This window comes from Gardnerella bretellae (genome assembly GCF_048545135.1).
GTDB classification, from domain to species: Bacteria; Actinomycetota; Actinomycetes; order Actinomycetales; family Bifidobacteriaceae; genus Bifidobacterium; species Bifidobacterium greenwoodii.
This window is the reverse complement of the sequence record NZ_JBKQXU010000003.1, coordinates 173,015-230,685: the sequence shown is the minus strand read 5'-3', so window position 1 is coordinate 230,685 and position 57,671 is coordinate 173,015. Positions and strand designations below refer to the sequence as shown.

51 protein-coding genes and 1 tRNA gene (2 of these 52 running past the window's edge) are annotated in these 57,671 nt (G+C 42.9%); 11 read left to right on the top strand and 41 right to left on the bottom strand.

Annotated elements, in window-relative coordinates; translation table 11 throughout:
- A protein-coding gene (locus tag ACJV7B_RS03695) for a DUF3800 domain-containing protein (RefSeq protein WP_308583057.1) crosses the window boundary here: on the bottom strand, positions 1-34 show its 5' end (the start). It extends 344 nt beyond the left edge of the window; the window shows 34 of its 378 coding nt (coding positions 1-34); the start codon lies at positions 32-34; its stop codon lies off the left edge, out of view.
- A 170-nt stretch (positions 35-204) separates the two neighbouring features.
- On the opposite strand from ACJV7B_RS03695, the gene ACJV7B_RS03690 reads away from it, so the two are divergent.
- Positions 205-3,486: an InlB B-repeat-containing protein gene (locus tag ACJV7B_RS03690; protein ID WP_419388989.1), complete on the top strand. Its 3,282-nt coding sequence runs from the start codon at positions 205-207 to the stop codon at positions 3,484-3,486.
- Between the two features lie 141 nt (positions 3,487-3,627).
- Here ACJV7B_RS03690 and ACJV7B_RS03685 read toward each other — a convergent pair whose 3' ends face one another.
- The 11 genes from ACJV7B_RS03685 to ACJV7B_RS03635 form a co-directional block, all read right to left on the bottom strand.
- Complete coding sequence (locus tag ACJV7B_RS03685; RefSeq protein WP_419388988.1) at positions 3,628-4,260, bottom strand: FMN-binding protein; 633 nt, start codon at positions 4,258-4,260, stop codon at positions 3,628-3,630.
- A 60-nt stretch (positions 4,261-4,320) separates the two neighbouring features.
- Positions 4,321-5,166, bottom strand: coding sequence for an ABC transporter ATP-binding protein (locus ACJV7B_RS03680; protein ID WP_308582760.1), 846 nt, complete (start codon positions 5,164-5,166; stop codon positions 4,321-4,323).
- 53 nt (positions 5,167-5,219) lie between these two features.
- Positions 5,220-6,503: an ABC transporter permease gene (locus ACJV7B_RS03675; protein ID WP_419388987.1), complete on the bottom strand. Its 1,284-nt coding sequence runs from the start codon at positions 6,501-6,503 to the stop codon at positions 5,220-5,222.
- The gene (locus ACJV7B_RS03670) at positions 6,493-7,827 is read right to left on the bottom strand and encodes an ABC transporter permease (RefSeq protein WP_419388986.1); all 1,335 of its coding nucleotides are present in this window, start codon (positions 7,825-7,827) and stop codon (positions 6,493-6,495) included. The genes ACJV7B_RS03675 and ACJV7B_RS03670 overlap by 11 nt, the downstream gene beginning before the upstream one ends.
- A 10-nt stretch (positions 7,828-7,837) precedes the next feature.
- Positions 7,838-9,109 carry a Fe-S-containing protein gene (locus ACJV7B_RS03665; protein WP_410313763.1) on the bottom strand — a complete coding sequence of 424 codons (1,272 nt, stop codon included), beginning with the start codon at positions 9,107-9,109 and terminating at the stop codon, positions 7,838-7,840.
- Positions 9,110-9,214: 105 nt separating this feature from the next.
- A complete protein-coding gene (locus tag ACJV7B_RS03660; RefSeq protein ID WP_102695043.1) occupies positions 9,215-9,859 on the bottom strand; it encodes an iron transporter in 645 nt (214 codons plus the stop codon).
- 91 nt (positions 9,860-9,950) lie between these two features.
- Positions 9,951-11,693 (bottom strand): FTR1 family iron permease, encoded by a 1,743-nt coding sequence (locus tag ACJV7B_RS03655; RefSeq protein ID WP_410313764.1) that lies wholly within the window; start codon positions 11,691-11,693, stop codon positions 9,951-9,953.
- Positions 11,694-11,876: 183 nt separating this feature from the next.
- Entirely contained in the window at positions 11,877-12,212 is a 336-nt protein-coding gene (locus ACJV7B_RS03650) for a type I restriction endonuclease subunit R, EcoR124 family (protein WP_410314682.1), read from the bottom strand.
- A gap of 147 nt (positions 12,213-12,359) precedes the next feature.
- Positions 12,360-13,124 carry an ABC transporter permease gene (locus tag ACJV7B_RS03645; RefSeq protein ID WP_032841590.1) on the bottom strand — a complete coding sequence of 255 codons (765 nt, stop codon included), beginning with the start codon at positions 13,122-13,124 and terminating at the stop codon, positions 12,360-12,362.
- A gap of 13 nt (positions 13,125-13,137) precedes the next feature.
- Positions 13,138-13,863, bottom strand: a complete 726-nt coding sequence (locus ACJV7B_RS03640) for an ABC transporter permease (RefSeq protein ID WP_004132069.1) — start codon at positions 13,861-13,863, stop codon at positions 13,138-13,140.
- On the bottom strand, positions 13,860-14,624 hold the full coding sequence (locus ACJV7B_RS03635; protein WP_004129738.1) for an ABC transporter ATP-binding protein: 765 nt from the start codon (positions 14,622-14,624) through the stop codon (positions 13,860-13,862). Before ACJV7B_RS03635 ends, ACJV7B_RS03640 begins: the two co-directional genes overlap by 4 nt.
- A 139-nt stretch (positions 14,625-14,763) precedes the next feature.
- Between ACJV7B_RS03635 and ACJV7B_RS03630 the strand changes: the two genes are divergently transcribed.
- Positions 14,764-15,465 carry a response regulator transcription factor gene (locus ACJV7B_RS03630; protein ID WP_004135887.1) on the top strand — a complete coding sequence of 234 codons (702 nt, stop codon included), beginning with the start codon at positions 14,764-14,766 and terminating at the stop codon, positions 15,463-15,465.
- A 6-nt stretch (positions 15,466-15,471) separates the two neighbouring features.
- Positions 15,472-16,881, top strand: coding sequence for a sensor histidine kinase (locus tag ACJV7B_RS03625; protein WP_032841561.1), 1,410 nt, complete (start codon positions 15,472-15,474; stop codon positions 16,879-16,881).
- A 307-nt stretch (positions 16,882-17,188) separates the two neighbouring features.
- Here the strand turns inward: ACJV7B_RS03625 and ACJV7B_RS03620 are convergent, their stop codons facing one another.
- The 12 genes from ACJV7B_RS03620 to ACJV7B_RS03565 form a co-directional block, all read right to left on the bottom strand.
- The gene (locus tag ACJV7B_RS03620) at positions 17,189-18,223 is read right to left on the bottom strand and encodes an FAD:protein FMN transferase (protein ID WP_419388985.1); all 1,035 of its coding nucleotides are present in this window, start codon (positions 18,221-18,223) and stop codon (positions 17,189-17,191) included.
- Positions 18,224-18,231: 8 nt separating this feature from the next.
- The gene (locus ACJV7B_RS03615; RefSeq protein WP_419388984.1) at positions 18,232-19,482 is read right to left on the bottom strand and encodes a Fic family protein; all 1,251 of its coding nucleotides are present in this window, start codon (positions 19,480-19,482) and stop codon (positions 18,232-18,234) included.
- Positions 19,483-20,101: 619 nt separating this feature from the next.
- Complete coding sequence (locus ACJV7B_RS03610; RefSeq protein ID WP_419388983.1) at positions 20,102-20,860, bottom strand: hypothetical protein; 759 nt, start codon at positions 20,858-20,860, stop codon at positions 20,102-20,104.
- Positions 20,861-21,491: 631 nt separating this feature from the next.
- A complete protein-coding gene (locus ACJV7B_RS03605; protein ID WP_375169151.1) occupies positions 21,492-21,806 on the bottom strand; it encodes a F0F1 ATP synthase subunit epsilon in 315 nt (104 codons plus the stop codon).
- Positions 21,807-21,808: 2 nt separating this feature from the next.
- Positions 21,809-23,296, bottom strand: coding sequence for a F0F1 ATP synthase subunit beta (atpD, locus tag ACJV7B_RS03600; protein WP_004134078.1), 1,488 nt, complete (start codon positions 23,294-23,296; stop codon positions 21,809-21,811).
- Between the two features lie 6 nt (positions 23,297-23,302).
- A complete protein-coding gene (locus tag ACJV7B_RS03595) occupies positions 23,303-24,307 on the bottom strand; it encodes a F0F1 ATP synthase subunit gamma (protein WP_419388982.1) in 1,005 nt (334 codons plus the stop codon).
- A 3-nt stretch (positions 24,308-24,310) separates the two neighbouring features.
- Entirely contained in the window at positions 24,311-25,972 is a 1,662-nt protein-coding gene (gene atpA, locus ACJV7B_RS03590; RefSeq protein WP_004126217.1) for a F0F1 ATP synthase subunit alpha, read from the bottom strand.
- Between the two features lie 16 nt (positions 25,973-25,988).
- Positions 25,989-26,570, bottom strand: a complete 582-nt coding sequence (locus ACJV7B_RS03585; protein WP_419388981.1) for a F0F1 ATP synthase subunit delta — start codon at positions 26,568-26,570, stop codon at positions 25,989-25,991.
- A gap of 86 nt (positions 26,571-26,656) precedes the next feature.
- Positions 26,657-27,199: a F0F1 ATP synthase subunit B gene (locus tag ACJV7B_RS03580; protein ID WP_116794576.1), complete on the bottom strand. Its 543-nt coding sequence runs from the start codon at positions 27,197-27,199 to the stop codon at positions 26,657-26,659.
- 64 nt (positions 27,200-27,263) lie between these two features.
- A complete protein-coding gene (gene atpE, locus ACJV7B_RS03575; protein ID WP_004126223.1) occupies positions 27,264-27,497 on the bottom strand; it encodes an ATP synthase F0 subunit C in 234 nt (77 codons plus the stop codon).
- A 76-nt stretch (positions 27,498-27,573) separates the two neighbouring features.
- A complete protein-coding gene (atpB, locus tag ACJV7B_RS03570) occupies positions 27,574-28,428 on the bottom strand; it encodes a F0F1 ATP synthase subunit A (protein WP_119527231.1) in 855 nt (284 codons plus the stop codon).
- A 201-nt stretch (positions 28,429-28,629) separates the two neighbouring features.
- Entirely contained in the window at positions 28,630-29,661 is a 1,032-nt protein-coding gene (locus ACJV7B_RS03565; RefSeq protein WP_285089188.1) for a homoserine O-succinyltransferase, read from the bottom strand.
- A gap of 154 nt (positions 29,662-29,815) precedes the next feature.
- Between ACJV7B_RS03565 and ACJV7B_RS03560 the strand changes: the two genes are divergently transcribed.
- Positions 29,816-29,889, top strand: a tRNA-Met gene (locus ACJV7B_RS03560).
- Here ACJV7B_RS03560 and ACJV7B_RS03555 read toward each other — a convergent pair.
- Positions 29,849-30,094, bottom strand: coding sequence for a helix-turn-helix domain-containing protein (locus ACJV7B_RS03555; RefSeq protein WP_226988350.1), 246 nt, complete (start codon positions 30,092-30,094; stop codon positions 29,849-29,851). The genes ACJV7B_RS03560 and ACJV7B_RS03555 overlap by 41 nt on opposite strands.
- 165 nt (positions 30,095-30,259) lie before the next feature.
- Here ACJV7B_RS03555 and ACJV7B_RS03550 point away from each other — a divergent pair, with 165 nt between their 5' ends.
- The 3 genes from ACJV7B_RS03550 to ACJV7B_RS03540 all read left to right on the top strand — a co-directional run bounded on the left by ACJV7B_RS03550 (position 30,260) and on the right by ACJV7B_RS03540 (position 35,937).
- Positions 30,260-31,093: a tyrosine-type recombinase/integrase gene (locus ACJV7B_RS03550; protein ID WP_033888551.1), complete on the top strand. Its 834-nt coding sequence runs from the start codon at positions 30,260-30,262 to the stop codon at positions 31,091-31,093.
- Between the two features lie 198 nt (positions 31,094-31,291).
- On the top strand, positions 31,292-32,350 hold the full coding sequence (locus ACJV7B_RS03545; RefSeq protein ID WP_004109958.1) for a GumC domain-containing protein: 1,059 nt from the start codon (positions 31,292-31,294) through the stop codon (positions 32,348-32,350).
- 1,223 nt (positions 32,351-33,573) lie between these two features.
- On the top strand, positions 33,574-35,937 hold the full coding sequence (locus ACJV7B_RS03540; RefSeq protein WP_419388980.1) for an LPXTG cell wall anchor domain-containing protein: 2,364 nt from the start codon (positions 33,574-33,576) through the stop codon (positions 35,935-35,937).
- 115 nt (positions 35,938-36,052) lie between these two features.
- Here ACJV7B_RS03540 and ACJV7B_RS03535 read toward each other — a convergent pair whose 3' ends face one another.
- Positions 36,053-36,418, bottom strand: coding sequence for a hypothetical protein (locus ACJV7B_RS03535; RefSeq protein WP_162861110.1), 366 nt, complete (start codon positions 36,416-36,418; stop codon positions 36,053-36,055).
- Between the two features lie 383 nt (positions 36,419-36,801).
- On the opposite strand from ACJV7B_RS03535, the gene ACJV7B_RS03530 reads away from it, so the two are divergent.
- Positions 36,802-36,969, top strand: a complete 168-nt coding sequence (locus ACJV7B_RS03530) for a hypothetical protein (RefSeq protein WP_419388979.1) — start codon at positions 36,802-36,804, stop codon at positions 36,967-36,969.
- A gap of 304 nt (positions 36,970-37,273) precedes the next feature.
- Positions 37,274-38,566 (top strand): MFS transporter, encoded by a 1,293-nt coding sequence (locus ACJV7B_RS03525; protein ID WP_419388978.1) that lies wholly within the window; start codon positions 37,274-37,276, stop codon positions 38,564-38,566.
- Positions 38,567-38,974: 408 nt separating this feature from the next.
- Here the strand turns inward: ACJV7B_RS03525 and ACJV7B_RS03520 are convergent, their stop codons facing one another.
- Positions 38,975-39,097 (bottom strand): hypothetical protein, encoded by a 123-nt coding sequence (locus tag ACJV7B_RS03520; protein ID WP_255358933.1) that lies wholly within the window; start codon positions 39,095-39,097, stop codon positions 38,975-38,977.
- Between the two features lie 78 nt (positions 39,098-39,175).
- On the opposite strand from ACJV7B_RS03520, the gene ACJV7B_RS03515 reads away from it, so the two are divergent.
- Entirely contained in the window at positions 39,176-39,724 is a 549-nt protein-coding gene (locus ACJV7B_RS03515; protein WP_419388977.1) for a hypothetical protein, read from the top strand.
- A gap of 735 nt (positions 39,725-40,459) precedes the next feature.
- Here the strand turns inward: ACJV7B_RS03515 and ACJV7B_RS03510 are convergent.
- The 4 genes from ACJV7B_RS03510 to ACJV7B_RS03495 all read right to left on the bottom strand — a co-directional run bounded on the left by ACJV7B_RS03510 (position 40,460) and on the right by ACJV7B_RS03495 (position 44,884).
- Entirely contained in the window at positions 40,460-40,798 is a 339-nt protein-coding gene (locus tag ACJV7B_RS03510; protein ID WP_004109968.1) for a hypothetical protein, read from the bottom strand.
- 283 nt (positions 40,799-41,081) lie between these two features.
- Positions 41,082-42,113 carry a tetratricopeptide repeat protein gene (locus ACJV7B_RS03505; RefSeq protein WP_308581594.1) on the bottom strand — a complete coding sequence of 344 codons (1,032 nt, stop codon included), beginning with the start codon at positions 42,111-42,113 and terminating at the stop codon, positions 41,082-41,084.
- Between the two features lie 42 nt (positions 42,114-42,155).
- A complete protein-coding gene (locus ACJV7B_RS03500; RefSeq protein ID WP_410313770.1) occupies positions 42,156-43,229 on the bottom strand; it encodes a DUF8094 domain-containing protein in 1,074 nt (357 codons plus the stop codon).
- The gene (locus tag ACJV7B_RS03495; RefSeq protein WP_419388976.1) at positions 43,229-44,884 is read right to left on the bottom strand and encodes a hypothetical protein; all 1,656 of its coding nucleotides are present in this window, start codon (positions 44,882-44,884) and stop codon (positions 43,229-43,231) included. The genes ACJV7B_RS03500 and ACJV7B_RS03495 overlap by 1 nt, the downstream gene beginning before the upstream one ends.
- A gap of 78 nt (positions 44,885-44,962) precedes the next feature.
- Here ACJV7B_RS03495 and ACJV7B_RS03490 point away from each other — a divergent pair, with 78 nt between their 5' ends.
- Positions 44,963-45,952: an FKBP-type peptidyl-prolyl cis-trans isomerase gene (locus ACJV7B_RS03490; protein ID WP_419388975.1), complete on the top strand. Its 990-nt coding sequence runs from the start codon at positions 44,963-44,965 to the stop codon at positions 45,950-45,952.
- A gap of 146 nt (positions 45,953-46,098) precedes the next feature.
- Here ACJV7B_RS03490 and nucS read toward each other — a convergent pair whose 3' ends face one another.
- From nucS to dnaX, 10 genes are all read right to left on the bottom strand, one after another.
- Positions 46,099-46,806 (bottom strand): endonuclease NucS, encoded by a 708-nt coding sequence (gene nucS / locus ACJV7B_RS03485; protein WP_375169158.1) that lies wholly within the window; start codon positions 46,804-46,806, stop codon positions 46,099-46,101.
- A gap of 36 nt (positions 46,807-46,842) precedes the next feature.
- Entirely contained in the window at positions 46,843-48,312 is a 1,470-nt protein-coding gene (locus ACJV7B_RS03480; protein ID WP_375169159.1) for an amino acid permease, read from the bottom strand.
- Between the two features lie 63 nt (positions 48,313-48,375).
- A complete protein-coding gene (locus ACJV7B_RS03475) occupies positions 48,376-51,057 on the bottom strand; it encodes an ABC transporter permease (RefSeq protein ID WP_375169160.1) in 2,682 nt (893 codons plus the stop codon).
- Between the two features lie 5 nt (positions 51,058-51,062).
- On the bottom strand, positions 51,063-51,764 hold the full coding sequence (locus tag ACJV7B_RS03470; protein WP_004136445.1) for an ABC transporter ATP-binding protein: 702 nt from the start codon (positions 51,762-51,764) through the stop codon (positions 51,063-51,065).
- 116 nt (positions 51,765-51,880) lie between these two features.
- Positions 51,881-52,498, bottom strand: a complete 618-nt coding sequence (locus tag ACJV7B_RS03465) for a DUF5701 family protein (protein ID WP_004136457.1) — start codon at positions 52,496-52,498, stop codon at positions 51,881-51,883.
- A 52-nt stretch (positions 52,499-52,550) separates the two neighbouring features.
- Positions 52,551-53,615: an aspartate-semialdehyde dehydrogenase gene (locus ACJV7B_RS03460; RefSeq protein WP_119521092.1), complete on the bottom strand. Its 1,065-nt coding sequence runs from the start codon at positions 53,613-53,615 to the stop codon at positions 52,551-52,553.
- Between the two features lie 43 nt (positions 53,616-53,658).
- The gene (locus tag ACJV7B_RS03455) at positions 53,659-54,228 is read right to left on the bottom strand and encodes an ACT domain-containing protein (RefSeq protein ID WP_004136461.1); all 570 of its coding nucleotides are present in this window, start codon (positions 54,226-54,228) and stop codon (positions 53,659-53,661) included.
- A 77-nt stretch (positions 54,229-54,305) separates the two neighbouring features.
- A complete protein-coding gene (locus tag ACJV7B_RS03450; RefSeq protein ID WP_375169161.1) occupies positions 54,306-55,070 on the bottom strand; it encodes an aspartate kinase in 765 nt (254 codons plus the stop codon).
- Positions 55,071-55,197: 127 nt separating this feature from the next.
- Positions 55,198-55,806, bottom strand: coding sequence for a recombination mediator RecR (recR, locus tag ACJV7B_RS03445; RefSeq protein WP_004126278.1), 609 nt, complete (start codon positions 55,804-55,806; stop codon positions 55,198-55,200).
- Positions 55,807-55,812: 6 nt separating this feature from the next.
- On the bottom strand, positions 55,813-57,671 hold the 3' portion of the coding sequence (gene dnaX / locus ACJV7B_RS03440; protein ID WP_375169162.1) for a DNA polymerase III subunit gamma/tau. 529 nt of this gene lie beyond the right edge of the window; only the last 1,859 of its 2,388 coding nucleotides appear in the window; the start codon falls outside the window, past its right edge; the stop codon is at positions 55,813-55,815.

The window sequence follows — 57,671 nt, the reverse complement described above, 5'->3', positions numbered from 1 at the left end:
TATGAGCTATTGCATTTAATATAAATACGAGTATACTTTCGTCTTCTACTGGTATAGTGTAGAAATTGTATTGATACGATGCATTAACTAATGTCAAACTTCCGCAGACAATATGGAGCTAACAATGAGAAGAAATAATAAATATAACGGCATGCGCATACTTACTACTTCAACTATCATTGCAGCAATGTCACTACTTTCTGCATGTCCAATAAGTGCATTAGCTATTACCCCCCCCCATCAGCAGAAGTAACCGTAACTAACCCAGCTCCAAAAACACAACTTGTTGTAGATGGCACAAACGGATTAGATTCCAACGATGGATCTGAAAGTAAGCCATTAAAAACTATTCAAAAAGCTCTTGAAAAAGCCACACAAAAACCTGCAAATATCAACATTAAAGGCAATTTTTCACTTAATGCACCTATAGAAATTCCACAAGGCATTACACTTTCTATCGATAAATCCGGCGCCACAATAGCAGGCTCGAATAATACCAACGATGGCATCACGCTGAAATCTGGTTCCACACTTCGCGGTGACGGCGAATTGAAAATGACTGCATTTAGGGTAGCTCTTACAGCAGAACAAGGCTCTCTTATTACGGACGGCACATACACTTTCAAAGATAACGCAGAAGAAGAAAGTCACGGAATCTACCTTGCGGGAACAGTAAAAGGTACAAGTAAAGATAAATTAAAAATTACTGCCGACGACAAATGTAATACAGATTTTTATGCTGATGGTATTACTTTCGAAAACGCTACTATTAACGTTAAATCACAAATTCGCACATGGTTTGATGCAAGAGATTTAACTTTGAAGAATTCTTCACTTACTGTAGCAGGCTTTGGAATGACATACTACGTAAACAAATTAAACATGGATAATTCGGAGTTTGTTATTAATAAAATTGGCTGGAGGAACTCAACTGGTTTAACAATTCAAGGCAACTCAACTGTTACCAATAATTCACGGATTGTTGCGAATGCAGGATCTACAGCAGGCATTTCCGTTGGAATAGAAAACGGAAAATTAACTGTTACCAACTCTACTCTTGAATTTAATAATGGTGGCACTGGCGGCTTAAATGTAAATACCGGAAAAGTAATTCTCACAGATTCTACAATCAAAGGTAATGGAAAAAATAGTGGAGCGCTTTTTGGAGCTCAAGAAAACGGCTCTATTGAACTTAGAGGAGACTGCTTAATAGATAGCCCAGCAAGTAAAAATGCAGACGGTGGAGCTGGAACAGGAAATAGCTATGTTGTTACTGGAGGCTCACACATGGTTACATATGCTCCTGATTATCACAGCAACAAGGGAAGCACTGTTCCTGTAAACGGTAAAGAAAACGGTAATGAAAGGCTAAGTCTCTTTACTCTTGCCGATAGTTCTGTAAATGAGATAAAACCAATTAACAAAAATGGAAATGCCTACATATACTCAGTTAAAAAAGCTTCTAAAGATAACGAAAAACACGTATGGGTTCCAGCAGCAAAAGTGACATTCGAGCTCAATGATACAAAAGCTGAGGATTCTAAAAAAGCTAAAGAAGCTATATTCTCTGACTCTTCAACTAAAGCAAAAGAATCCCTTGCCATACGAGGCTACGCATTAAACTTTGCAAAAACAGTGGCAGGAGGAAGTACTGAAGTACCAGCAAATCCAATTGCTCCTGGATATAAGTTCCTCGGGTGGTTCTTCAAGAACGCTGAGAATAAAGAGCAACAATTTACTGAAAGTATGCCTATAACAAGCGACACAACAGTGTATGCAAAATGGGAAAAAGATGCCTCATCTTATGCTGTTCGCTACCATAATTGCGCTCAAGACGATGCAACATACCTTGTTAGTGAAACTAACCCAAAACGCACCAGCAAAGTTCTTTCATTCGACGAAGTTATTAAGAATAATGCAAAATTTGCCCGCGAAGGAATGGTCTTCAAAGGTTGGACCACAGAGAAAAACGGCAAAGGTGAGACTGTAAAAGCAGGTAGCAATATTGCTATAGCGAAGAATAAAAACTTAATTGACTTATATGCGAATTGGGAAGAAAAAGAATTTACAGTAAAATTCTCTGCGAATGGCGGAACTTTCTCCGATAGCAGCATCTTTAAGAAAAATACAAAAGTATTTGAGATTAAAAAAGATAAGCGCGGCGGAGAAGTTGCTGTTGTGAAGAAAACAGCAAAATTTAGCGAAAACAAGACGCTAATCAATCTTATTAAAAGTTTGGATGATAATGTCAATATAGACACACCTGGCATTAGTGGCAAAGCAAGTTCCGATTCAGATGCAAATTATACGAATCTTGCCACGCGCAAATATTATCATTTAATAAATGAGAAAAAAGAAAACTCACTCTTTGGCTATGTTTATAGCACAGATTACTACTACTGGTTCAAAGACAAGGATGGAACAGAAAAAGCTACTATTGACAATGATCCAAAAGTGAACGATGATCTTACCTTCTACCTTAAGTGGAAGATTGATCCAAGCATTGAACACATACAGCAGGAGAATATTGATCTTCCTGCAGATTTATTAACTGGCGATAACACAGCAACTACAGCATACAAAGTTACACCAGGACAAACTATTGATTTCACTGGAACAATCGCAGCTTCAGTAGTAAAAGACCAAATGAAAGCGATAGAAAATACTTTTAAAACAGTGAAAAAGGAAAATTATAGCAATATTGCTCTCAGCGATATGACATCTTCTTTCATGGCTACATTTACTATCCCAGACGGTTTAACGCTGCCTGAAAATATCACAAAAAATACGCTTAAGCTCGATGGATTCTCAGATACTTTTGCTATCCAGAATGTGCAAGTTAAAGACAAGACTGTAACAGTTACTATTAATTTGAAATCTGGTATTAAAACGTATGCGGAATTGCAGACAGCAGTACAAACAAATCTTGGCGACGCAATGAAAATCACTATTCCGGGAATAAAGATAAACCAAGATTTCTCCGGAAAAGCTACAATTGTTGGAACCGTATCGGGCTCATTCCACGCAGCTGCAACATTTAATGGAACAACGAAATTATTTGACTTTACTTGGAACGGCTCACAAACAAGCGAAGGGAAAAACTCTGACGCAGCAGCAGGTGCTAATGGTATTTCTCTCACCGTAGAATATGATCCACAAACGCCTCCAACTCCTCCGACACCGCCAACACCACCAACACCAGTTCCTGAACCAACACCAGTTCCTGAACCAACACCTATTCCAGAACCAAACCCAGAACAAACACCATGGCCAAAATATAAGCCGACTCCAGAAAAAACACAAAACACTACACCACTTCCAAAAGAAAATCCAAATAATAAAATCATAGAAAAGCGCAAAAACGAAAATAACCAACTTCCAAAAACAGGAAGCGAAATATTACTGACTGCCTTTTCTGCGATTGCAATATTCGGACTTGCTGTAGTAATAGCAAAATTAAAGCGCATAAAAATAAATAAGCAATAATTTCATAAAAAACAAACAAAATAGGGGTTAGTATTGTAAAAACAACTGCAGTACTAACCCCTATTAATACACACAAATATTCAACAATATAATCACGGTTATATTAATCACGGTTATATTAAAAATTAAGGTTGCTGTAAATTATTTTGCGGATTGAATTGAAGCCTCTTGGCGAGCAACGTCAAGCGCTTTGTTGAAGGCGTCGCTAGTCCAACTTGCTCCAGCAACAACCGAAATATGCAAATCTTTCAACGGTTTTCCAACGATTTTGCCTGGAATAGCCTTTGAGAATGCATCCATATGGCCTCTTGAAATCGGCGTAAACGGATGAGGCGTTATTTGCACATCGCTAACATTTCCATTTGCAACGCTTAAATTTACTTCAATACTATCTTCTGCAACAGGACCATATGTAGCTTTGATTTTATAATCGCCATCTTTGTAATTGCCGGTATCGGTTTTAGGCTGATTTTGCTGGTTTTTTGAATCTTGCGAATCTCCAGAATCCTCAATTTGCGCAGAAGACTTAGATTGCTGAGCGCCAGCATCGTACTTTCCAGAAGGATTACCACCATCATCCGCGCTCTGACCGGAATTACCAGCAAACTCATCGTTCATCGGCACAGCGCTCGGCTCGCCGCAAGCAGAAAACATAGCGGACGATGCAGCTACAATCGCAAGCGCAGCAACGGTTTTCGTAACTTTTTTGGATTTCAAATCGTCGCGTGAATTATTGCAGCGTGAAACATCGTGAAACATATTATCTGAAACCATAAAATCATCGCCTTTAAATCTTGTATATTCTAAAATCTTACGCAACTAATCATCTAAAAACTAATCATCTAAATTCGCCAACTTAGGTGATTTAGTAGGCTCATGGTCTTGCAAAGCTTCCGCAACGCTTTCATCAACATGAGCACTCGTAAACGCAGGCTTTCCACCAATCGCCTCGTACGCTTTGCGCGCACTCTCATTATTCCAGCGCTCACCAACAAGCACACCGTGATTAAGCATAATTTCGCGATCCGCACACTGAGCAACCAAAGAATCGTGCGTTACAACAATGATCGTCGTGCCTTGATTGTGCAGCTGCTTAAACAAATCGAGTACAATCTGCTCATTTTTTTCATCCAAATTACCAGTCGGCTCATCCGCAAGCAGCAACTTAGGGCAGTTTATAAGCGCACGAGCAACGCAAACACGCTGCTGCTCACCTCCCGAAAGCTGGCTTGGCAAATGGTGAGCGCGGTCCTTCAAACCAACTCGATCCAAAGCATCCATTGCCTGAGCTTCGTCAACAACAGAATGATAGTATTGCGCAACCATCACGTTTTCAACTGCTGTTAAATGCGGCACAAGATAAAACTTTTGAAAAACTAAGCCAATTACGTTTTTACGAACGTCTGCAAGTTGACCTGCATTCAAATCCTCAAGTTTGCGACCTTGTAAAGACACGGAACCCTTGGACGGCGAATCCATGCAGCCAATAATGTTCATAAGCGTGGTTTTACCAGAACCACTCGAGCCAACGATTGAAAGCCACTCACCTTCTGGCACAGTAAGCGACAAATCATCAACCGCGCGAAGAGATCCATAAATCTTGGAAATATGGTCCAAAGTCAAAAGCATTTTTGGCGTAGCTTTTGTGTTCTCCGGCTTAGTTTCTTTATTCTCTGTCATATTAAATCCTTAACTCAAATCCTTAGCTAATCACTCTAAAATCACTCTAAAAGCTATTCTTCTCGAAGCACAATCGCAGGGTCAATTTTTGAAGCGCGCAAAACAGGCGGCAACGCCGCAACGCAAGACGCAATCAGGCTAAATGCAACAGAAAATGCAACAAGCCACCAATTCACGCCCAAATCTCTAGCAAACACCATTGCTGCAAGCAAACGAGCAAACACATACCCTACTGCAGTACCCGCAATGCCGCCAATCAAGCCGTATAATCCAGCTTCGGCAGTAAACTCCACGCCAATACTCCGCGCACTCGCACCCAAAGCCTTGCGCAAACCAATTTCGTTTCGACGCTGCTGCACAATCGAAGAAATCGTAGTGCTAACGCCAACCATCATCAGCACTAAAACAACAAGCGACACAATGCAGAACAGGCTGCGAAGCATTGTAATAATACCAGTGTCAGCAGCAGTAACTTTAGTAACTTGCTGAGCGCGCACACGCATAGAAGTCATGTCGTTAATACTTCTCACAACAGCATCAACACTAGGCGCAGAAGACGAGTAAGCAATCACATCCGCTCCACGCTTAACACCAGTAAGAGTATTCACATCCGCATTAAGAGCATAAAGCATGGAATCCTCAGCTCCACCAGTGTCCAAAATGCCGCAAACGCGGAAAGTTGTGCCGTGAGTATCCATAATATCCGTTGAAACGCGACCTTCAACAAGCTTTTGTTGAGAAGATTTTTGCGCAGACTGATCTGAAGACTTACTTGCAGACTTACTTTCAGACTTTTCTGCCGGCTTATGCGAACCGTCAGTATTATCCGAAGATCTATACGCAATTGCAATACGAGAACCTATTTTTAAGCCCATCGACGAAGCAACATCTCGCCCAACCATCACATTTCCGCTGCTCGGCCAAGAGCCGTCTACATTCCAATGCTTATTAAGAGACTTTACTGAACGAACGTCTATTCCTGCTAAAACATACGGGGCTGCGTTAATACGCACATTTTCGTAACGATATGTAGCAGAGCGCATAGCACCTTTTGCAAGAACCATATCGTTTGTGTGCAAAACCATTGCACGATCAATACCGTTTTTCCACTCGCCCTCTAAAGGAGTTACGATAATATTCGCTCCATACGCACGCATTTCGTCGCTCATCTGCTGAGGTACAACCAAGCAGATTGCAGCCAAACAAAACAGCGTAGCAGCACCAACAAGAGTTGCAATAACAGCCATTAAAGCACGCGATTTTCGGCGAAATACCGCGCTAAATAGCATAGTTATAAACATCGAATTGTTGGAAGTCATATAAGATTTACCTGCCATGAAGCACCTCCGCAGGACGCACACTCAGAATCGAACGAATCGACGAGCCTGCAGCCGCAAGCACAGTCAACGCAAGCAGCACAAACACCAGAACAAATACCATTGGTCGGAACAAAATCGCAGAGCCAAACACTGTAAAACCAATAATCTGCGCAACCGCAAATCCCAAAGCCATGCCAAGTAACGCTCCACCAAACGCAATAACCGCGGTTTCCATAAGCATAAGACGAGCAACAGCACCATCACGCGCACCTAAAGCCTTGAGTAAGGCAAGCTCGCCCGAACGCTCAGAAATCGAAGCAGCCATAAGATTCGCCACAGCAACAGCCGCAGCAATCAAGCTCAACGCAGTCATCAAAACCATAACAGCGCGCGTCTTATTTAACACGTTACCCTGAAGAGCTGCAACTTGACGAACCTGCTTTGCAACAGCTCCCGGAATTACCTCCTCAATTTGGTAAGTAATCGAACTCGGGTAAGCAGTGCAATACCAAGTTTCCCACTCTTCCTGGCTGAGTGCCGCCGGATTTTTAGCCGCCTTACGCGCTAAATCATTTTCCGGAGTAGTAAGCGCTTTTACCTCAATCAAATCAGCCATATTCGGCTTATTTGCAAGGCTTTGAGCATTACTAGAATCTGCGTAAATTGCGTTATTGTCGTCGTCACCAGAATCGTATACGCCAACCAAGCGCAGCGAAACCTCGCGTCCGTCGCGAAGCAAATGCAAACGCTGACCAAGTTTTAAGTGCAAGCGCTCAGCTAGCTGCGAACCTACCATTGCTTCGGATTGATTATCTTTTGCCCAACGTCCTGCATTAATTTTCCACCAAGAGCGCAGGCCTCGAACACCAACAACAGTTGTTTCCCCTGAAGCGAGCGCAAGCTTGCGATTAAACCAAGTTCCAACAATAGGCACAACAGTTTTAGTAGAAGACTTCGATTCAAGATTTGCGTGAACTTTTATTTTCGGCGCAAAATTCGTAATATTGAACGCCCAAAAAATCATTTTAATTTTTGCAGCGTCTGATTCCTTCAAAAAAGCAGTAGACTCTTGGCTTTCGGCAGCTGCTAGATTATGCAAAGAAGCAGCGTCTTCCTGCTCGCGAGAAGCGTATAAATCATTTACAACAGCGCTAGATTTTGGCTGAACAACAATATTCGAACCGTACGAGCTAAGCTCGGCGTTAATCTTGTCTCCAACGTCGTACACAACGCTAAGCATTGACACGCTAACGCACGCACTTAAGCACACTACAAGCGCAATCAGCACACGCTTTTTTATTTGCCTCACAAGAGATCGAGCAACCATGCGCATCATAAACATTAGTTGCTCCTTACTTAAAGTGCGAACTAAGCACGTCTAAATCAGCAGTATGAATTGTGATTTTGCCATGCCCAGCCTTGTACGGGAACGGAATCGGGTTGCAACCACCTTTAAAACCAATAGTTGCTAAGTTAATTGCTACGTCACATTTACGGCAAATAATCTTACCGTCTTTTTCGTAGTAGCCTGCATCACCACAGTTTTCGCAAGCATCCAAACCAACTCCGTACGCTCCACCATTCTTTTTAATGATTATAAAGCGCATAACAGTGCCGTCTTTTGCTTTGTACTGGAAGCGGTGAAGGTGGCCGTCTGAAATTTGCACAAAGTTGATAGTTGCCACGCCATCGTGCAATTCGTACGGTTCAGGCGGTGTTAAAGTTGGCTTAATATTCATAATAGATACGCCTGCAGTAAGCGTAAGTATTACGGTAACAGCAGCCAAAAGCGCCGCAAGAGCAGACTTTCGAGATTTGCGCTTAAAAGCTCGCTTTGTGCGAATTTCTGCAGCATTTTCTCCAACTACTGCCGTTTTAAAACCGATTACGAGAGACGCAACTGCAGGAATCAAAAATACGCTAATTTGCGCCATAATCATCAGCGGATTATTGTTAATCAGCCAAACAAGCACGTTGAAAGAAAAGTCGTCAATATAAAGCAGAATGCTTCCTTGCATAATCTGCAAAAGTGAAGTTACATGCTGAATAAGCAGAATAATCATGCTGAGCACAATTGCAATTTTGAAGGAAATTGCGTTAGATGTGGCTCGCAAAGAGTGCACCATAAGACTTATGCAAATTGCTGCGGCTGCACCAAGCACGAATCCAAGCGCGCGAAGAAGCATGTCGGATGTAAAAGGTGGTGTGCTTGAATCTACAAAAATCGTAAGCTGTAAAATAACGTCCGGAAGCGCATAAAATACTGTAAATGCTAGTGCGCACGCGCCAATTGCGTTACTTATGTGCATTGCAAGCGGATGCTCACGCCAGTTTTCAACAGTTTTGCTCGAGCGAATTACAGCCGCAATTGCAGCAATATCGAAAGGAACTGCAACGCAAAGAGCGGGCATGTTAATAAAGTTACGCTGATTAATTACTACGCTTGCTCGAAGAATTGCAAAAATAAGTGCAGCAACTGTGCCAAACGACAATCCGTACAGTCTCCAGCGCGCACTCAGCGGCTTATCTCGCCCCTCACCCACTGTAAGTGAGGCACTTAAGCCCATTGTAAGTAGCATAAGAGGGAGCAGCCCAGGAAGCACTGTTACGAACAGTCTGAGCATAACTCCCTCCTTTGCTATTAGCTACAATCTATTATTCAATAGTTTCTAATATTTACTAACAATCACTAATTGTTACTAACTATTACTAATTATTACTAACTATTACTACCACTGGCGAGGAGTGTACTTCCAGTCGTCGAATGTGGCCTTGATTGGCTCAGTCCAGAAGCGACCGGTTACGCCGGTAGCAGGATCGACGTGAAGCATCCAACCCTTCTTTTCTGGGGATTCGACTGAAAGCACGAGCTTGTAGTTTCCAGCCTTGTCGAGCTTAACGTTTGCACCGTAGTGAGGACCGTCGGAAGCATTCATCTGCATGAAAGTACCCTTAACAACAGATTCGCCGCTTGCCTTGTCAACAATCTCATAGTTCACAGTCAAATCTGGAATGAACTCGCCCTTACCGTAGCCGAGCTTAGTACCTTTTTGGTTAGCATGAATATCTGCCTCAAGGTGGAAGCTTGCCTCTGAAGCCTTCAAGCCCATGCCAGCTGGAACCATGTCCACTGGCTGGAAGTACACAGCACCGATAGTAAGAGGTCCAATGTTTTGATCCTGGTGAGGGCCAACTGGCACCTCTTCAAAGCCCTTATCGCCGCCTTTGTCGTCAGCCTTGTCGTCAGCCTTTTGCTCGGTTGCCTGTGACTTAGAAGCAGACTTTGCGGAATTTCCGTTAGAACCACAGCCGGCAAGCGCAAGCACACCTGCGAGAGCCAAAGCTGCAATTGCCATCATTTTTTTATTCTTCATATCTAACCTTTTCTTTTGATTGATTAGTTATTTTTATTATTTATTGTTTAGTTGTTATTTAGTTATTTATTTGTTATTTATTTAATTTTGCCTATTTACCTTCTATCGCGCGCTTTCCACGGCTCCGCGCAATAGACACGCAAAGTAGCGAAATTACCACGATTGCAGCAACAATCTGAGCCGTAATCGTTTCCACGTACGGATAGAACCCAAGCCAATCGTTAGTTGGCAAGCCTTGAATATACATACCTGCGAGCGCATCACCCTCAATAAGAGCATGCACACCGCCGCCAGCAAAAATCACCACAAGCACAGACATAAGAGCACTTGTGCCGGTAAAGAATGGACGAATTGGTATGCGAACGGAAGCAAAACGAATAAGCAAGAATATCACTACCAGAACTGCAGCCGCAGCAACAAAACCGCCCCAAATCAGGGAGTCAGCTCCACTTGAAACAGCAAAAATAGCCTGATAGAAGATTACAGTTTCTGCGCCTTCTCTAAACACCGCAAGGAAGCTAAGCAGAGCGAGAGAAATTAAACTGCCTTTAGACACTGCAGCCGTAGTCTGATCGCTAATATACTTATTCCACGCTTGCACGGAAGAACGCGAAATCATCCAGTTGCTTGTGTAAAGAAGCATAAGCATTGCAAACAGTGCAACCACGCCTTCTGTAATCTCTTGCTGAGGTCCGGAACCGTTGAAAAGTAAGCCGAACAGTGCAGCAACAATCAGCGAAGCCACAATACCTGCAGCAAGTCCTAAGTAAATATACTTAACCATGTTTTTGTGGCCGGATTTAATCAGGTACGCAATAATTGCTGCAACAACCAGAAGCGCTTCCAAACCTTCGCGAAGCAAAATTACAAAAGCTTGGCCGAAAGAACTGGTTATAAACTGCATAAACGGATTAGCATTTGAAGATGCACCACCGTCAAGTTTAGCCGAATCTTCAATAAGCATTGCTTTAAGATCCGTTACGAACTTTTTAGCTTGCTCAACCGTTTTGCCGTTGTTCATTGCTTGGCGACACTCTTTGAACTGATATTCGACTGTTGAAACGCGACTACCACTTATTGCGTTCATTACGTTCTTTTCAAAACCGAGCTTTTCGTAATACTGGTAGTATGCTTCGTTGATTAAATCAACTGCTGCTTCGACTTGAGACTTGTTTCCTTTTGCGGATTTGTAGGTTGCAACGGATTTGTCGAGAATAACGTTCATTTCTCGAGCAACTTGGCTCCAAGTACGGCCGTTGCGTCCAAGATTTTTCTTTTTTGCAGCGTCAAGCTTTTTGCGCTCTGCTTTGATTTGCGCACGAAGTTTTTGCGCGTAAATATTCGGCTTATCTATTTTTGAGTTTGAGTCGAGTTGATCTGCAGTTTGCGCAACATCTGCCGAAAGAGCTTTTGATACAGCTGCTATTTGATCTCCCTGATTTTGCTGGTACACAAGCGTTTGCAACTGCTGGAATTGATCGCTTTGCGATTGAACTTTATTCTGACCAAAAGTATCTCGAACAACAGTAATCATATTCGAAGCAACATAAACGGAATTGTAAGCTGCCTGGAATCGTGTGGCAGCTCCCGAATTATTGCCGCTTTTATATTCACTTTGGCCCTGCTGCAATTGGCTATCAATCGCCTTAGAAACATCCGACCAACTAGCGTACGAACGATCTGCGTCTGTTGCAAAAGCTGGCTCAGTTACAGCAAACGAGCTTATAACAAAACTCGCAAACGTGCACATAGACATGCACATAACCATGCATACAGCCAGCATGAGCGCGGTAGCACCGGAAACAACTCGGCGCACACTTTTACACGCGCGCATAACATCTCCTCGTGTCTTCTTACACTTCCTGCTTCTCAACGCGCTCTACCCCGATTGAGCGCACCCAACTAAAACTTGCCATCAAAGGCCCCACAGGTACATGATATCGACATATCATGTAGATTGATATAGTTCGGAGCAAAAAACACGCAAATATTGCAAAAATGATATTGATAACGAGAATTATCTTTCGTTTTGGTTGAAACTAATAAGTCCAACAAACTCATTAAACATGTTTCTCATACTTTCCACAATGCGACTTTTCTTCTCAGTGCGCGCCTTAGCCGCAGCGCCATTGCTATAATCCGCCAGCTTCTCCAACTCTTTTTCGTTAAGCTGCGCAATAAACCCTTCAATAAGCTTCTTTTTACTACGCAACTGCGGGCTAGAGTCAACCGCCACCCTAATAGAAGCAAGAACATTTTTATCTCTGATTTGTGTTGGAGTTTGCTGTGCGTATGGGGGTTTTGAGTGTTGAGTGTATTGCTTTCGGTTTTGTTTGCTACTAGTGGCATTCAAAACCGAAAGCTTTTTTGTTTGTTTTTGTTCTATTTGTTTCCATACTGCGTTTTGAGCGTTTTGAACGTTTTATGCGTTTTGTGTATAGCTATAATCTTATATGCGATTTTGCAAGTCACATCTGCATTTGTTATTTCGTTTCATTTGTTATCTCATCTCTTTTTTACCAAATTGTGTTATTGCAATCAAAAATACAAACACAGATATTGCAATTGCACATGGCAAAAATGGTATAAGATTAAATCCGTTTCCTAATCCTGTTGATGTAACTGCATGTAGAGAGCGGGAAACCATATATCCGCTGTAACAATAAGGATAAACTATCCAAAGTGGAGTATTTGCTATTAATACGCCAGGAATTACAAGAAGTATATTTAATCCAACGGATAACATTGACTTTTCAAAAAGCACAGTAATCGCCCACATGACTATTACGCTTGGAATCATAGTCAAAAACAGATCTAAACACCATTTTAGTAGATACATAATTGGTAGCGTTTCTGTAACTCCCGTGCTACTGGTTGCAAACAATCCTGCTATAACGAATACGGCAAAAAATACGACCATTTCCATAAGCAAATAAAATAGCAGTACGCAAAATTTTGCAGCAGAAATCGCGTATCTGCTAACAGGCAGTGCCAGCATTTTTAGTATTCCGTTATTGCTTGTTTCTCGTCCTGCAATCATCACGCAGATAACAATCATACTAAGCGGAAGCAGATAATATGAGTAGACTAATGCGCTTTGAAGAAACATAGCAGCCCATGCGTTTGTATATTCTGGAGTGAAGTAGCTATGAAGGCTTGCTACACCAGATCCAACCACAAGTAATGGCGCAATAAAAATCAAAGGAATAATTTTACTACGCTTTACTTTCTTAAATTCGATTCTAAAAAGTTCAAAAAATCTCATTTTCATAATCTCCTTATTCGTAGTGCAGGTTCTTAGCTGCCCACAATCCAGAACATAAAAACAGAAGTGTTTCAACTATGGATACGATTACGACCGTAGTATTAGGTTGCGCGCTCATGGCAACTGCTGGTTTTAGCATAACTATAAAAGGTGATGCCATAAAAAGCACAATGTCTGAAGAAGCCAATGCCATGCCGCTTAAAAATCCTGCTACACCAATTCCAAGCGTCACCCACATGTTTTCAAATCGTGATGATACAAAAATCATAAAGGACAATACAGGCATTGACGTAATAAATGAATATGCAGCAAAAGATATAAGAGTACTTACATTAAACGTACCTTGTGGCAAATCTGTTACACCGATTTTTGCAAGTGCTAAATTTTGTATGCAAATAGCGATTAGTAACAGAACAGTCAGCAGTATAAATTTGCATAGGTACATAGCAGGAACGCTCATAGGCAGCATATGCATCTTTTTTACTGCATTTCCCTTAAATTCCATGTTGTAGATAATGCATGCTGCGACTATTATGCCGAACATGTTTAACACCATAATCATGCCGTAAAGCTGTGTAAGAAGAATATCCATAGGAGCTAAAGGCAGGTTTAATAATGTATTTTTTCGTACAATAAAATTCACAAAAGCGTACGCTGCTCCCATAACGCCAATAGCAATCATAAGAGCTATAAAGCCAGTTCTCTTGCATTTTTTTAGTTCGATTACAAGCGTTTTCATAGTCTTGCACTCTGCTTCCTGATTTTATTGTCTTCATCAATCATGGATAGGAACATATCTTCCAAATTGTCGGAAGCAAAACCAGATTGTAATGCATGCTGTCGTAGTTCATCTAAACTACCTTCAAATAACAAGTGTCCGTGATTAAGTATTCCAATATCATCTGCAATAAGCTCAATTTCGGATAGCATATGAGAAGAAATAAGAATCGTGCAATCGTAAAGATCTGGCAGTGACTTAATCAGATTTCGGATTTCGTGTATGCCAGATGGATCGAGTCCATTTGTTGGCTCATCTAAAATCAAAATAGGTGGTCTACCAAGCAATGCTCCAGCAAGACCAAGCCTTTGCTTCATGCCAAGCGAATATTTTTTTGCAAGACGGTCTGCAAACTCAGAAAGACCTACTAATTCTAATGCGTCATCAACTGCACTCTTAGGTAGTTCTAAAATGCGACGTATAATGTCAAGATTTTCTCTACCTGTTAGATTTGCATAGAAAGATGGTGATTCAATAAATGAGCCTATTTCTTTCAAAATAGGTATGCGATCGGCAGGAAACTGCTTTCCGTCGATCGTAAATACACCTTTTGTTGGAGCCGTAAGACCTAGGAGCATTTTCATTGTTGTAGATTTTCCAGCTCCATTTGGCCCAAGAAAGCCGTAAATGCTACCTTTGCGAATATGAAGTGAAACATCATTAACAGCAATAAATGATTTATATTTTTTTGTTAAATGTTCTGTTGTAACAATATTGTTCATGGCAATATCTCCTTTCAGGATTTATGATATTGCGTCAACCTTTCTACAACATTCTCTTCACCTTACATCTACCTTACATTTTTATGCGATGTCAAAAAATGAATATTCACATGGCATAATATATGTTAGGGGGTTCTCCATGAATCGGAATGATTATTTATTGAACAAGCATCTGCTACTTGTCGATGATGAGCAGGAACTTCTAGATATGGTTGTGTCCATATTAAACGAATACGGTTTTTATAATATAACGACTGCAAAAAGTATAAAAGATGCAGTAGAAGCAACACAAAAATTACGTCCAGAATTAGCAATCCTTGATGTTATGCTCCCAGACGGTAATGGGTTTGAGTTAATGAAGCAGATAAAACAATATAGTGATTGTCCTATTTTATTCCTTACTGCTTGCGGTGAAGATGAAGATAAGTTTAAGGGATTTGACTTAGGAGCAGACGATTATATTGTAAAACCGTTTCTTCCAAAAGATCTAACGTTTCGCATTATGGCAATTTTAAGACGAAGCTACAAGAGCGAAAATCCCATTGTTAAACTGAAAAATAGTCAGATTGATTTTTCTTCTGCCCAAGTAATAAAAAATAACGAACATATTCCACTCACAGCCAAAGAATATGATTTACTTTCTGCACTTTATAGAAATGCTGGATGCATTGTAACAATTGACGCGTTATGTGAAGCTGCATGGGGAGCTAATCCTTTTGGATATGAAAATTCTTTAATGGCACATATACGTCGTATCAGAGAAAAAATAGAACTCAATCCATCGCAGCCTGTTTCTTTAATAACAGTTAAAGGTTTAGGATATAAGCTGATTGTGGAGTAAAGCAGAATGAAAAGCATACCAAAACTAATACAACGCTTCATAAGTATTTTTCTACTAAGCTCTGTGCTTATAGTATTAATGAATATTATTGCGTTTATTGTACTTATAGGAAATTACGCTCCCGATAAAGAGATGTCTCCTTATAGCATAGCAAAAGAGACGGGAGAAGCATTACAATTATCCACAAGTGGGGATTATGCATTATCCAAAAATATGTCTTCCAAATTGACAAATTCTGGCGCATGGGCAATTCTGATTGATAATAATACGTTGAAAGTCGTGTGGAAAACAGAAAATGTTCCTGCGGGTATTCCAAACGACTATACTTTGTCTGATATAGCTAATTTGAGCGTTGGCTACATTGATGGTTATCCAACTTACACTGGCAAAAATAAGGATGGAGTTGTAGTAGTTGGATTTCCGCACAACAGCTTTTGGAAACATACGCGACCAAGTTGGAACTACAGTTTAATCTCAAATTTTCCGCAGATTGTTTTAAGCGTATTATTTATCAACATTTTGCTGATTCTTGGAATTTATTTAATAGCTAATATAAAACTACTAAAATCAATTAATCCGATTACAAAAGGGATACGACGTTTATCTAGTGGGGAAAGCGTGCATATTCCAGAAACAGGAGCGCTTTCAGAAATTTCATCTAACATAAATTCTGCTTCCGATATTTTGCAAATGCAAAAAGAACAATTGAGAAAAAGGGAGACTGCAAGAGCAAATTGGATAGCTGGGGTTTCGCATGATATTCGTACGCCGTTATCTATGGTGATGGGATATGCGGGACAGTTAGAAAATTCTCTACATATTTCGCAAGAAGATCGTAAAAAAGCGACGATGATTATTAAGCAAAGTGCCAGAATGAAGAATTTGATTAATGACCTTAATCTGGCTTCAAAACTTGAATACAATATGCAACCAATTATGAAAAAAGAAGAAAATGTTGTTGCTGTTGTTAGGCAAGTTGTTGTGGATTTTATGAATATGGGTATGCAAGATGAGTTTTCGATTAAATGGGAAACGGACGCAGAATTGACTGTTTGCAATATTAATGTAGATAAAGATTTATTAAAACGAGCAATATCTAATCTTATTCAGAACAGCATATCTCATAATGAAAATGGGTGTACGATTTATGTATCCGTTGCTGCAAACAATAATAATTGTATTATTTGTGTTGAAGATAACGGTATAGGTGTTTCAGATGAAAAAATCGAAAAGCTTAATCATGAACCGCACTATATGATTTGCGATACAAGTACTGCAGAGCAACGGCATGGTTTGGGTTTGCTGATTGTTCAGCAGATTATTGGCGCTCACAATGGAACAGTTGATATAAGTAGAAGCAAATACGGTGGGTTTAAGGTTGAGTTAACAGTGCCAAGTAAAAAATGTGGGTTATAGGTCTTTTGGCCTATAACCCAAATATACAGTATTTATTAGTTGTCTTTTTTGTACACTGCCAGAAATAATTAAGCCGTTATCTCTAAGATGTCGCATTAAAGAATCAACTGTTTTATAAGAAATCACACATAATCTTCTTCTCTGCAATTTTTTACTCTACAGTAAAATTTATTCTACAATTTTACTATGCACATTTGAAAGTGTAAGCTGATTGCAACGCTACCGTATTGCTTGCGTATAGCTTCGATTCTTGCAAGCAAGCTAGCTCGCATAGTCATTATTGGGCATTAGTTGGCATTATTCAGCATTAGTCCGCAAAAAAGTGCGCTGGGAAGGCGGATGTTTTGCGAAGCGCATGATTTGGCGAGATTACAGCAAACTCAGCGCTGGTAGTTTGCACGATTTTTTGCAAATCGCTTTCTTGCGATACGAACAACGCGGTTGCGAGCGCATCAGCGTAAGCAGTTGGAAAATCGCAAGTTTTAGCAGGAACGTAAGTCCAACTTGCAGAAAGTTTTTGCGCAGGAGTTCCATCTAAAGCGTTAATCAAGTGAGTCGCAATTAAATTAGACTCAAAGCCATTTTTATCTTTAACTTTCCAACGCCTTCTTGCAGCAGACGATGCACACAGCGCTCCGCTTGCAATTGATACCACACCTACCGCTTGAGTTGTGTCAAACGGATTTTCCAGAGCCACTTTTATTTGACTATTCTCTTCGCTAAAACAAGCGCGCATATCTCCGCCAGCATTTACCAAAAAATCGCAATCCGCAGGCGAATCACAATCCGAAGGCGAATCGCCGCTAAGCTCATCTTTAATAATCTTCGCTACAAGATCTACAAAATAGCCCTTCCCAGCTGCCCCAAAATCAAGCTGCACTGGCTGATTCGTGTGAAGCGTCGTGCTGCCGCTATCTCGCGAAATATCTGCCCACTTAACTGGCAGAGCGCGGCGATATTTGCTCCAGCTGCCACTGCTGATATTCTCATCCTTACCTTCGCCAGCTTTCGACTCCGGAACGAATTGCACGGAATTATCGTAACCAAGCGCAAGCAAATCCGCGCCAACGCAAGCATCAAAAGCTCCGTGCGTGGCAGCGTAAAACTCGTCATAAATCGCAAAAAGCGGCTGCACCCACGCTGGAAACTCAAAATCGCCGCCATGCTCCGCACAAGCCATGCGCGAAACAAGCGAATCTGCACGAAAGCGCGAAAGAGTGCGCTCGTACTCGTCAACAAAAGCTCGAATCCGCTGCTCAGCGCGCTCAGGAATCGGCTTGCTGCTGGAAATAATAATCCCCGTGCCAAGCACGCGCTCAAACGCCATTACATTCCTAAACATCGCTTGCCTCACGCAAACATTTCATTCGCTTTTTTAGAAAGCTCATACCGAATAGGACGTTCGCCAATAGAATCAACCATTCCAAACTCAATCAAACCGTTAAGCGCGCTCACAATCTTTCTCTCACCAACCTGCTCACCAATTGAGTTTCCAACGTATTCGCTTAATTGCTTGCGAGTCATCGGAGTTGGATTATACGAAAAAAGCTTATTTTGCAACAAAATAGACAGAGCTTCACGCTGCACTTTAGAAATTTCTTCCTCTGGGAAAAGCTCACGCAGCTTACCCATACAGTAAATAATGTGCTTTAATTGCACACTAATATTCTCAAACACTTCGCCCTGTGCTTTTACAATATATTCCAACATTGTGCAACAAAACATAGTTAAATCATTGCAATTAAATAGTTCCTGAGCTTTAGAAAAAGCAGCATAGTATCCAGACTTTTCTGCATAAATTATAGAACTTAAGCTCAAAATTGTTGGCATCGAAAGCTGCTCATGCAATTGCAAAGCAAGCAAAAACCGCCCAGTTCTGCCGTTTCCATCATAAAATGGATGCACGCTCTCAAAAGCATAGTGGCACATGCACGCCTTAATAAGCGTTGGAACGTCACTACTATTCATCAAATGCAACATCTGCGTTAAATGCTTTTGAATTTCCGCTTCCGTTGCATCGCCATCATGTACTACATTATTTGCACCATCGCGAATACTTACTTTTCCACTCCTAAAAATCTCACCATCTGGAATATTATTTGTTTCTAATTCGCCCTGCATAATACTGTCGTAGATTTTTCGTATATCTTGCAAGGTTTGTGGAATCGAAGTGTCACATTCATTTGAATCTGCAAGTTCAAGAAAAAGCTTAGTAAATTCACTAAAACGCGTATGATTATTCTGCTCGTTTGCAGCATCAAGTGCTTTGGAAAGCTCTTTTCTAGTGCTGTGAACACCTTCAATAATGTTGGTATTTTGCACTTCTTTTGCAATAAGTTGCATTAAATACTCGCGCTGAGCAAACCGCGGCAACCTACTCCACGCTTTTTCAACCGCTTTTTCAGTATTCGCAATATAATTCATGCATGTTACAAGATCCGTTACACACATTGCAAAAATCTCATGAGCGTCAAATACGATTCCAGAACGATACGTCGCAGGATTATCAATGCGCGATCTATATTCTTCTTCAGCAATATCGCACGGTTTTGCATTACTTTTAGACATTGCAACTATTTTGCGTATTGTTTTGTAATCCATAATGCGACTCCATTTATATTATTGCGTTTACGTTATTGCGTTTACGTTATTGAGGATTTTGTAGTAATGTCTTGCAATATTTTGCTTGCGATATTTTTGCATATAGGCAAATAACGCATTTATCACAAAATGATTGCATAGCTAACGTAAAAATCTATTCTATACCGACATTTTGGCAAAATGAAGGCATAGCGCACAAAAAAACATTCATCTATACCGACATTTTGGCAAAACAGCGGTATAAACTACTCACGCGCGTGCTGTTTTAGTCGCTTAGCATAAATAGGAACGCATACGAAGAAAGGGCTTGGAGCCTGATGCCCCTAGTAGCACCAAACCCAAGCCCTTTAACAAAACCGACTCGTTTCCCTAACAAACAAGCCAGCCAAACACTCAACAGTCACGCCCCCGAAAGCCAGCGCACAACACTACCGTGAAGAAAGAGATTTGGCAAAACAGTAGAATCATGCAAAAGCCCGAAAGCAAACCCGCCGCAAAACACTAAACAGCATTTGCAGCACGTTGAGTGAAAGATTTAACAAGTGAGCGCACCATACTCACATACGGCACGCTCACAAACAAATCATTAAACGATCAGCACACTTAATGTGCTAACAGCTTAGTGACGGATCTTGCGGAGAGCAACACCCATGCCAGCAAGCACGGAAGCAGCAACAGCAGCCAAAGCTACAGCAGCACCGGTCTTAGCCAATGGAGCAGCCTTCTTAGCTTCAGCCTTCTTGTCAGCCTTCTTATCAGACTTCTTGACATCAGCCTTCTTGCCACCAAGATTGTTCAAGAACTTAGCAAAGCGTTCCTTACTTTCCTTGTAAGCCTTCTCAGCTTTAGCAAGCTCATCCTTGGCTTCCTTCTCATTCTTAGTAGCAGCAGAAATACTATCTAAGAATGGAACATTAGTGTAGTAAGACTTACGCAAATCAGCAGCAGCTTCATGTTCACCTTCAGCGTCAAGATAATCAGCCTGAGCCAACATATCAGCCCACTTAGCCTTCAAAGCATTCAAAGCAGCAGTAGCTTCATTAGCCTTGGACCTAGCTGCTGAAACCTCTGCAGCACCACGACCATTCAAGGTGCACAAAGCACCATCTACAATATCTCCCTTTTCGGAACCGTTAAGGAAGTTTTCGAAGGCCTTGGACTTATCAAGCTTCTCTAAAACTGCCTTATTTTCTTCAGCTTTTTTCTCTTCAACTTTTTTATTCAACTCAGCTGCATCAGCCTGTTCCTGCTTCTTAGCATTCTCAATAACTTCTTTAGGTAAATTCGTACCGTCAGCCATTGCTGGGGCAGCGAAAGCCAAGCCGGAAACGAGGGTGGCGCCAGCAGCGAGTGCGGCGATAGCCTTCTTATTCAACATAATATTTTCCTTTCTTCTTCTCCTTCGTGCTAGGTACACGAAGAAAAATTTGCTATGCAACTCCAAGCGGAGCTACACACGCCTGTCAAACTAGGACTGACCGGCGCTTGCTATTTAAGATACCCCCCCCCGTTCGAAAAAGTCAAGAGCAAAAACAAGCGTCCAAAACAAAAAACATCAACAAAATTACAAAAATATTCAAGTAAAAGCGCGTAAAACTATAAAAAATACGCTAAACAACACTGTTTAATCGTAAAAAATACTATTTCACGATTTTCAAAGATTTTTCTCAGAAAACTCTCAGAAAACTCGCGGCAGCTCCCCCTCGCCACCCGCAAACCCTTGAAAAACCGCCACTTTACACACGACACGCGCAGAGGTCACCTTCACGCACGACATAAACTACTCACAGCTGAGTCGTTTTGGTCGGAATCACGCGAAAAAGCGGCATAAACTACTCACCGCTGAGCAGTTTATGCCGCCTACCCAGAAATTAATCAAAAATCAGACATAATAACAAAAAGGTAGGAGCTTGAGAATACCCAAACTCCTACCTTGTAAGAGATTACCTTACTTACGTAAGTTTACAAACTTACAAAAGCAACAAACTTACATAAGCAACAAAAGCAACCTAAATCACCTTAGCGTTAGGCAGCACGTTGCCGTCTTTATCAACGTTACAACTGTGCTCAACAGCAATCGTAATATTGTCAGAGTCAACCGAGAAGAAGCCATCCGTCACCTTAAAAACGTGACGCACACCCTTCAAATCGTCAACCTTCACAAAACCGTGATCAATCAACGCAAGCACAGCCTCATGCCCAGGAAGCACACCCATTGTGCCATTCACAGAAGGAATGACCACAAACTTGGCGTCACCTTCCCAAACAGGATGCCTGGCTGCCACAACACTAACGTGCAGCGATTTTACTTGCTTCTCTGCCATGATCACGCACCAAACTCTTGCTGCATGTCGTGCCAACGACGCTCAAGATCGTCAATGCCACCAATACCCGAGAACGCCTGTTCCGGAATATCATCGTAAGTACCATTGCAAATGCGAGTAAACGCCTCAATGGTTTCGTCTGCTGGCACATAAGAACCTGGACGGCCTGTGAACTTTTCAGCCACGTAGAAGTTCTGACCAAGGAACTGCTCAATCTTACGAGCACGGCTCACAGTGGTCTTATCTTCCTCACCAAGCTCATCGATACCAATCAAAGCGATGATGTCCTGAAGCTCCTTGTTACGCTGCAAAATAGCCTTAACGCGGTTTGCGCAATCATAATGGGCCTGACCAACGTAACGCGGATCCAAAATTCTAGAAGTAGAAGTCAAAGGATCCACAGCTGGGTAAATACCCTTAGCTGCAATATCACGCGAAAGCTCAGTAGTTGCATCCAAGTGCGTAAAGGTTGTTGCAGGTGCAGGATCAGTGTAATCATCTGCAGGCACGTAAATAGCCTGAAGCGACGTAATGGAATGGCCGCGCGTAGAAGTAATACGCTCCTGCAACGCACCCATTTCATCTGCCAAGTTTGGCTGGTAACCAACTGCAGAAGGCATACGACCAAGCAATGTGGAAACCTCAGAACCAGCCTGAGTAAAGCGGAAGATGTTATCAATAAACAGCAACACATCCTGATTCTGCACATCGCGGAAGTACTCAGCCATAGTCAACGCGGTAAGAGGCACGCGAAGACGAGTCCCAGGAGGCTCATCCATCTGACCGAAGACAAGTGCCGTTTTCTCCAAAACGCCAGCTTCAGCCATTTCGCCAATCAAATCATTACCTTCACGGGTACGCTCACCAACGCCAGCAAACACAGAAACACCACCGTGGTTCTGCGCAACGCGCTGAATCATTTCCTGAATCAACACGGTTTTACCAACGCCTGCACCACCGAACAGACCAATTTTACCGCCCTGAACGTAAGGGGTGAGCAAATCGATAACCTTAATGCCGGTTTCGAACATCTGAGTCTTAGACTCAAGCTGATCGAAAGCAGGTGGGTTACGGTGAATTGGCCAGCGCTCAGTTACTTCAATATTCTCGCCCGGCTTAGCATTCAAAATGTTGCCGGTAACGTCGAAAACGTGACCCTTAGTAACATCGCCAACAGGTACAGAAATTGGGCCGCCAGTATCTCGCACTAAAGCACCACGAACCAAGCCGTCAGTAGGCTTTAAAGCAACTGCACGCACAGTCGAATCACCAAGGTGCTGCTCAACTTCCAGCGTAATCTCGTGAACGGTATCACCTTCCGTGTTTCCAACGGTGTTGATATCGACCTTGAGAGCATTGTAAATATCCGGCAGATAGCCGACTGGGAATTCAACGTCAATCACGGAACCCTGAACGCGGGTTACGCGACCAGCTGTTGGATCGACCTCCTGCTCAGCTTCTGGAGGCGCTGTGGTCTGATTTTCAGCCATATGCTCCTAATCCTCCTCATTATTCAGCGCATCAGCGCTGCCGATAATCTCGGTAAGTTCTTGAGTAATGGATGCCTGACGAGAAGCATTAAGCTTTCTTGTCAAATCATCCACCAAATTGCGGGCGTTATCTGTAGCCGTATGCATAGCGTTCTGCCTACTTGCTGTTTCAGAAGCAGCAGAAGTAAGTAAGCACTCGTGAATACGAGACTGAATATACTTCGGCAAAACAGCATCCAGCACTTCATCCGGACTTGGCTCGAAGCAATACTCAACAGCCTCTGGATTGCTGCGACTCACTGCTTCTTCGCGAGCTGAAACTGCACCAGTAGACGACAACGATGCTGAAGGTCCAGAAGCTGCTTCGTAATCAGGACGGTGCATAGCAAACTCCTCACCATCCTTCAAAGGAACCAGCTCAACTGGCAGCATACGCAACGTACGAACTTTTTGCCTCACCATATTAATAAATTCGGTGAAAACAATATACAGTTCCGAAACTCCGCCTTCTGCTTCCGGCGTCATATAAGCGTCCATTAAAGTATCGGAAATCTTTTCTGCAATAGTAACGTCCGGGTGGTCAGTAGAACCTTCCCACGTACCTGCCACATCGCGATTGCGATACTTGTAGTAAGTTGCACCGCGTCGACCGTACACGTACAGTTCCGCGTGCTTACCTTCTTCATCGAGCTTGGCTAAAAGCGCTTCAGTCTCACGAATAATCGAAGACGTAAACGCACCAGCCATTCCACGATCAGAAGTAAGTGCTAGAACTGCTACGCGATTGCCAGCATGCTCTTTACCGAAAATAGGATGCTTAATATTTGCTTCGTGATGAGCTACCAACGCCTGCACGGCATCGAAAATTGCGTCACTATAAGGCTTAGCATTAAGCGCAATATCACGCGCTTTTGCAATATGCGAAGACGCAATCATTTCCTGAGCCTTAAAGATTTTACCTAAAGACTGTGTGGAAATAATTCTCGATTTCAATGCAAGTTGGGAGGACATACGCTACTTCCCCTCAGGCTCGCGACTATCTGCTTTTGGCTTAGCTACAAGCTGTTCCTTTTCAACAGGAGCAGGATTTTCAGCCGGCGGCAACGAATCCTTTACAATCAAAGGCTTGCCAACAGAAGTCTTAAACGTCCTACGGAAATCTTCAATGGCCGCATCAAGCTTAGCTTCAGTTTCCTTAGTGAAATCTTCAGTATCGCGAATTACTTGCAAAATGTCAGTTCCCTTATCGAGGTAATCCAACAATTCGTCTTCAAAACGCAAAACATCCTTCACAGGAATATCGTCAAGCTTGCCGTGCGTACCTGCCCACACAGAAACAACTTCTTGCTCCATTGCGCGAGGAGAGAACTGCTTCTGCTTAAGCAGCTCCGTCAAACGCGCACCGCGAGTAAGCTGAGCCTTGGAAGCTGCATCCAGATCGGAAGCAAACATTGCGAAGGATTCCAAAGACTTGTAACGAGCCAAAGAAATCTTCAACATGCCGGAAACTTTCTTCAAAGCTTTAGCCTGTGCCGCACCACCAACACGAGAAACAGAAATACCGACATCTACTGCTGGACGCTGACCTGCGTTGAACAAATCAGACTGCAAGAAGATCTGACCGTCGGTGATGGAAATCACGTTGGTTGGAATGTATGCAGAAACGTCGTTTGCTTTAGTCTCAATGATTGGAAGACCGGTCATAGAGCCGCCACCCAAATCGTCGGAAAGCTTAGCGCAACGTTCGAGCAGACGAGAGTGCAAATAGAACACGTCGCCTGGGTAAGCTTCACGCCCAGGTGGACGACGCAAAAGCAAGGAAATTGAACGGTATGCTTCTGCTTGCTTAGACAAATCGTCGAAAACAATCAAAACATGCTTACCGTTGTACATCCAGTGTTGGCCGATTGCAGAACCGGTGTAAGGTGCAATGTACTTAAAACCTGCAGAATCAGAAGCTGGGCTTGCCACGATTGTGGTGTACTTCATAGCGCCAGCTTCTTCGAGGCTTTGACGCACGGAAGCAATTGTTGAACCCTTTTGACCGATTGCTACATAAATGCAGCGAACCTGCTTCTTTGGATCTCCAGTTTCCCAGTTAGCACGCTGGTTGATAATCGTATCGATTGCAATTGCCGTCTTACCAGTTTGACGGTCACCAATAATCAACTGGCGCTGACCGCGACCGATTGGCGTCATTGCGTCAATAGCCTTCAAACCAGTAGACAAAGGTTCGTCAACTGGATGACGGTGAATAACGTCTGGAGCCTGGGCTTCAAGAATACGACGCTCACTGCACTCAATCGCACCCAAACCATCGATTGGATTACCCAACGGGTCCACAGTACGACCAAGATAAGCGTCACCAACCGGCACAGACAACACTTCGCCTGTGCGGTATACTTCCTGCCCTTCCTCAATGCCTGTGAAATCGCCAAGAATAACAACGCCGATTTCATGCGCATCAAGGTTAAACGCAAGGCCCAAGGTGTCGTTCTCGAATGTGAGCAGCTCGTTTGCCATGCAGCCGGACAATCCAGCTACGTGCGCAATGCCGTCACCAGCCGTAACAACATAGCCAACTTCTTGTGTTGGCATGTCGGTAGGCTTGTACGAGTCAACGAACCCGTCGAGCGCCTTGCGTATCAGGGCGGGATCAATAGATAGTTCCGCCATAATTCTCCTTAATTTACTACTTCACTGCCTGTGTCCAAGCGCCATTGCGCGCAGAACGTTGCAACTGCTTGAGCTGCATCAACATGGTGCGATCGGTTATTTGATCACCAATCTGTATACGCATGCCGCCAAGCACGTTTGGATCCACAATTGGGTTAATGTATGCACGATGACCCAACTTATTACTGTAGATTTCAATCAAACGCTTAATTTGCTTATCTGTAAGCGGCTGAGCAGTAGTGACAGTAACCAATGTTTCGCCAGCTTCACGCTCAAATCCTGACCAAGCGCCGCCGAAGCTGCCGGTTTTGCCACTTTCAGAACCACCATGCCACGTTCCTACTAGATAATGCATAATGCGCAATACGACAGGGTGCGCTTTACCTCCAATAAGATCGTCAATTAGACGAGACTTATCTTCCGAAGATCTATTCGGATCGGTAATCGCATCAGAAAGCTCAGGATACTGATCAATCATGTCCATCATTGACGAAAGTTCGTCAGCGATGCGCTGCGCTTCATCGTGCGCATCTGAGATGGCCTGCGCAAGAGAAGAACGCGACAAACTGTCGTTTGCACGCGATGCCTTTTCTGGCATTCTTACCTCCTCGTTTCTGTAATAACGAAGTAACGCAATTTACGTATTAATCTCAATAAATTAATTTAGATGAATACTTTAAAGCTTTACTTGCTTTGATCCGAATTTTTAGCTTCTCCAACTTCATCAATCACATGATCAATAATTTTGGAGCTCACAGTATCGTCATCCAGCTTGGATGCAAGAATCTTGCCAGCTAATGCTGCTGCAAGAACCGATACCTCTCCTTGGAGGCTGGACATGGCATGCTGATGCTGAGCTTCAATAGAATGCTGCGCTTCACTAATGATTTTTGCAGCATCCTTTTCAGCGCGTTGTCTAGCTTCGCCAATGATTTTTGAAGCTTCCGTACGAGCCTCTTCTCGAGTTTTTGCAGCATCAACTTGAGCTTGAGCAAGCTCTTCTTCCATCTGACTTTTTAATTCGTCAGCTTCATGCTGCACGTTTGCTGCTTTAGCTATTCCGCCTTCGATTTTTTCTGCACGTTCATCGAGAATTGCCTGGAATTTAGGCATAACGAACTTGTAGAAAAACGCTGCAAGAACTACCAAAACAACTAACGACCACACTAAGTCATAAGGCTCAGGCAAGAACAACGCCAAACCATTACTCTCAGATGCATGTGCCATGGCTTGTCCTTTCTATTCCTTCAACACTTTTATATTTGTGCTGGAACGAGTTGTTTCGTTCGGTTCACTTTCCCATAATGTAGGCAACGAATCCGAGCAAGCCCAGAACCTCAATAAATGCCAAGCCAACGAACATGAACAACTGAATACGGTTGCCAACTTCTGGCTGACGTGCAGTAGATTCCATAGCTTTAGCAACGACTATTGCCATACCAAGTGCAGGAGAAATTGTTGCGACAGCAAAGCCAAGAATGCTGAGGTTGCCGACCAAACCTGCGAGAGCGATGATATTATTCATTGGTTTCCTTTCTGTTAAAACAGTAACCAGTATAAACCCGTAAGATGGGTAAAATCTGAAGATTTAAGCTATGCTATCAGGCAACAGCAACAGCAGACTTTTCTTCTTCCTCCGGGTAACTTTCCGAAATGTAGACAGAAGCAAGCACAGTGAAAATAAACGCCTGCAAACCGGCTACCATAATTTCGAATAGGGTAAACAGAATGCCACCAAGCAGCCACAAAGCACCGCCGAAGGCAAGGAGTTTATTGCTGGAATCCACCACAAAGAAATTGGTGAATACTAAGCAAGTGGCCACCAGCAAATGGCCAGCAATCATATTCGCAAACAAACGGATTGTAAGCGAAAGTGGTCGCACAATCAACAATTCCAGCAGCTGCAATGGCGAAAGAATGAAGTAAATCGGCCATGGCACGCCCGCCGGGAACAACGCTTCACGGAAGAATCGCAAAAAACCTTTTTCACGAATGCCAGCAAGAAGATATTGGCACACAACCCACAAAGCAAATACCAACGGACCAGTAATGGTTGCGGTTGCAGCCATATTTAATCCTGGAATCACAGAACAAAGATTAAAGAAGAAAATCGTGATGAAAAGTGTAGACATCATTGGCACGTAACGCTTGCCGCGCTCCTCGCCAATCATTTCGTAAACGATGTTGTAGCGCACAAAGTCCATTAAGATTTCTAGCACACTTTGGAATCTTCCTGGAACTAACTTTGCGCGAGCGGCACCAATGCCGAAAATAATCATAACGACTACAGCCATAAGAACACGCACCAAAATAATGCGATTCATGGCAAACGGTGTGCCCTGGAACAAAATCTCTGGAGGCAAAAACTCGCCAATATTAGGCAATTCTGGTCCAGACGAAGCCACTGCTGAAGCTACATTGGTAGTCCTCAGTAAAAAGTCAACCATTCCATCCATAAGTGCCTCCTTAAGCAATTCGTTCACACGCCTTCACAACTACGCCACTCACTCACATTATTAAATTCAATCATCTTGCGGCGTTACATATTATCTAAATCATCTATTCCGTATCTCGTAAGGCGCGGGGCACGAAACGAAAAATACATCTAACTGCTGATTGTACTCTTCGCTTGTACATAAATTACGCAACTTCAAAATTTATTTGCTCATACCGTACTTAATACCGTCAAATGGACAAAAGTTATCAGAACGCGGAGAAGCCGGCTCATGCCTTATAGAACGTTCAGTTCCAAGCTTTCCAGCAGTTCTTAAATGTGGAATATCAGAAAGATTGTAAGGCGTAGTTTCGTACACCCAGTTAAGCCAGTTGCGCCAAAGCAAATTCGCGTGTGCACGCCAAGAAAATAGTGGCTCTAATTTTGGATCGTCATAAGGGAAATAGTTGTAAGGGAATGGCACGTTGCTCAAACCTTTTAACATGTCACGCTCATATTCTTGCGCAAGAGTCATTTTGCTGTATTCCCAGTGTCCAAGCGCAAAAACTTCAGAAAAATCACGCGTAGCAACTAAGCCTGGGCCGGATTCGGGACCATACGTAAGAATTTGCAAACGCTGATCTGAAGAAATGCTGTCAACATCAACACTCGCTATCCTAGAATGCGGCTGTAAAGCGATTTCATCAAAACCATTTGTAAGAAAACAGTACTCATCCTGCAAATATTGTGGGAACACACCAAAAATTTTTTCGCTGAGAACATGCTTTTTTATGCCATATCGATAGTAAAGCGCACCCATTGCACCCCAGCACAAATACATTGTTGAGAAAACGTGTGTTGCTGCCCAGTCAAGAATTTGCGTAAATTCGTGCCAGTAGTCGACATCCTCAAATTCCATGTGCTCAACAGGAGCTCCCGTTACAACAAATCCGTCGTAATAGTTGTTACGAAGTGCGTCAAGATTTTCGTAGAATTTTACTAAATGATCAGCGTTAACGTGTGTGGATATATGCGTGGAAGTTTTCATAAAATCGACATCGACTTGCAAAGGAGATTTAGAGATGAGTCTCAAAAGCTGAGTTTCTGTCTCGATTTTTTTGGGCATAAGATTCAAAATCAACAAACGAAGTGGTCGAACATCCTGCTGTTCTGCTTCTGGGCGTTCCAATGCAAAAATTCGCTCAGCATCTAATATGCTTCGCGCTGGCAATCCTTCAGGAATCTTAATAGGCATGTGTTTATTATACCCCGCACTTGTTTATGTTTATTGTGTCTATGTCACTAATGTGCACAAATCGTAAAATTTTAACCAACTACAGAGAGACACGCCCGAATTTGACAAATTCAAATTTGCACCTATCGTAGATAGAGCTGCTAAAAGTAGCCGACGCGGGGTGGAGCAGCTCGGTAGCTCGCTGGGCTCATAACCCAGAGGTCCATGGTTCAAATCCATGCCCCGCTACGAATAAGGTCGTAGGTTCTACTTTTAAGAATTCTGCGGCCTTTTCTATTTCCGGAACACGCCATGGAGTGGCTTCATTTAATCTCATATTGACCGACGGTCGTGTCATATCTAATACTTCCGCCAATTCATTTTGCGTACGTCTTTGACCCGCCAAAAGCATACGAATATTCATTGTCACAATCTGATTCAATGTCAAATCCATTATCATTCATCTTTCTTTCCTAAAACCAACTAGCCTTTTCATCCTATCGGTTAGTTACATATATAGTATATCACATATTATGTATTTGTAAAAAAAACGGACTTGAAACCGTGTAACGAAACAATACGTAAAATCTTTTCTCTACGTATTCTAGTCTATGTTTTTATGTTAAAAATCAAAAGAAAACTACTCCCTAATAGTTGGGAAACATATGTTACACATTGGCTGGAATATCTTGAAGCAAGTGGATATACAGAAGATACGATTAGATGCCGCTACTACAAAATCAGTCGGCTTGCACGCCTACTTAATCAGCCACCAGAAGATATTACAGGACAACAACTTGTTGAGCTTTTTGCACACCAAGACTGGAAACGAGAAACGCGCAAAGGTTATTCTTCAACAATACGCTCGTTTTACTCATACATGATTGAAGAAGAAATTATTGATGTCAATCCAACAGTAAAGTTACCTAAAATTCGTAAAGAATACGCAATACCTCATCCATGTCCTGATTACATCATTCGTGGTGCTTTAGCCCGAGTTAGAGGTAACAAGGAGTATGAAGCCATGCTCAGGCTCGGGGCAGAATGTGGATTACGACGTAGTGAGATAGCACAAGTATCTTCATCCGATATTATGATGCTTAATACTCATCCCCAGCTTCTTGTACACGGTAAAGGACGCAAAGAACGCACTGTCCCCATCGCGCCAGATCTCGCACAAATCATCGCCAACAAGCATGGATACATGTTTCCTGGCAGATGGACCGGTCACGTCGAAGCATCCTATATTGCGCATCACATCTCTCAGCTTCTTGGTAACGGATACTCCACACATAGTCTCAGACATCGATATGACACTAAGGCATATGAAAGTACACACGACCTTCTCTTAGTATCTAAACTCCTTGGCCACGCTAGTGTAGAAACCACTCAAATATATATCAGTCTCACATTCCCTGATAGCAGTGCCATTACAGAAGCTGTTCGCCTCTAAAACAAGACAATATGAGGGGAGCACACGAGCATATTGACTTTATATCAAAAAGTTGCCAATCGTATTCTCACTACTATGTATAAAGCAAAAGTTATCGAGATTAGGAAAGAAAAATTAGAACGACACTAAGTATGTATATATCTTTCACCTGAATATTTACGTATAGTAAAAACATAGATAGAAAGACGAAGGATAATTATGGCTAATATGGATAAAAATCAGATTATTAAACAAGAAACCGAGATTACGAGACTAGATGCTATTTCTGGTCGCGGTGACCAGAAGCCAGGGAGCAAGAAGAAGCGTAAGCTTATCATCATTGCTACTGCGGTTGTTGTAGTTATAGCTTTGCTGGTTGCGAGTATGCTGGGTGTGAAGTCTTTAAGAGATTCCAAGACTCAAGCGTGCATCCAGGCAAACAGTGCGTACGCCAAAGCGTGGGCACAGTACGAGAAGACACGCCAGGATGCTGATGAAACTGCTAAGACTGTGACTAGTGTGGAGCAGGTTGCAAACGCTAAAACCTACACCACATTCACAGCCCAGCATGCTAAGAGTAAAAAGGTAAGTAAGGCGCAGTCTTTGAATTGTGCTATCTCCTACACTCAGGCTTTCAACGCGACCATGTCTAGTCTTGATAAGACTACAGCACAGCTTAATAAGACCACTAAGGCTCTGAAAAACTCAGTCGTTCAGGTCACAAAGTCGAAGAATGTGAAGGATCTTGAAAATGCTAAGAATATGGTGAAGGCGAAGCTTGATGAGATGAATAATCTGCTCTCCTCATCAGACGGTCAAGTGGCTGATAATGCTACTCGTGATAACCTGCAAAACCAGATAAACACGCTTACCGCAGCGTTGAATGATAAGAAAGCAACCGTCGAGTCTTTGACTAAGGCTCTTGAGCCAGTCCAAGGCGCAATCGACAGTGTAAACGCAAGTATACAAGCGAAGCAGCAGGCAGACGCTGCCGCAGCGGCTGCGGCGCAAGCAGCTCCGCAGGCTCGTTCCCAGTCTGCGGCTCGTACTAGCTCGGGAGCTCCTCGTTCAAGTACTCGTGGTGGGTCTTCTTATAGTGCGCCAGCACAGAATAAGAATTCGGGTGCGGTCGACTGGGATAAATACCTTGCTGACGGGAAAGCATATAATGAATTACATAGAACACCTAATCAATGTCGATATATCTATCGCTGTGGCACTGGATGGAATACCGATGGAACACCAGATGGTGACGGTGATGTAACTAATAGCAAATAGTTTCCATCTTTACTCATTTTCCCTTTACATAGTGGTTGGTTTTAGACGACTTCTAAAACCAACCATTTTTATCAATACCAAATTTTTATTGATATAAAATAAAATTTTTTCATTTTCTCATTACTGAATGTGAAACTTTTTGGTTTCGCATTTCATAATAAGCAATTTGAAAAAGGGAGACTTTTATGTCGCTTTTCGCTAAGCATAAAAGTATGAGAGACAAGATCCGACAAGGTTCACATCGCGCTCTTGCTGGTATCGTTGTCGCATCAACAATGTTGACAGGATCCGCATTTGCCGCTGGCGGTGCCGGATGGACAGGTGGAAACACTGGCGGATCTGGCACATATAAATCGAATACATTCTGGGTTACCGATGATAACCTAGGTTCCGCATCAGATAATGAAGCAGTGGTGCGCGCTATCCAATCAGAAGGTGTAGCCATCGGTAGCTCTGCTACCCGCGAAGCAGCAGCTAGAGCGCAAATTAACGCTGCATTATCCAAGGCTCGCGGTGATTGTGAAACAGAGTATACTGCGCGAGGTGGCACTGGTTCGGCAGACTGCCGCATCTGGGGTGTAGGCTTCACCGCAACAACAGCAGGACCAGGAATCACAAAACCGGAATATAACAATACTTCTAGCGCGCAAGCAACTGGCGCTCAATGGTTATCAGCATGGAACAACGAAACACAGAACGGTACCAGAAAATATAATCACGGCGGTAGCGAATACACAGTGTTTGATGATATTGATTCAGCTAATACACTCGCTTCATTCGCTGCTCAGGGTATGAGTACGCCAAATACTGATTTGATTGTTATCGTTCTTGCAAAAGACCAGCCTAAACTGTGGGACTTTACCCCTGATAAGTCCTGGGTAAAATACTCTAACGGCAAATGGGCAACCGTTATTGATGCGAAGCATACCAACACCACCGGTGCAGACACCCAAACCATCCTTGATGGTGACAAGCTCGGCTCTGTGGTTAACGGTAGCTTGGGCGAGAACCTGGGAGATAGCCTCGACACATTCACCCTGTCTGATGATTACACGGCTGCTGACTATTTGTGGGATCCAGATATGAGTGATGTGCATGTGTATGCTGCTCCAATCCCTGAGGCATCAACTACCGTCTCCTCAGTCGATGACATCATCACTAAGGGTACTGACGTGACAAGCCAGTTCACTATCCAACAGGCTGGCACGACCATTACTGCTACCATGACCAGTCAAGCTCTTGCTGCTGCACGTAGTCTTGCTACCCCTATGCAATACACGCTGCTTATCGGAGGCAAGGCGAATTATGCAAATGGTAAGGGTGCAGCCCAGGTACGCGCTGACGCAGGCAAAAAAGCTACGGATGAAGTCGAGTTTTGTGCTGATCCAACCACAGGCGCAGCCCTCAATTCTCATGGTTTGAAGAATAAAGGCTCAGAGTCTGCCGCGGGCAAGACAAAGACTACGAACGAACCATACGTGTGTGGTTACGTTCCACCAGTAGCAAAGGCAGTCATATCTGAGGCCTCTCAGGGTGGTGACCAGGACGATATTAATGGTAAGAGTGTCATGCCAGGACAGAAGCTGGAATACGAACTCACTAGCGAACCAACCATTCCAAACAACCTGAGTTATGCTATCGAGTCTGTTGCATTCACTGACACGTATGACCAGTATCTTGAGCTTGACAAGCAGACTATCGAGCTGCGTGACCTTGAAACCGGTCGCACCATCAGTAAGAAGAACTACACGCTTACTGCAGATACCGAGAAGCATGAGTTTACTATCGAACTCAACAAGGATTACGTGACAGCGAATATGACCGCGGGATCTAAGCATCGTTTCCAGGTTCGTTTCGAAGGCACGGTATCCAAGAACGCTCCAACAGACCATAGTGTGGATAATCAGTGGGGTTTGAAACTCAACAATAGTTTGACCTCGTCTAACGTGGTATCGAATAAGCCGGTAGAGCCAAAGCCTGAAAAGAAGGATGAAACCAAGACTGGTATCAATATTGATGGCAAGACCGCATACGTAGGAGACGATATTTACTACCGTCTCACTTTAAGCGCAGCCACGTTGAAGGACACTGCGTATAAGGTTCACCGTCTCGGCATGATCGATGACTATGATGATGAGTACTTGCAGCTCAATGACAAGAATATCGAAATCCTAGACGCAGCCGGTAAGGACGTCACCAACAAGTTCAATATCCAGGTTAAGGATGGTGTCGTCTACGTGTTCGCTAAGACCGTAGACACGGAGTATCTCGGAGATATTCTTCCAGGGGATCCACAACCAACAGATTTAAAGGCCTACGCTGGCAAGGTATTGGATGTGACAAAGGATCCTGCAATCGACCAGTCTCTCCTTGGTCAGGATTACACCATCGTGCTTCCTATGACAGTCAAGCAGGTCAAGGACGGGTATGTAGTGAAGAACACTGCCACCCAGATTACAAACGATCGCAAGGATGTAACGAACACGGTAACTAACCCGTTAAAGGTTATTAACCCGAAGAAGGATGTGACTGTTAAGGTTAATGGCGAAAGTGCGAATGGTAAGAGTATTTATAAGGATCATCAGTTCTTGTATCGTCTCGATAGCTCCAAGATCGCTGGTAACCGTGCCTACAAGCAGATCAAGAATTGGCGCATCGTGGATGATTATGATGAAAAGTTTGACAAGCTAACCGGCCAGTGGGCAGTCTATGTCAACAACGACATTAAGCTCGCTGACGGCACTGTGATCTCCAAGGGTAGCCGTATCGACGGTAGCGGTGTTGATGCCGGATATTTCACTTTCACCGAGGCTAATGGTGCGTTTACTGTAGAGGCAACACAACAGTTCCTTGATATTGCATCTGCTATGGATAGTGACTTGTCCTGGACAGCGTACGTGCAAATGACCCGTTTGGGCGTAAGCGATCGCGTAGAAAACACGTTCGTGGAAACCATGAATGATGTTGAACGCGAATCCAATATGGTGTGGACCAAGACCCCAGACCAGACCCCTGCTATTAAACTCATCAAGTACGACGCAGCATCTGGTCTTGAAGCGGGAGACCGTAACACACCAAGCGAAGCCTTGAAGTCTACCAAGAACGGCACCAAGATTGTGTTCCGTATCATCAACACCGGTAAAGTCAACCTGACCAAGATCACGTTAGATGATAAGACTATCGCAGGCTCCGGTACGGTAACTAATCTGGAGTATCCAGCAAACTGGTCTAACCTGGTATTAAAGCCTGGCGAATACGTAGAAGTCAAGGGCACGTTGACTGGTATGAACACGATGAATCATACCGACCGTGGTCACACGACTGGTACACCTATCGTGCCATGCGCATCCCATAACGATCACCCATTCGACCCAAACGGTGGAGATAATGGTAATGGTGGTAATACGGGTGTGTGCTATGACACTCCAGTCGAAGATTCTGATGATTGGAACGGTGTTACTGCTGCACCATTGGCTCAGACTGGTAGCGCGGTCGTGTCTATCGCTATCGCTGCTCTTGCAGCCCTGGGCGCAGGAGCAAGCATCATGATCACTAAGCGTAACAAGGAAAATGCTCGTAAGCATTAACCCGTAAACACGCTTAGTATTAACTGGCGAGGGGTCGCACATGCACACGGGACTATCTCCGTGCAATGGTGTGGCCCCTCACTCTATATTTTCTTCTTCCTCTATTGATTTCTTATTAATCTTTCACACGTAACGGTTCATACTCATGAGTAGAAAAGACACAGCCTTTACCCCTAGTCAACGTGCTTATCTCAACAGTCTTCCAGCTATCAAACACGCGACAGCCACACGAATCTACTACACAAGCCAATTCCACAAAGACGCTGTCCAGCAATACGATAACGGTGTCAGACCGTCTGTTATTTTTGCACAGGCTGGAATGCCGTCCACCCTCATCGGGCGCAAAAGGATTGAACGCTGCATCAACAGGCGGGAAAACACCGACTACACACAGTCCGGCATGCCAGAACAAGTACACAAGCAAGTCAGCATATTCCTCGACCAGATGGCGAGCAGAGTTGAGGGTTTTGATTGAAGCCAAGCGTTACACCTTATCCACCAATTCCACAGAAAGAATCCTGACATACGAATAGCCGGACTCTGCCAAACAGTAGGGATATCAGAAAACACGTACTACGAGCTGAGACTGGTAAATAGTTAAGGTCTAATAATGTACTACTAATTTTTATATAAAATTATTCCACAATAAGAGACACACTTGGAAAGAATGCGAATCCTGTATTAGGATTATTTGTATCTTCATAGATGAATATGCAAATAAGATACAGCATTGTTCTTATGAAAGGAGGCAAAGAGAACAAGAATAGCAAGCGCGGCGGAATCAACCCACGACCTCGACCATATCCTCATATGATTTAGGCATAATTTATCCGCACATATTCACACCAAAGGTTAATAATGAAAATGACTTCGTACGAAGAAATGTTTGATGAGTATGTGAAATCAAGTGCAGCATATTGCGCTTCTCTATTTGAAGCAACAGAATATTTTTTCAAAGCAAATGCTGCACTTGAAGCCACTATCGTCAGTACAAACACAGCGAAAACATCCACCATCCATTCAATACAATAATATTTCGAGACATGTAAAATATCGCTTATTAAAACAATTGATTTGCTACGGACATTCCAAGAAATACATACGACTATCCCTGGAGAGCAAGTAGAAGTCGATTTCGCACAACAATACTTCTATATAAAGAAAACATTATCTTGCGTCGAGCAGATTATTCAACTCTTTAGCACAGTGCGTGATGACAAGAACCTACAGCAACAGATTTGGGATAACGACGACTTTACAACATACTTCACTACTAGTGCCGATAGCATCTCTCAAGCAATAATTTGGCAATGTAATTTCGCGAAACGAGCAAACCTTGACGAATCTATTTAAACCTTACCGCGGATATCTGCGTTTAGCAGCTAGTGATTTTCTTTCTAACTATGCAACTACACTAGCCTCAACTACTATTCAATTATGGCTATTGAACTCACTTTTTATCGGTTTTCAGCAGTCAAGCCATTATTTATCGCTTTACCTCACCCTCACTGCAATAAGTGAATTAGTAGCAGGCCTTTTCTCAGGAGCACTAGCTGAGCATGTAGGAATTTTCAGGACAACAGTTGCTGCATGCTTAGCAAGAATGATTGCGGGATTATGTATTATCGCAATTGTATCGGTATCCTTCTCAACCCCATCTGCTAACAAGTTGCTCCTATTTTGGTGTGTTTGTATACTTGTAATGGTTACGACAGCATGTGATACTTTCTATTTTCCTGCTATTACTTCCTTTGTTAATCGTGTAACAAAAAATGATGATCTTATTAATGTTCTTTCACTTCTTCGCTTTATAAGCCTCATGGGTACATTAGTAGGACCAGCAGTTGCAGGTTTTGCGAGTAGTAAATATTTATACATTCCAATTCTATTTACAGAAACTATCGCATTAGCAGGAATAATAATTTTTATTTATTTTATTTACAAGCATGCAGTTAGAACCGGAATTTATACTTCAGACGTCGCAGATGAAAATCCAGAATATTCTCAAGGCTTTTTGGCAACTTGGGCTAGGGGAATGGCAACATTTGTAAAAAACCAAACGTACAGGACTTTAGCTCCATTTGCAATACTCGAAGCTATCGCATCTACTGGCATAAGCTTTGCTGGAGTCCTCTTATTCTCAATGGTTCTACATAGTGCAGAAGGATATGGCTGGTATTTAAGCGCAATGTCACTTGGGTATGCCCTCAGCTATCTCATCGCGCCAAAAGTGTCCAGCAAAATGTCCTTCTCTATGCTACTCACTCTTTCACATATACTAGTGACTCTTTCTATAATAGGACTGGCATTAGCGCCTAACGCTATAGCAGCAGTCGTGTTTGGTTTCCTTTTTGCTTTCTTCCAAGGAGTAGTAAATCCACCATTCCAAACAGTATTTATTCATGCAGTAGATGATAATCTCGTTGGACAGGTAATGTCTGTATTCATCTCAGTTGTTGCCGCTATAGGAGCAGTAAGCTATCCGCTATGGGATTACGCTTATTCCCACATGACCATTCCATCTCTACATGCAGAGTCAGGAATAATTGTCATAGCTGCTCTTATCCACTTTATACTGGTGCTTATCTGCATATTCGATAAGCGATTGCGTTCAATTAAAGCAGAATAAGATGCAATAAATATTGTAAATACGAGCACAACTACAAGCTGCGCTGTGAAAGTTCACTACAGAAGTTTCACAGCGCAGCTTATTTTTAAATTAGAACGCTTTCAATTCAGACATCTAAGTTAACCGAGTGAACCATACTTTATCTGTCATAGAGTGTTCATTTGTGCCGTGAGCAAATAGCACCAACATCTATATCTAGGATATTTATAACTGATGTCCCGTCTGTAAATTCTTTTGACTAACATCATGAGAATTAAAAGAAATATCAGCACCATACCCGGATCCACTAAAAAGTCTGGGCGGCTATTGTCTCCACGAGTTTCACTCGTGGAGACTGTACTGTTGTGGCGCAGCAAGAATGCTGCCACCGGTCGCCGCCCCCACTTTCTCGTGTTGGTAGCCCAGAGGCTAGCACACCCAGTCCAAAGACCACACGCCAGCCTTGTCACGCCACCCAACAAGCTCACCCCTGCCAGCCCATTCCACAACATGTTCCACGGGCTGACCGGAGTCGAGCCTGGAGCGTCGCACAAGGACTGGGAGTGTTCTTGTGGGTTTACGGGTGTGCCTGCCCTGGAACTACCAACACACAAGGAAAGGATAAAAAAAATGGTTACCATCAACAGCGACCACACGGTCACACTCCTAATAGGAGAGGTAGAAGCTCTCGTAGCATTCCACAACTACCTAGCAGGCTTTACCACGAAAGGATTGGACGAGAACACACTACGCTACGGTATCCAAGCATTAAGCAGTCTCCTCATCGTGCGTGACATGTTCCTTATTGATAGTTTCCATGGCTGCACCATGCAAGACTTCCTCGATAACGTTGAGCACCCATTCGCTGAGAAAACTGTCCACTATGTGCGTTCAAGCCTCGACCTGGTTTTTAGAGATGACAATTTCACCCTCGACACACGGCGCATCCATCGTGCAATAGCACTGCTGACCGCCATGCTGGAACTTAAAGGATTAAGTCAGAGGGAAACTGTCACAGTCTATGGCACACTGTCATACTTGTATTGGATGAAAAATGACACGACAAACGCTCGTATCACAGCCCAGAAAGCACTCACGATAGACGAGAAGTACGGGCTTGCACGCATCACTACTACAGCGCTCCTTCACCACATCACACCCCACTGGTGCCAGAAGTAAGCAGAGGGTTTGCTGGCAGAAAAAGAAGCGCAACTTTTTCTGCCAGCCCCTGGTGGCTTATCGCAGCCACCCTCCCGCGCGGGGCGCGTCTTACCCCTAGGGCATGCCCTGAACAAAATTCCATAAATTTTAGGGCATTACCCCCAGGAGCAAGCCGCGCTATTACCACGCGAGAAGGGTGGCTACTATGCTTCCATAAGTTCACACAAAGATGTGTGAACCAGCCGCCACCAGCAGAACAAAGAATCTGCCACCACTATCATGGCGGCAGACCCATTATCATCGCATGGAACACCTGCGGTGTACTCTCATTTTTTGCTTTTTATGACGTGTTCTTGACACTTCCCACTCTAAAAAACGGGTCACTTCCGCCAACTTCCCCGCGTCCTCCACTCGCGTTACGGACACGCGCGAAGCTAGGGCCCGCAAGGGGTTGGCTCCAGCGCATTCCGTTTTTGTCCCTTCCAGTGTTCAACAACACGAACGAAAAATAATCACACCAGGGTTTTTATATAAAACCAAACCATAAGAAAAATCATATACAAGTAGAAAGGAAAACAAGAATGAAAATTAACAGCAAGCCAGTCACCGGCACAAGCTTCGCATACGACGGATGCCACAAAATCTACATCTGCGAAAACACACAAGATGAGCAAGACGCGCAAAAAACCGGATACACCATCCACCCCATAAGCGAGCTTGAAAACACATACGAAAACTCGTGCGACCTACGCTTCATCCACAACTGGACACTCGATAAAGACTATGTCTCCCAACTAGAGCCCGCCTTATTCCAAGAATAGCCCATGCTTCACCAGAAAGCGCCGTATTTAATGCAATGCAGAAGTCTGCAACATTATTGTTAGCAAGCTCTACGCTATCAATCGTTGTGACAAGTTTTTCGCGCAACTGTTGCGTAGTAGTATGTGCCCAATTCATTTGAGCATCAGGATTAAGAGAGCGAATCTCTTCCCGTTTTTCCTCGTCAAACTGGAGAGCTGCGGAAGGAGCATTAAACGTTACAAGATCGTTGACGTTATCATCTGGGTTGGTTAAAATATTAAGTACTTTCATCAAAAGACTCCGCATTGTTTCTTGATGAAAAGGCTTATTCGATAGCTCAGAGGTATTGCTCTGAGCTATCTTAATTTTTAGGAAAGGAAAGATATTAAAATTTGTGGCTTTGTAAGAGATTAGTTAGGAAACCCAGAGGTCCATGGTTCAAATCCATGCCCCGCTACTGAAGCCAAGAATCACACGAATTTCTCACGATTGTTGTGGTTCTTGGCTTTTTTATTTAATAACGCATAAGTCAGTCAATCTGCAATCGCCAAAATACAAGTCATCTTCATAAGAATCAATAAAGAAGTATTGCAAGGCGACGGCGAGCGCGCGCTAATCGAGCATCATCTGCAGGAAGCATAGCAAAATACTCAAGCATTCTAGATCGAATAGCCTCAGCATCCGAACGATGTCCCGCAGCCAAAAAATCAAGCAAACGGCCAAAAGCGTCATCAATATGACCATCAATCATATCGACATCTGCCACAGCAAGCTGCGCATCTACATCATTAGGATTATCGCCAGCATTTTTGCGCACTAAAGCAACATCTGTATTGGTATTGCGCGCTAGTAACAAAGCTTTGGCATGTTCACGCGCAGCAATAGAATCGTGCGGATCTGCATCCATAAGCTTCGCATATTCTAAAGCAGCGCCCTCGTAATCACCTTTCATAGCAAGCTCATGCGCTTTTTCATGAGCTGCAGGAACTTGATTTTCGCAACTAGAATTATTATCTGAAGATTCTTCTGAATCATCCTTAGCATCTTCAGATGGCTGTACAAAAGGAGCCGTTCCAGCAACCCCCGAACGCTCTGCCACCTGCACTAATTGAGGTAAAATTGCGCTACAAATCTGCTGCAACTCATCATCGCTAGGTAATCCTTGCGAAATTGGCATAGGGCGTCCGCCAATCAAACCATAAATTGCAGGAAGTTGCTCAGCTCTCAAAGCTTGAGCAATACTTGGGCTTTCGTCTGCATCAATACGCGCCAACTGCATACGACCGTCGAGTGAATTTACTGCATCAGCTAATTTTTGTGCAACATCGTAATAAGCAGTATCTCCAGGCTGCCAAAGCAACAAAATAATAGGAAAACTTACGGAAGTTTGAACCATTGCCTGGAAAGACTTATCGTTAACATCAATAACGTATCCGCCTGCTTTTGGCGCCGAATTATTGGCAGAAGAACCAGCATCCGAACCAGCTCCAGCTTTTGCAGCCTGCTTAGCTTGCGCTTCCACGCGACGCTTCACACCTTCTAAATCTACAGCTCCAGCAAGCGAAAATCCTCCTGGATTCATTCCTTGCGACTGACCGTTTACCATTATTGCCTCTTTTGCTAATTGCAATATTGTTGATTCTTATATTTACAACGCTTCTACTTTAATAGGCTGTCGTTCAGCACCAACCGGCGTAATTTTCATATGAGATCCAGCAGGTGGCACAACAAGCGCAATAACATTTACATAAGTTACGCGCATAGTACTTTTTGCTTTTCCGTCGCCAAATAGTGCTTTTTCTTCGTCAGATGCCGGCCTAGACTCACGGCCTTCTCCGGCAATACGCGTCCAAACAGAATCAATTCTTGCAACAACTAAATCGCTTCCATCACTCGAACGCATAACGCTTATTTGCTTCAATTGTGGAGTAAAAACCTGTTCCTGCGAACCTTTGTTGCGCTCCATGCCAGCTTGTACAGCTTTAGAAAGTTCTGCAAGTTTTTGACGAAGATAATCTTCCTCAAAATATTTTGCATACTTGCTTTCACCACCATGCTGAAGAACATCAGCATAAGCTTTTACTGATTCTTCTGGAGTCATAATTAAGCCAGTGTCATTTGATTTTCCCATTGAAGCACCAATACTTGGAACAGCAAATTTAGGAAGATGCACACCAGGGAAAAGTCGAGCCACAGCCCACAACTTATAATTCGACCTAGCTCGCTGCTGGCGCAAAACAAGCAAACGCTTTGATTGCTGATCTTTAGTGGTGGTTGTAATTGTCATTAAGTCTCTAGGCCACCCAGCATTTGTTGGCACAATCGTCTGAGCCGAAGCGCGCGGAATAATAGTTTTAGGGTCTAATTTACCGGTTTTACCAGCGATAACAAGCTCACTTGTGCGAACATCAAGAGCAGGCCCAGAAACAGCTTTAGGCAAGGCGTTAACGTCTTTTTCATCATTTGCCCGTTCCAGTGTTCGAAGCAAACCAAGACGAATATCCTTTTCTTGAATCATAGTTACATTAGGAAGCTCTTGGCCGCTGCGAGCTTCCACAGGCTTAGGTACTTGACCATCGCAAGCAGATAATCCCGCAACAAGAGCAACAGATACAGCACTTGCAACACAAAGAGAAGCTGCGCGCAACGTTTTTCGCATAATTCCGCCATTATTAAACTCGCGAATATACTTATTAAGATTACGCATTTTAATACTACGCATTATTGCTTGTTACCTCGCTCACTCGAGAAATTGCCTCTATAACCTTTATTATTCTTGCGATATCGCGAATTATTGCTATTTGCGTTGTACCCACGACGATTGCCACGAGTTTTCTTAGAATTATCTGTCTGCTTTGTTGACTTAGATTGCTTATTTTGATTTTCCTGCTTACCTAGCCTGCCCTGACTGTCTTGTTTATCTCGCCTATCTTGCTTTTCCTGCCTATCCTGCCTATCCTGCCTATTTCTAGAGTTCTTTTTATTCTGCTGATTTCGCCTAGTTTGAGAATTCTTACGATTCTTATCTACGCGAGCGGACTGAAGATCCTGATTATTTTTAGCATCGTCTTTAGTCTCGGAATAAGAGTTCTTTAGATTTTCGTCGTTCAAATCTGAAGATTCATCAACAACACTTTCGCGATTTTCCTCATCGCTTGGCAATTCATACGCAAATTCACCATCATCATGCTGTTGAATAAAACGAGCAGCGAATGCAAGCATATCGTCCTTAGAAATAACCGTGGTCTGCGCTATTGAATCTTCAGAAGATACTTGTGACGACGGAGACTCCTGGTTAAGTTGCTTAGAATCAGAATTATTTGCAATATTCTGATTTTCTACAGGATTTTTACCACGACGAGTGTGGCATCCATGGCGCGCATGCGACCCTGAAGCTTTTTTGTGCTTCTTATGAGCAAGCATGCCATGCACTGTTCCAGAAAATGCTTCAGAAAATGTGACTTCCTCATCTTTAGATTGTTTAGATAGCAAACCGGAAGAATTTGCCGCAAGTTGCTTATTCCTGCGACGATGCGGAGCCATGGCAAAAATAGTTGCAGCCAGCAAAGCTAACACAGCAAAAAGAGCACCAACAAAGTACAAAGGTGTTGCGAAATCTGGAACTTGATGCCTGCGCCAACGCAATTCCACAGAAGCAGCAGGAACGTTATCTCCCAAATCAATTAATAGAACACGTCGAGCTGCTTGAGATCTAGCTCTCATAGAACGCGAGTAGCGACGATTTGAACTCTTTTTTGAATTCTTACCAGACTTAAGAACTGCACCAGTTGCAACTGCATGATCATATGAAGCAGAACCTGCAGTTTGAACATAATCATAAGTATTTATTGAAAGCTTTGCTAAACCAAGCTGACACGTAACAGAAGGCCATAAGTTAGATTGTTGGAACTTAACGTCAGAATCTTTTATATCTGTATTAAAATCTTGTTGCAAAGTGCTTTTGCCAGACATTTCCGATACAGACAGATTATTCCAATCTTTAAGACCTGTAATGCGCTGCACTGGAGAGCCAGCTACCCAACCACGCACATCTTTTGTTAAACCAACAGCAACACAAATAGGTTTACGCGTTCGCAAAGCTGCAACACTTACGCGAACTTTACTATCAACCAAATTAAGAACACCTGGATCTGTAACAATATAACGAGTTCCGGTTACTTGCGCATAAGCAATAACCACGTCATTCGGCTTCCAAAATGTTGCGTTAGCAACACCAAGAGCAACACTTAATACTGCAAGCACTACAAAAAATGGAGCTACGATACGTCGCATAATTTTAGTGCGCAATGTTACTCGCCTTGCTGACTGTCGCATTGATTGTCCTTCTTTTTCAGGAGCATTGTTGGTATTAGTCATAACGATACTATTCTACAATCTTTTCATACCAGTTGCAGGTTTTGCCTTAAAATCAATATCAAGCGGTAATGTGAATCTATGCAAAAAACTACAATATCTAAACAAAAATCCTTTATTGCGCGCGCTTTTGCTGCTATTAGCACAGTAGCATTATGCGTAGGATTAGCTTCTTGCAGCGGCAATTCCGACAATACAAAAGGTGCTGCAGACGAAAACGCACAAAAAGCCGGAATGCAGCTTATTGAAGGCATAAGCGCTTCTGGAGAGCTTGGGAAAAAGCCAAAAATTACGCTTAAAACACCTGCAGATATAAAAAGAAATACTTACGCTATCTTACAGCACGGCAATGGTGAGACTATTCAAGAAGGCGATCGCGTCTGCTCGCAAGGCATTGTGCTTAACGCTAAAGATGGCAAAGAACTTATGAATACGTGGGATAAGGGCAGAGTTGATTGCTCAATTTCTATTGACAAAAACGTCACCAGCCGACCATACTACGCGCTTATTAAAGGCAAGAAGATTAATACAACTATTGCTTTTGGAGTCGCTGGAGAAAATAAGGGACCTTCATACGTTATGGTTCTAACACTTGTGTCCCGCTCAAAAGCATTAAAGCACGCAGAAGGTAAAGCAGTAACAGATATTCCTGCAAATTTGCCAAAGGTAACTCTTGATAAATCTGGAATTCCATCCTTAGATAAGAACAACTATGTGCCAGATGGAAAGCTTGTTTCTCAGACTTTGATTGAAGGAACCGGCAAAAAGGTAACCGCAAAAAGCACCGTAACTGCTCATTATGCCGGATGGACCACAGATAAAGACGGCAAAATGCATCAGTTTGATTCCTCTTGGCTTCGCTCAATGCCTGCAGACTTCTCTCTTGCGGGAGGCGTAATACCAGGTTGGACTAAAGGTTTGGCTGGAAAGAAAGTTGGATCTCGAGTTCTGCTTGTAATTCCTCCAGAAGATGGCTACGGCAAAGAAGATAAGAAGGATGCAAAGGGAAATGTAACAATCCCTGCAAACTCCACTCTGTACTTCGTTGTGGATATTCTTTACGCTTCGTGAGTTTGTAAATTTCGCAATGCCTAGCAAAGCAAAATATTTTGCAAAATAATTAGCTAGATAATTTGCGAGATAATTTACAAAAATACGCAAGTGATTGATTACAAAAACCCCTCATTTTCGAGGGGTTTTTGTGTATGCGTCTAAATCTAAAACAGAAGAAGGTCGTCGGATTCAACACCGCGCATATCGTCATAGTCGAGAATAAGACAAGTAAAACCGCGATCTTCCGCCAAAACTCTAGCTTGTGGGCTAATTGTTTGAGCAGCAAAAATGCCACGAACGGGCTTAAGTAACGGATCGCGATTAAGCAACTCACAGTACCGAGTAAGTTGCTCTACACCATCAATGCCACCGTGACGCTTAATCTCAATCGCAACGTGCACGCCTTCAGCATCCTGAGCCATAATATCAACTGGACCAATAGCAGTAGGATACTCTCGACGAACAAGCTTCGCGCCTTCCCCAATGCGCTCAATCTGCTCAGCCAAATATCGCTGCAAATGCTCCTCAACACCATCTTTAACTAATCCAGGATCCTCACCCAAATAATAAGTGCTGTCACTGTATATGTGCTCTAAAGAAATTTTGAGTAAATCATCACCTTTTGATGCAGCAACTCGAAGAATACAACCATCAGAAAGCTCGTTAGAAGTAGATTCTTCACCATTTTCTTTTTGAAGTATGCGCATTGTACAAGGCGCAACCATCCAATTAAGTGGCTTATACGCTCCAAGCTCCGAAAAAATCAGCACACTACCATCTGCTTTAATAAGCAGCACACGCTTAGATAGCGGAAGCGTAGCGTTTAATCTACCTGTATATTCAGCACTACAATCTGCAACAATAATTCGCACACAGTAAGCATAACAGAACTTGTGCAGGAAAGAATGTCACTTGCGCAAAGCAGCTGCTAAATCGCGATTCTGCCAATGCTCGTGCAGAGCGCAGTAACCTCCAAATAGCACAAGCCAAACTAAACCGCCAATTGCAGAAACGCGAGTATCTTCACTAATAAACAATGTAATATACACAAACACGAAGAATGCAATGGTAAGCGAATTAAGAAGCTTATAATGCGGCATCAAGAAACCATCCGCCATAAAATCAGCAGATTTACGATACTTACGGTGCGTAACCATAATCAGAATGTAAATCATGATGATTACAGCCGAAGACGCAGAAGCGAACAAAATAAACGCACCATGAACTCCAGGAATCGAATTAACTACCGGAGAAAGAAGGATTAATACAGAAGAAAATATGATTGCGCGAGCAGGAACTTTAGTATGCGACACCTTTCGCAACTTACCCAAAATAGGAGAAGGAGATTCAATAGCAATCTGATACATGTGGCGGCCGGCAGAATACAGTAAAGAGTTAAGAGCAGAAGATGCAGCCGTAATAACCACGAAGAATACTAGCGCAGAGGCCCAATGCAAGCCAGCATACTGGAACACCATAATGAACGGAGACATAAATGTGCCTTCAGCATTAGTAGCCTTGAAACGCTGCCATGGAACAATAAGCATGATTGCTACAAGAGCGCCAACATAAAAAATCAAAATACGCGTAATTATGCCGTTTATAGCCTTAGGTAAAACTTTGCGAGGATTTTTTGTTTCCGAAACAGTCACACCAACAAACTCAATAAGCTGATACGCATAAAACACCATCTGGAAGCTCATCAAAAATGCAACCCAACCATTTGGCATAAGAGAAAAATTATTGAAAATGTTATCGACGCTAGCATGCCCAGCAGGACTAATAACCCCTCCATGAAGTTGAGTTGCTGGGTAATGATACCCAATTACAACCATCACAATAGCAGTAACTATAAGCGCAACAATCAAAGTAATTTTAATCATGGAGAACCAAAACTCAGTTTCTCCAAAAAGCTTTACAGCAACCAGATTTATGCACACTAAAGCCGCTAAAAATACTACTTCTATAAGCCATTTCCAATGACTTACGTCAATATCAAAAGTTTGGAAAAATGTGACGCAATACGTGCTAACTGCCGTAATCTCGCTCATACCAATAAGCACAAGCACAAACCAATAAGACCACCCAGCAAAATTACCCCAGCCTCTGCCAAGATAACGCGTAATAAAACTAATAAAAGTATGCTGGTTCGGATCTTTGTACATAAGTTCGCCAATGCCGCGCATAAGCAAGAACATAATCAAGCCAACAATAATGTAAACAAATACAATACTCGGACCTGTTAAGCTAATAGATTTTCCGGAACCAAGGAACAAACCAGTACCAATTGTGCCGCCGATAGCAATAAATTGCACATGACGCTTAGTAAGACTGCGTTCCATTTGGTTGGAATTGTCATTATTCGCCGTCATATTCATTGCCAAAACTCCGTTCCTTGTATATACGAACTTTTTATTCTATCTGCACCCTTAACTATTGCGCTATTCCACACTTTTTAGAGAGCTAACCGGATCTATGCGATCAAGAGCAGGATTAGTGGCCCACTGCACAATCAAAGCGAAAATTAATGTTGCAACGCCTGCAATAAAGTAACTTAACGGAGCTACTTCCACCTCAAAATAAAGCGATGGCATTCTAAGAGCTTTGGTCAGCAAGCCTGCAATCAACCTTCCCAACGGTAAACCTACAGCGATACCGATTACAGTAAGAGTTAGCATCTCTTTATGTACGTAAGAATGAATTTCTCTTCTATAGAAGCCAAGAACTTTTAGAGTTGCCATTTCACGCGAACGCTCCGAAATATTCGTACTAGCCAAAGTAAATAGCACTGCTAAAGCCAAACCTGCAGCTAACGTTACAATCAGAGCAACAACAGCATTCATAAGATCAAAACTAAAAGCATGCTTCATTTTCGTAATATTCATAACCGCAAGAACGCTATCACGCTCCGAAACATTATTCGCGTACTTTATTTTTTTATCATCGCTGCCACGCAAACGAAGAATCAACGCATTATGCTTTAGAGATTTACTATTTTTATCATTAAACAATCGTTCGTAACATCTAGAAGTCATATACATGTTTGAACCAATTAGATTTCGAACAATAGCATTAACTTTTACTGTTGTGCGCTTAAAACTTGCGTTAGTTACTGTGATTTCATTTCCGCGATTGATATCCAAAGAAGCGGCTGCGCTTTGAGAAAGCAACGGGCCGTCATCTGTGAGCTTAACAGGTTGCAAATTGTTGTCAATATTTTGCAATCGCACAAGACGAGCTAAAGTATCCGCATCTTTTACAACAATCATTTGCACACTTTCAGAATCTTCTACATTGTTATGCTCAGATTTGTTGTTGCCCGAATTTTGATGCTTAGCAATTTCGCCAGAACTTATGTAAGCAGGAAGCATAGTTTCTACTTTATTATTCGACTTATCTTGTTCCACACGCTTTCTCATGCTTTGGAAAGAATCGGGAGCAGAAATCGCGATCATATCGTAATGGTAGATTCCCTCATATTGACGAGTGCCTAAAGTTGCGACGGTATCGTTTAATGCAAGACCGCACACAATAAGTGCAGTGCAGCCAGCAACACCGCCGATTGTCATGCATAATCTGCCTTTAAAGCGCGCTATGTTGCGAATAGTTACTTTATTTAGGAAGCTCATACGCTTCCAAATCCAAGGCAAACGCTCAAGAAGTACGCGAGCGCCAGCTTTTGGAGCTTTTGGACGAAGTAAATCAGCAGGAACTTGCTTTGTTTCACGCCAACTAACAACTATTGTGCAAACTGCTACAGGAATCACAAAAGCAATCACACACAGTGAACCGTATAACCAGTCGTAACGCAAACTAACACCTGGTACAGCGTAAAGTCCGCGCAAAATCTTCAAAAGAAGCGAAGGGATTGCAAGGAATCCAACAATATCCCCAACTCCACCACCAATAAAGCATGCTAAAATAGCGAAGAACGCGTGCCTTGTAACTGCAGCAGAACGTCCATAACCCAGGCTTAGGTACGTTCCAATAAGACTTCGCTCTTCCTCAACCATACGTGCCATAGCTGTTAAACTCATCATCATGGCAACTACAAGAAATACTGCCGGGAAAGCATAACCAAGTGACTGAATCGAAGCAACGTCGGAGCGTAAGCTTGCGTAACTATCATTAGCAATTCTAGTAGATATATGCCATTGTGCTTGAGGAACTTTCTTTTGTATTTCTGGCCTAATCTGCTTTAGAATTTTCGCTTTTACTTGTTCTTTCACAGAATTTGAAGCAAGCTTTATCCTTGGGTCATTCGCAATAATATTTTTCGCTTCTCTATTCGCTATCTCATCAATAATCTGATTTCGACGAACTTTTTCGCGCTTAGACTGCACTTTTTCGCGAATTTGTTCAGACGCGTCGTCAACAATATTGCGATACGATTTAGAAAACGCATTAACATTCTTAGTATCGTTCAATCTCACAGATATTGCAGAATACGGCAGGTCACTCATGTTGCTTGGGGCTGCAGACGTAAAGATTGGGTAGCGAGATGTTACAGAATTACGAAAAGCTTTTGACTGGTAACCTTCAGGATTGTTTAAATCGTTACTATCTAAGACGCTTCCAGTAATTAGAAGATTATATTTTTCAGATTTTTTATTTGAATTATTTGAAACACTGCTGCCGAATGCGGCCGACTGCTGCAAATTTACAACAACGGTACTGCCAATATTTAAGCCGCTATCGTGCAAAAATCGTTGAGTTACAACGGCTTCTCGATTATTAGTAGGCATATTGCCGTGAAGCAAATGAAGACGATTCATATTTTTTTGCGAATCGTAATGCACAAAATTCATTGCATATGTGGAACTTGCATCGTCATCAGAATGCGCTGTAGCTTTCCAAAAACGTTCGGCTTCAATTTCGCTTATGTTAGATAATTTTTGCAAAGAAGCAACATCATCTTTAGTTAAACCCAAGGTAGATACGATTTGCAAATCGTATGCATGCAACTTTTCGTACATGTCGTTCGTACCAAGAAGCATATCGTTGCAGCCAGCGTAAATTCCTGTCATAACAGCAACGCCAAGCATTGCAATAACTGCAAGTACACAGAAACGTCGCCACTGATGAATCCACATTCTAACGGCGCTAATAAATAATGCACTCATTAAAATCACCACTCAATATCAGCAATGGCCATAGGATTCTCTTGTATAGTCTCGCTTACGACTTTTCCAGAGCGGAAGCGCACAACTTTATGTGCCATAGGCGCAATTGCAGCATTATGGGTAATGATTAAAACTGTCATGCCTTCCGTGCGGCAAATATCTTGCAATAATTGCAACACTGACTTGCCTGTTTCATAATCCAAAGCACCTGTAGGCTCGTCACATAGAAGAAGCTTCGGCTTTTTAGCAAGAGCGCGAGCAATAGATACGCGCTGCTGCTCGCCGCCGGAAAGTTGCGCTGGGAAGTTTTGTAAACGATCTGCCAAGCCAACATCTTTAAGCGTTTGGGCAGGATCAAAATGATCTGAACAAATCTGCGAAGCCAGCTCAACATTTTCAAGAGCAGTCAAATTTGGAACTAAATTATAGAATTGAAAAACAAAACCAATATCTTCGCGGCGATAACGCACTAAACCTTTTCCTTTAAGCTTAGTAACATCGCAATCCCCAACAATAACGCGACCACTCGTAGCCGTATCCATACCGCCTAAAATATTTAAGGCCGTTGTTTTTCCAGCGCCAGATGCGCCCAAAATTACTGTAAGCTCACCACGTTCTGCCGTAAAACTGGCATCATCTAAAGCCCGAACGGCAGAAGAACCAGACGGGTATTCTTTTACAACATGATCAAAAGTTATATATGCCACAATGCGCCTTTCGTAAGTATCATCCATTGATAGTGGTTTTCAACTTTTGTTATGGATTCTTGTTTTATTGCTATAACTATTTTACGTAATAACCGTGAAGATTTTATGAATTGTACTTAAAGAATCGAGATTCCACGGCGTGCCATGCAATACGCGTTACCAAGCCAAGTATGACGAGAATTTGGCCAAACTGCACCTAAGCGTGGAGCGCCCTGACTCATCCAAATGCTAGGAACTCTTCCATCCGTGCTTTGAGAGCCGAGCAGATTAAACCCATTCTTATTTTCCAACCAATCCGGATGTTGAGTAACAATCGCAAGCCCTTCTTCCAAAGTAAGAGGTAAGCGTTCGTCGGAATCAATAAGCTTACTAGCAACATCCGGCTCTCTGTTTAAGTAAGATCCGCCCGCATGAGGATCAATTGCCAAATAGAACGGACCTTCCGGAGGCTCAAAACCATCTTTTGGCATAAAACTAGCAATATCGCGAGGAGGCATAGTTGTAAAACCAGCCATGCGGTCAATACTCGTACGAGAAATCAAAGACTCTGGAGAAACAAGCTCACGCGTAGGAACCAATAAAATATTCGTTCCTAAATCACTATTTTTAAGCGCGCGCAAAAGAGGCAGAGCAAGAGAACGAAAAGCATCAGCACTCATATCCGCCACGTCCGGATACCCGAGTGCTACTATACGATCAAGCTGCTGCTGTATTTCTTCCGATGCTACCGACATACTTACAGTTTACGCAGAGACTTTCACAATTGCGAGCAATTAATTTCGATATTTAAGCAAAATTACGTTTTTTCGCAATAATTTCCGCCAATTGAACAGCATTAAGCGCAGCGCCTTTCCTAAGATTATCGTTAGTAATAAAAAGCGCCAGCCCTCGCTTGCCATCCACAGCTTGATCTTGACGAATACGCCCAACATAGCTTGCGGATTTACCTGCAGCAAGCTGAGGAGTAGGAATATCATTCAATTCAACACCAGACGCCTTGCTTAAAACTTCGCGAGCCATATCCGGTGTTACGTCATTATCAAACTCAGCATTAACACTCATACCGTGGCCAGTAAAAACGCCTACTCGAACGCAAGTGCACGACGCAGCAAGATTTGGCAGATGCAAAATCTTACGACTTTCATTACGCAACTTTTGCTCTTCGTCAGTTTCTTCAGAACCATCGTCAACAATTGCACCAATAAAAGGCACTGCATTGAATGCGATTGTGCGAACAACTTTGGTAGGTTCTGGAAAATCTATTGCACTACCATCAAAAACTAATTTATCCGCGCCTTGATTCAGCGCAGCTTGAGCCTCATTCATAAGCTGCAAAGCACCAGCTCTTCCAGCTCCAGAAACAGCCTGATAGGAAGATACTATTAACCGCTTTAATCCAAAAGCATCTGCAAGTGGCTTCAACACTGGCATGCAAGCCATTGTTGTGCAATTTGGATTTGCTACTATTCCACAAGGGATTGTGTCTAAATCTTCGGGATTTACTTCTGCAACAACTAGAGGCACATCGTCATGCATACGCCATTGAGAAGAATTATCTACTACTATTGCGCCAGCTTCAGCAAATTTTGGAGCCCAAATTTTTGAAGTTCCACCGCCTGCAGAAAAAATAGCTATATCAATTCCGCGCAAATCAGCTTTTTCTACATCTTCTACAACAATATCTTTCCCACGATATTGCAAAACTGTTCCCGCAGAGTGAGCAGAAGCCATAAAACGTAAATCTCGAACGGGAAAATCACGCTCATCAAGAACACGGCGCATTACCATACCAACTTGGCCAGTAGCACCTAAAACAGCTACGTTTACACCTGTTTCATTGATAATCGTCATCTTATTTCTCCCTTAATAGTGGTTATGCCAATAATTTCGATTTTTAACGTCCGCTGCCGCCGTAAACAACAGCTTCGATTTGGTTAGCATCCAATCCGTAAGCCGTGTGTAAGGCTCGAACAGCTTCATCAAGCTGATTAACAGGAACCAAAGCGGCAATACGAATTTCTGAAGTAGAAATCATAAGCGTATTGATACCGTGATCACTTAATGCAGTAAAGAAAGTAGCCGCTAAACCAGAGTGCATCTTCATACCAACACCAACCACTGCAACTTTCCCAACAGTAGGGTCAACATCCATAGAAGTAAACTTCAATTCATCACGCGCTTCTTCAAGAACTTTACAAATTGCTTTCATCGACGAGCTAGGAGCAGTAAGGGAAATATCCGCAGTACCCGTAGATGCGCTTGCTTGTGCAATCATATCTATATTTGCATTAGCTTTTGCAAGAGTAGTAAATACTTTTGCAGCCATTCCAGGAACGTCCGGAATACCGCGAACTGTAATCATAGACTCACTGCGATCGTGAGCAACACCTGAAATAACAGGCGTTTCAACACCTAAATCTGGGAACAAGTCGCCCATAGTAGAACGAATCTCCTGGTTTACCATTATTACCGCCCTTAATTTCTATTTGCTTAAATATTATCTATAAAAAATAATTATCTATAAAAATAAACTTGCTTAAATCAACTTAAATTAGGTAAAGTACGTGGATTAACATTTCGCGGCACAATAAGAGTTCCATTTCTGTGAGAGAAGGAACTCCTAACGTGAAGCGGCATACTAAAACGCTGAGCATACTCAACGCAACGCAAAGCGAGCACACGCGAACCACATGAAGACATTTCTAGTATCGAATCGTAATCAATAACTGGAATACGTTTAGCAGTTGGAACAATACGAGGATCTGCGGTGAAAACACCATCAACATCTGTATAAATTTCACAAACGTCAGCTCCTAAAGCAACTGCAAGAGCAACTGCTGAAGTATCCGAACCTCCGCGGCCAAGAGTAGTGTCATCCCCCATTTCGCTAATGCCTTGGAATCCGGCAACAATCGCAACACTTCCCTTACTAAGCGCGCGACGAACACGGTCTGGTTTTACTGCGCGAATATGAGCTGCACCAAATTTCATGTCGGTCATAAAACCTGCTTGAGAACCGGTAAAAGAGTATGCGTGAGATCCTTGAGCATGAATAGCCATAGCAAGCAAGCTCATAGAGATGCGTTCGCCTGCAGTCATAAGCATATCCATTTCGCGAGCAGGAGGATGCGCATTAACACTAATTGCCTGATCAATTAAATCGTCAGTAGTGTCCCCCATTGCAGAAACTACAACTGCTACATCATTGCCAGCTGCTTTTGTGGAAAGAATACGTTTAGCAACGCGCTGTATGGAATCAGTGTCAGCCACAGACGAGCCGCCGTATTTCTGTACGATAAGCGCCAATTTTTACCCCTTGCTCATGTATAAACAGATGAACGAACGGATATTCCAAATATTTGGTCTGGTATCAGAGTATCAACTGCGCCCTATTATTCGCAATTATTGATAATTTGCTCGTTAAATTTTACTACTACACAGCTTGTCGCCCGCTGAAAGCGCGTCCGAGAGTAATTTCATCCGCATATTCCAAATCACCACCAACAGGCAAGCCACTTGCCAAACGCGTAATTTTAATACCTAGAGGATCTAACAGGCGAGCCAAATATGTAACTGTTGCTTCGCCTTCAATATTTGGGTCAAGCGCGAGAATAACCTCTTTAATTTGAGGATTTTTAAGACGCTCAAGTAATTGAGTAATTGATAAATCTCCAGGACCAACATTTGCCATTGGGTTTATAGCTCCGCCAAGAACGTGGTAAACGCCATCATATTCGTGAGTGCGCTCAATGCTCATAATGTCTTTAGGCTCTTCAACTACGCAAATTTTGCTATGGTCTCTGCGAGGATCTGCACAAACCGCACAAGGGCTTTGTTCGCAAACATTTCCGCAAATATCACAAAAGCGCACACTCGACTTCATATCGTTTATGGCATCTATTAAAGATTGCGCTTCTTGTTCAGATGCAGAAAGTATATAAAAAGCAATGCGTTGAGCGCCTTTAGGTCCGATTCCAGGAAGTTTTGAAAACTCGTCAATTAAACGACCAATTGCGCCATCGTACGACGATGCATTATGCACAGTTAACTACTCCTCTTGCTTTTTCTTAACGTTTGCAGAAATATTCTTTGGATTTTTTGGATCGGTTGCAGCAAATTCTTCAACCGTTTTAACCTCAAACATTGCCTTAAGATCATCCATGTCTACTGAAGATGCAGCTTCCAAGGAAATATCATCCATAGAACATTCATCTGCAGACGCTCCACTTGTAGGGACTACAGGCTCTTGCGTAATTTCTTTTGGACCAGCAGAACTTGGATTAACAGAACTTGGACCAGCAGCACCTGAATCAGAAATACTTGACTTAGAAGCACCTAAAACAGCTACATTTGAAACATGCGCATTAGCAACGTCAGCATTAGACTCGTCAACATTAGATTGCGCAGACTGCATTTTTGCTTGCGGCTTGCTTTGCGTTTTAGCAGATACATCAAGTACCGAAGTAGAAGCGTTAGGGAGTGTCATAACATCCGCAATAGGCACAGATGACATATCCGCCCAAGCATCATCTTCAACGTCCGGCAAAGCAGCTTCTTGCTTTGCATCTTCCGCAGTATTCTCAAATACTACTGATGCTGCGGAGCCATCAGCGTCTAGAAAATCCGAGGAATCCTTTTCTGTTTTACTTTCAGGGAATCCACCGCTGTCAGAAGTTGTTTTACCAATAAATCCTGCAGTCATGCCAGTTTTGTGCAATAAAATATCGCGTTTTACTTGAGCAAGACGCTTAGGATCCATTCTTGCAACAGATTCCACCGCTTCTCCGTTAGACGCAACAGGAGCAGGAGCAATCATTACTTGATTACCAAAAACGTCTTTCACTACGCTCATTACCACTTTTGGTACTTTTTGGCCATCGTAAGGAGATGTAGTGCATACTGCGAGCGCAAAAGCATGCTGACTCATAGGCTCATTAAAAGTAAGCACTAAACGCTGACGCCCAGATTGCTCAGAGTTTAATTGCACTTTAGGAACATACTTACGCGTCACATATTCGCGCGCATCTTCTGGCAACTTAGAGACTACTTCATCCCACATTTCGTCTGCACTTAGAGAATCATTATTCTGCGTTTTTGTAACAGAATTAGAGGATTCTGCAGAAGATTCTGGCGAAGATTGCAACGGAGATTCCAAAGAAGCTACCGGCGAAGGTCCAGCAGAAGATTCAGCGAAAGATCCAGCAGAAGATTCCGAAGGCTCTTCTTGCTTAGTTTCTTTCACAGAAGACTTATCTTGCTGCTTTTGCGCAAAAGATTTATTTTGCGGATTTGTTGCACCTATAAAAGATTTACCTTGCACATTTGCAGTAATGTCACTATCTGCAAGCAAACGAGCAACAAGAATTTCCAGATTCATGCGAGGCGAAACAGCACCAGCCATTGAGCTTAGCGCTTCATTAATAGTTTGAGCCATACGCGCTAAATTAGGTAACGTCATTTGCGAAGATTGACGCTGCAAGGTTTCCAAATCTTCTGGAGCAATATCATTAAGCAGATCGGAAGCAGCTTTAGCTCCGGCAGAAACCATAAGAAGTAAATCTCGCACTCTGCCTAACAAATCTTCAACAAATTTTCGAGTATCGTAGCCGCCAACAACAACGCGACGAACAACGTCATATATTGCAGCACCATCATGCTCAATAAGCGCATCAATGGCTTCAGAAATTAATTCACTAGGCGTAAACCCAAGCAAAGCAACTGCAGAATCCAGAGAAATAGCACCATCAACTGCGCCGACCATAAGTTGATCAAGCACAGAAAGAGTGTCACGCATGGAACCCGCACCTGCTCTCATAGCAAGACGTAAAACACCAGGAGCAGGATTAATGCTTTCCTTCTTACATATATCTTCAAGATAAGGACCCATAACTTCTGGAGGAACTAGGC

What these genes read in the sequence shown, in the direction of transcription:
- ACJV7B_RS03555 (WP_226988350.1), bottom strand. Translation starts at nt 30,094, where the DNA reads ATGGATTTGACATTGAATCAGATTGTGACAATGAATATTCGTATGCTT.
- ACJV7B_RS03550 (WP_033888551.1), top strand. Translation starts at nt 30,260, where the DNA reads ATGTTAAAAATCAAAAGAAAACTACTCCCTAATAGTTGGGAAACATAT.
- ACJV7B_RS03515 (WP_419388977.1), top strand. Translation starts at nt 39,176, where the DNA reads ATGGTTACCATCAACAGCGACCACACGGTCACACTCCTAATAGGAGAG.
- ACJV7B_RS03640 (WP_004132069.1), bottom strand. Translation starts at nt 13,863, where the DNA reads ATGAAAACGCTTGTAATCGAACTAAAAAAATGCAAGAGAACTGGCTTT.
- ACJV7B_RS03645 (WP_032841590.1), bottom strand. Translation starts at nt 13,124, where the DNA reads ATGAGATTTTTTGAACTTTTTAGAATCGAATTTAAGAAAGTAAAGCGT.
- ACJV7B_RS03610 (WP_419388983.1), bottom strand. Translation starts at nt 20,860, where the DNA reads ATGTTGAATAAGAAGGCTATCGCCGCACTCGCTGCTGGCGCCACCCTC.
- ACJV7B_RS03510 (WP_004109968.1), bottom strand. Translation starts at nt 40,798, where the DNA reads ATGAAAGTACTTAATATTTTAACCAACCCAGATGATAACGTCAACGAT.
- ACJV7B_RS03495 (WP_419388976.1), bottom strand. Translation starts at nt 44,884, where the DNA reads ATGACTAATACCAACAATGCTCCTGAAAAAGAAGGACAATCAATGCGA.
- ACJV7B_RS03480 (WP_375169159.1), bottom strand. Translation starts at nt 48,312, where the DNA reads ATGAATATGACGGCGAATAATGACAATTCCAACCAAATGGAACGCAGT.
- atpA (WP_004126217.1), bottom strand. Translation starts at nt 25,972, where the DNA reads ATGGCGGAACTATCTATTGATCCCGCCCTGATACGCAAGGCGCTCGAC.
- ACJV7B_RS03505 (WP_308581594.1), bottom strand. Translation starts at nt 42,113, where the DNA reads ATGGTAAACGGTCAGTCGCAAGGAATGAATCCAGGAGGATTTTCGCTT.
- ACJV7B_RS03675 (WP_419388987.1), bottom strand. Translation starts at nt 6,503, where the DNA reads ATGGCAGGTAAATCTTATATGACTTCCAACAATTCGATGTTTATAACT.
- ACJV7B_RS03690 (WP_419388989.1), top strand. Translation starts at nt 205, where the DNA reads ATGTCCAATAAGTGCATTAGCTATTACCCCCCCCCATCAGCAGAAGTA.
- ACJV7B_RS03630 (WP_004135887.1), top strand. Translation starts at nt 14,764, where the DNA reads ATGAATCGGAATGATTATTTATTGAACAAGCATCTGCTACTTGTCGAT.
- atpB (WP_119527231.1), bottom strand. Translation starts at nt 28,428, where the DNA reads ATGGATGGAATGGTTGACTTTTTACTGAGGACTACCAATGTAGCTTCA.
- ACJV7B_RS03565 (WP_285089188.1), bottom strand. Translation starts at nt 29,661, where the DNA reads ATGCCTATTAAGATTCCTGAAGGATTGCCAGCGCGAAGCATATTAGAT.
- ACJV7B_RS03455 (WP_004136461.1), bottom strand. Translation starts at nt 54,228, where the DNA reads ATGGTAAACCAGGAGATTCGTTCTACTATGGGCGACTTGTTCCCAGAT.
- ACJV7B_RS03625 (WP_032841561.1), top strand. Translation starts at nt 15,472, where the DNA reads ATGAAAAGCATACCAAAACTAATACAACGCTTCATAAGTATTTTTCTA.
- atpE (WP_004126223.1), bottom strand. Translation starts at nt 27,497, where the DNA reads ATGAATAATATCATCGCTCTCGCAGGTTTGGTCGGCAACCTCAGCATT.
- ACJV7B_RS03620 (WP_419388985.1), bottom strand. Translation starts at nt 18,223, where the DNA reads ATGTTTAGGAATGTAATGGCGTTTGAGCGCGTGCTTGGCACGGGGATT.
- ACJV7B_RS03680 (WP_308582760.1), bottom strand. Translation starts at nt 5,166, where the DNA reads ATGACAGAGAATAAAGAAACTAAGCCGGAGAACACAAAAGCTACGCCA.
- ACJV7B_RS03585 (WP_419388981.1), bottom strand. Translation starts at nt 26,570, where the DNA reads ATGCCAGAAAAGGCATCGCGTGCAAACGACAGTTTGTCGCGTTCTTCT.
- ACJV7B_RS03670 (WP_419388986.1), bottom strand. Translation starts at nt 7,827, where the DNA reads ATGTTTATGATGCGCATGGTTGCTCGATCTCTTGTGAGGCAAATAAAA.
- atpD (WP_004134078.1), bottom strand. Translation starts at nt 23,296, where the DNA reads ATGGCTGAAAATCAGACCACAGCGCCTCCAGAAGCTGAGCAGGAGGTC.
- ACJV7B_RS03460 (WP_119521092.1), bottom strand. Translation starts at nt 53,615, where the DNA reads ATGACGATTATCAATGAAACAGGTGTAAACGTAGCTGTTTTAGGTGCT.
- ACJV7B_RS03530 (WP_419388979.1), top strand. Translation starts at nt 36,802, where the DNA reads ATGACTTCGTACGAAGAAATGTTTGATGAGTATGTGAAATCAAGTGCA.
- ACJV7B_RS03685 (WP_419388988.1), bottom strand. Translation starts at nt 4,260, where the DNA reads ATGGTTTCAGATAATATGTTTCACGATGTTTCACGCTGCAATAATTCA.
- ACJV7B_RS03615 (WP_419388984.1), bottom strand. Translation starts at nt 19,482, where the DNA reads ATGGATTACAAAACAATACGCAAAATAGTTGCAATGTCTAAAAGTAAT.
- ACJV7B_RS03580 (WP_116794576.1), bottom strand. Translation starts at nt 27,199, where the DNA reads ATGGCACATGCATCTGAGAGTAATGGTTTGGCGTTGTTCTTGCCTGAG.
- ACJV7B_RS03475 (WP_375169160.1), bottom strand. Translation starts at nt 51,057, where the DNA reads ATGAGTGCATTATTTATTAGCGCCGTTAGAATGTGGATTCATCAGTGG.
- ACJV7B_RS03660 (WP_102695043.1), bottom strand. Translation starts at nt 9,859, where the DNA reads ATGAAGAATAAAAAAATGATGGCAATTGCAGCTTTGGCTCTCGCAGGT.
- ACJV7B_RS03665 (WP_410313763.1), bottom strand. Translation starts at nt 9,109, where the DNA reads ATGCTCAGACTGTTCGTAACAGTGCTTCCTGGGCTGCTCCCTCTTATG.
- ACJV7B_RS03490 (WP_419388975.1), top strand. Translation starts at nt 44,963, where the DNA reads ATGCAAAAAACTACAATATCTAAACAAAAATCCTTTATTGCGCGCGCT.
- ACJV7B_RS03605 (WP_375169151.1), bottom strand. Translation starts at nt 21,806, where the DNA reads ATGGCAGAGAAGCAAGTAAAATCGCTGCACGTTAGTGTTGTGGCAGCC.
- ACJV7B_RS03540 (WP_419388980.1), top strand. Translation starts at nt 33,574, where the DNA reads ATGACCAGTCAAGCTCTTGCTGCTGCACGTAGTCTTGCTACCCCTATG.
- ACJV7B_RS03500 (WP_410313770.1), bottom strand. Translation starts at nt 43,229, where the DNA reads ATGCGTAGTATTAAAATGCGTAATCTTAATAAGTATATTCGCGAGTTT.
- ACJV7B_RS03595 (WP_419388982.1), bottom strand. Translation starts at nt 24,307, where the DNA reads ATGTCCTCCCAACTTGCATTGAAATCGAGAATTATTTCCACACAGTCT.
- ACJV7B_RS03655 (WP_410313764.1), bottom strand. Translation starts at nt 11,693, where the DNA reads ATGCGCGCGTGTAAAAGTGTGCGCCGAGTTGTTTCCGGTGCTACCGCG.
- ACJV7B_RS03635 (WP_004129738.1), bottom strand. Translation starts at nt 14,624, where the DNA reads ATGAACAATATTGTTACAACAGAACATTTAACAAAAAAATATAAATCA.
- ACJV7B_RS03545 (WP_004109958.1), top strand. Translation starts at nt 31,292, where the DNA reads ATGGCTAATATGGATAAAAATCAGATTATTAAACAAGAAACCGAGATT.
- ACJV7B_RS03465 (WP_004136457.1), bottom strand. Translation starts at nt 52,498, where the DNA reads ATGTCGGTAGCATCGGAAGAAATACAGCAGCAGCTTGATCGTATAGTA.